This is a genomic window from Leyella stercorea (genome assembly GCF_021531655.1).
In genome coordinates this window covers 1-57,671 of the sequence record NZ_JADYUF010000019.1, presented here as the reverse complement: position 1 = coordinate 57,671, position 57,671 = coordinate 1, and the positions used below count along the sequence as shown (strand labels likewise).

At 46.7% G+C, this 57,671-nt stretch carries 43 protein-coding genes, 1 other RNA gene and 3 pseudogenes (1 of these 47 running past the window's edge); 21 read left to right on the top strand and 26 right to left on the bottom strand.

Annotated elements, in window-relative coordinates; genetic code table 11:
• On the bottom strand, positions 1-2,012 hold the 5' end (the start) of the coding sequence (locus I6E49_RS07210) for an MG2 domain-containing protein (protein WP_235401364.1). 3,514 nt of this gene lie to the left of the window's left edge; 2,012 of the gene's 5,526 nt are visible here — the first part of the coding sequence; its start codon is at positions 2,010-2,012; the stop codon falls past the left edge of the window.
• A gap of 452 nt (positions 2,013-2,464) precedes the next feature.
• Here I6E49_RS07210 and I6E49_RS07205 point away from each other — a divergent pair, with 452 nt between their 5' ends.
• Positions 2,465-3,253 carry a NigD1/NigD2 family lipoprotein gene (locus tag I6E49_RS07205; RefSeq protein WP_367997629.1) on the top strand — a complete coding sequence of 263 codons (789 nt, stop codon included), beginning with the start codon at positions 2,465-2,467 and terminating at the stop codon, positions 3,251-3,253.
• A 118-nt stretch (positions 3,254-3,371) separates the two neighbouring features.
• On the opposite strand, the gene I6E49_RS07200 is transcribed toward I6E49_RS07205, so the two are convergent.
• The 7 genes from I6E49_RS07200 to dnaG all read right to left on the bottom strand — a co-directional run bounded on the left by I6E49_RS07200 (position 3,372) and on the right by dnaG (position 10,682).
• Positions 3,372-3,512, bottom strand: coding sequence for a hypothetical protein (locus tag I6E49_RS07200; protein WP_235401362.1), 141 nt, complete (start codon positions 3,510-3,512; stop codon positions 3,372-3,374).
• A 114-nt stretch (positions 3,513-3,626) separates the two neighbouring features.
• A complete protein-coding gene (locus I6E49_RS07195; RefSeq protein WP_235401360.1) occupies positions 3,627-4,943 on the bottom strand; it encodes an MATE family efflux transporter in 1,317 nt (438 codons plus the stop codon).
• A 107-nt stretch (positions 4,944-5,050) separates the two neighbouring features.
• Complete coding sequence (locus I6E49_RS07190; RefSeq protein WP_235401368.1) at positions 5,051-5,881, bottom strand: YitT family protein; 831 nt, start codon at positions 5,879-5,881, stop codon at positions 5,051-5,053.
• Between the two features lie 183 nt (positions 5,882-6,064).
• Entirely contained in the window at positions 6,065-7,495 is a 1,431-nt protein-coding gene (gene cls / locus I6E49_RS07185; RefSeq protein ID WP_235401358.1) for a cardiolipin synthase, read from the bottom strand.
• A gap of 165 nt (positions 7,496-7,660) precedes the next feature.
• Positions 7,661-8,224 (bottom strand): 7-carboxy-7-deazaguanine synthase QueE, encoded by a 564-nt coding sequence (locus I6E49_RS07180; RefSeq protein WP_235401356.1) that lies wholly within the window; start codon positions 8,222-8,224, stop codon positions 7,661-7,663.
• 66 nt (positions 8,225-8,290) lie between these two features.
• On the bottom strand, positions 8,291-8,626 hold the full coding sequence (gene queD, locus I6E49_RS07175) for a 6-carboxytetrahydropterin synthase QueD (RefSeq protein ID WP_235401354.1): 336 nt from the start codon (positions 8,624-8,626) through the stop codon (positions 8,291-8,293).
• 67 nt (positions 8,627-8,693) lie between these two features.
• Positions 8,694-10,682 carry a DNA primase gene (gene dnaG, locus I6E49_RS07170; RefSeq protein ID WP_235401352.1) on the bottom strand — a complete coding sequence of 663 codons (1,989 nt, stop codon included), beginning with the start codon at positions 10,680-10,682 and terminating at the stop codon, positions 8,694-8,696.
• Between the two features lie 172 nt (positions 10,683-10,854).
• Here dnaG and I6E49_RS07165 point away from each other — a divergent pair, with 172 nt between their 5' ends.
• The 4 genes from I6E49_RS07165 (at position 10,855) to I6E49_RS07150 (ending at position 15,189) form a co-directional block, all read left to right on the top strand.
• On the top strand, positions 10,855-12,075 hold the full coding sequence (locus I6E49_RS07165) for an MFS transporter (RefSeq protein ID WP_235401349.1): 1,221 nt from the start codon (positions 10,855-10,857) through the stop codon (positions 12,073-12,075).
• Between the two features lie 157 nt (positions 12,076-12,232).
• Complete coding sequence (locus I6E49_RS07160; protein WP_235401347.1) at positions 12,233-12,574, top strand: HigA family addiction module antitoxin; 342 nt, start codon at positions 12,233-12,235, stop codon at positions 12,572-12,574.
• Between the two features lie 67 nt (positions 12,575-12,641).
• A complete protein-coding gene (locus I6E49_RS07155; RefSeq protein WP_235401345.1) occupies positions 12,642-14,969 on the top strand; it encodes a glycoside hydrolase family 20 protein in 2,328 nt (775 codons plus the stop codon).
• 79 nt (positions 14,970-15,048) lie between these two features.
• Positions 15,049-15,189, top strand: a complete 141-nt coding sequence (locus I6E49_RS07150; RefSeq protein WP_235401343.1) for a hypothetical protein — start codon at positions 15,049-15,051, stop codon at positions 15,187-15,189.
• A gap of 328 nt (positions 15,190-15,517) precedes the next feature.
• Here the strand turns inward: I6E49_RS07150 and I6E49_RS07145 are convergent, their stop codons facing one another.
• The gene (locus I6E49_RS07145) at positions 15,518-16,477 is read right to left on the bottom strand and encodes an aldo/keto reductase (RefSeq protein ID WP_235401341.1); all 960 of its coding nucleotides are present in this window, start codon (positions 16,475-16,477) and stop codon (positions 15,518-15,520) included.
• A 12-nt stretch (positions 16,478-16,489) separates the two neighbouring features.
• Entirely contained in the window at positions 16,490-18,487 is a 1,998-nt protein-coding gene (locus I6E49_RS07140; protein WP_235401339.1) for an OPT family oligopeptide transporter, read from the bottom strand.
• 129 nt (positions 18,488-18,616) lie between these two features.
• On the opposite strand from I6E49_RS07140, the gene I6E49_RS07135 reads away from it, so the two are divergent.
• Positions 18,617-19,771: a lactonase family protein gene (locus I6E49_RS07135; RefSeq protein ID WP_235401337.1), complete on the top strand. Its 1,155-nt coding sequence runs from the start codon at positions 18,617-18,619 to the stop codon at positions 19,769-19,771.
• 151 nt (positions 19,772-19,922) lie between these two features.
• On the opposite strand, the gene I6E49_RS07130 is transcribed toward I6E49_RS07135, so the two are convergent.
• The 5 genes from I6E49_RS07130 to I6E49_RS07110 all read right to left on the bottom strand — a co-directional run bounded on the left by I6E49_RS07130 (position 19,923) and on the right by I6E49_RS07110 (position 25,680).
• Complete coding sequence (locus I6E49_RS07130) at positions 19,923-20,837, bottom strand: nucleotidyltransferase (RefSeq protein ID WP_235401335.1); 915 nt, start codon at positions 20,835-20,837, stop codon at positions 19,923-19,925.
• A 234-nt stretch (positions 20,838-21,071) separates the two neighbouring features.
• Positions 21,072-22,163, bottom strand: a complete 1,092-nt coding sequence (locus I6E49_RS07125) for a cyclically-permuted mutarotase family protein (RefSeq protein WP_235401333.1) — start codon at positions 22,161-22,163, stop codon at positions 21,072-21,074.
• A 90-nt stretch (positions 22,164-22,253) separates the two neighbouring features.
• Positions 22,254-23,441 (bottom strand): AGE family epimerase/isomerase, encoded by a 1,188-nt coding sequence (locus I6E49_RS07120; RefSeq protein WP_235401330.1) that lies wholly within the window; start codon positions 23,439-23,441, stop codon positions 22,254-22,256.
• A 12-nt stretch (positions 23,442-23,453) separates the two neighbouring features.
• Complete coding sequence (locus I6E49_RS07115) at positions 23,454-24,371, bottom strand: dihydrodipicolinate synthase family protein (RefSeq protein ID WP_235401329.1); 918 nt, start codon at positions 24,369-24,371, stop codon at positions 23,454-23,456.
• 70 nt (positions 24,372-24,441) lie between these two features.
• Positions 24,442-25,680, bottom strand: a complete 1,239-nt coding sequence (locus tag I6E49_RS07110) for an MFS transporter (protein ID WP_235401326.1) — start codon at positions 25,678-25,680, stop codon at positions 24,442-24,444.
• Positions 25,681-26,303: 623 nt separating this feature from the next.
• On the opposite strand from I6E49_RS07110, the gene clpB reads away from it, so the two are divergent.
• On the top strand, positions 26,304-28,892 hold the full coding sequence (gene clpB, locus I6E49_RS07105) for an ATP-dependent chaperone ClpB (RefSeq protein WP_235401323.1): 2,589 nt from the start codon (positions 26,304-26,306) through the stop codon (positions 28,890-28,892).
• Positions 28,893-29,001: 109 nt separating this feature from the next.
• Here clpB and I6E49_RS14625 read toward each other — a convergent pair whose 3' ends face one another.
• Both I6E49_RS14625 and I6E49_RS07100 read right to left on the bottom strand, forming a co-directional pair.
• Entirely contained in the window at positions 29,002-29,106 is a 105-nt protein-coding gene (locus I6E49_RS14625; RefSeq protein WP_369681612.1) for a 4Fe-4S binding protein, read from the bottom strand.
• A 4-nt stretch (positions 29,107-29,110) separates the two neighbouring features.
• Entirely contained in the window at positions 29,111-29,512 is a 402-nt protein-coding gene (locus tag I6E49_RS07100) for a C-GCAxxG-C-C family protein (protein ID WP_235401320.1), read from the bottom strand.
• A gap of 589 nt (positions 29,513-30,101) precedes the next feature.
• Here I6E49_RS07100 and I6E49_RS07095 point away from each other — a divergent pair.
• From I6E49_RS07095 to ssrA, 5 genes and pseudogenes are all read left to right on the top strand, one after another.
• Positions 30,102-30,830, top strand: coding sequence for a UpxY family transcription antiterminator (locus I6E49_RS07095; protein ID WP_235401318.1), 729 nt, complete (start codon positions 30,102-30,104; stop codon positions 30,828-30,830).
• A 161-nt stretch (positions 30,831-30,991) separates the two neighbouring features.
• Entirely contained in the window at positions 30,992-33,871 is a 2,880-nt protein-coding gene (locus tag I6E49_RS07090; RefSeq protein WP_235401316.1) for a leucine-rich repeat domain-containing protein, read from the top strand.
• Positions 33,872-33,915: 44 nt separating this feature from the next.
• On the top strand, positions 33,916-34,695 hold the full coding sequence (locus I6E49_RS07085) for a hypothetical protein (protein ID WP_235401314.1): 780 nt from the start codon (positions 33,916-33,918) through the stop codon (positions 34,693-34,695).
• 3 nt (positions 34,696-34,698) lie between these two features.
• Positions 34,699-36,386 (top strand): annotated as a pseudogene (locus tag I6E49_RS07080) (RNA-binding domain-containing protein).
• A gap of 174 nt (positions 36,387-36,560) precedes the next feature.
• Positions 36,561-36,958, top strand: a transfer-messenger RNA (tmRNA) gene (gene ssrA, locus I6E49_RS07075).
• 114 nt (positions 36,959-37,072) lie between these two features.
• Here ssrA and I6E49_RS07070 read toward each other — a convergent pair.
• From I6E49_RS07070 to ruvA, 4 genes are all read right to left on the bottom strand, one after another.
• A complete protein-coding gene (locus tag I6E49_RS07070) occupies positions 37,073-39,118 on the bottom strand; it encodes a TonB-dependent receptor (RefSeq protein WP_235401312.1) in 2,046 nt (681 codons plus the stop codon).
• A gap of 106 nt (positions 39,119-39,224) precedes the next feature.
• Positions 39,225-39,923, bottom strand: a complete 699-nt coding sequence (locus I6E49_RS07065) for a helix-turn-helix domain-containing protein (RefSeq protein ID WP_235401311.1) — start codon at positions 39,921-39,923, stop codon at positions 39,225-39,227.
• An 830-nt stretch (positions 39,924-40,753) separates the two neighbouring features.
• A complete protein-coding gene (sprA, locus tag I6E49_RS07060) occupies positions 40,754-48,310 on the bottom strand; it encodes a cell surface protein SprA (RefSeq protein WP_235401310.1) in 7,557 nt (2,518 codons plus the stop codon).
• 61 nt (positions 48,311-48,371) lie between these two features.
• Positions 48,372-48,986, bottom strand: a complete 615-nt coding sequence (gene ruvA, locus I6E49_RS07055; protein ID WP_235401309.1) for a Holliday junction branch migration protein RuvA — start codon at positions 48,984-48,986, stop codon at positions 48,372-48,374.
• A 101-nt stretch (positions 48,987-49,087) separates the two neighbouring features.
• Here ruvA and I6E49_RS07050 point away from each other — a divergent pair, with 101 nt between their 5' ends.
• Entirely contained in the window at positions 49,088-49,264 is a 177-nt protein-coding gene (locus tag I6E49_RS07050) for a hypothetical protein (RefSeq protein ID WP_235401306.1), read from the top strand.
• Between the two features lie 159 nt (positions 49,265-49,423).
• On the opposite strand, the pseudogene I6E49_RS14745 reads toward I6E49_RS07050, so the two are convergent.
• Positions 49,424-49,663, bottom strand: a pseudogene (locus I6E49_RS14745) (Abi family protein); the annotation flags it as partial.
• 612 nt (positions 49,664-50,275) lie between these two features.
• Between I6E49_RS14745 and hxsD the strand changes: the two are divergent.
• Genes hxsD through hxsA2 form a run of 5 tightly spaced genes read left to right on the top strand, consistent with a single transcriptional unit; the run spans position 50,276 to position 54,029 of the window.
• A complete protein-coding gene (hxsD, locus tag I6E49_RS07040) occupies positions 50,276-50,623 on the top strand; it encodes a His-Xaa-Ser system protein HxsD (protein ID WP_235401300.1) in 348 nt (115 codons plus the stop codon).
• Complete coding sequence (locus I6E49_RS07035) at positions 50,620-51,156, top strand: hypothetical protein (protein WP_235401297.1); 537 nt, start codon at positions 50,620-50,622, stop codon at positions 51,154-51,156. Before hxsD ends, I6E49_RS07035 begins: the two co-directional genes overlap by 4 nt.
• Entirely contained in the window at positions 51,146-52,576 is a 1,431-nt protein-coding gene (gene hxsB / locus I6E49_RS07030; RefSeq protein ID WP_235401294.1) for a His-Xaa-Ser system radical SAM maturase HxsB, read from the top strand. The genes I6E49_RS07035 and hxsB overlap by 11 nt, the downstream gene beginning before the upstream one ends.
• Positions 52,577-52,582: 6 nt before the next feature.
• Complete coding sequence (gene hxsC, locus I6E49_RS07025; RefSeq protein WP_235401291.1) at positions 52,583-53,719, top strand: His-Xaa-Ser system radical SAM maturase HxsC; 1,137 nt, start codon at positions 52,583-52,585, stop codon at positions 53,717-53,719.
• A gap of 40 nt (positions 53,720-53,759) precedes the next feature.
• The gene (gene hxsA2 / locus I6E49_RS07020) at positions 53,760-54,029 is read left to right on the top strand and encodes a His-Xaa-Ser repeat protein HxsA2 (protein ID WP_094881249.1); all 270 of its coding nucleotides are present in this window, start codon (positions 53,760-53,762) and stop codon (positions 54,027-54,029) included.
• Between the two features lie 81 nt (positions 54,030-54,110).
• Here the strand turns inward: hxsA2 and I6E49_RS07015 are convergent, their stop codons facing one another.
• Both I6E49_RS07015 and I6E49_RS07010 read right to left on the bottom strand, forming a co-directional pair.
• The gene (locus tag I6E49_RS07015) at positions 54,111-54,419 is read right to left on the bottom strand and encodes a hypothetical protein (protein WP_235401288.1); all 309 of its coding nucleotides are present in this window, start codon (positions 54,417-54,419) and stop codon (positions 54,111-54,113) included.
• A gap of 139 nt (positions 54,420-54,558) precedes the next feature.
• Complete coding sequence (locus tag I6E49_RS07010; RefSeq protein WP_235401285.1) at positions 54,559-54,933, bottom strand: hypothetical protein; 375 nt, start codon at positions 54,931-54,933, stop codon at positions 54,559-54,561.
• A 202-nt stretch (positions 54,934-55,135) separates the two neighbouring features.
• Between I6E49_RS07010 and I6E49_RS07005 the strand changes: the two genes are divergently transcribed.
• The 3 genes from I6E49_RS07005 to I6E49_RS06995 are packed head-to-tail and all read left to right on the top strand — an operon-like array spanning position 55,136 to position 56,405.
• Entirely contained in the window at positions 55,136-55,399 is a 264-nt protein-coding gene (locus I6E49_RS07005; RefSeq protein WP_235401283.1) for a recombinase, read from the top strand.
• Between the two features lie 11 nt (positions 55,400-55,410).
• Entirely contained in the window at positions 55,411-55,821 is a 411-nt protein-coding gene (locus I6E49_RS07000) for a protein-export chaperone SecB (RefSeq protein WP_235401281.1), read from the top strand.
• Positions 55,822-55,826: 5 nt separating this feature from the next.
• Positions 55,827-56,405 (top strand): hypothetical protein, encoded by a 579-nt coding sequence (locus I6E49_RS06995; protein ID WP_235401279.1) that lies wholly within the window; start codon positions 55,827-55,829, stop codon positions 56,403-56,405.
• A gap of 41 nt (positions 56,406-56,446) precedes the next feature.
• Here the strand turns inward: I6E49_RS06995 and I6E49_RS14620 are convergent, their stop codons facing one another.
• Both I6E49_RS14620 and I6E49_RS14615 read right to left on the bottom strand, forming a co-directional pair.
• Positions 56,447-57,046 (bottom strand): hypothetical protein, encoded by a 600-nt coding sequence (locus I6E49_RS14620; protein WP_235401277.1) that lies wholly within the window; start codon positions 57,044-57,046, stop codon positions 56,447-56,449.
• Positions 57,047-57,547: pseudogene (locus I6E49_RS14615) on the bottom strand (leucine-rich repeat domain-containing protein); the annotation flags it as partial. It abuts the gene before it with no gap.
• Between the last annotated feature and the right edge of the window lie 124 nt (positions 57,548-57,671).

Genomic DNA, 57,671 nt, shown 5'->3' with positions numbered 1-57,671 from the left:
AATACTGTCTCCTGACGCATTTCGACTCCCATGCCTCGCCAGAACATTGCCGGACGGCGAACTACACGCAATGCCACACGGGCATTCTGTACGGGCACTCCGGCAAAGCTGCGGGCCATGCCCTTAAGGCGCACGGTGTCGCCTGCGGCATACTTGTCTGTAGACTTTGCTATATCGACGCTGAACGTCGGACGCTTGTATTCCTCTACCCTAACCGAGGTATACGAGTTGTTGCCAAAGTCGGAACGCAGGGTGTAAGTGCCCGTCATTCCGCCTTGCGGCAATACGAAGTCGGCGCTCGCCATACCGTATTCGTCGGTCTGAACCTGCTGCGAAGCCACCTCCTTATGGTTGGCATCGCGCAGTGTTATGGTCATCGACTGACCAGCCTTGGGCTCTCCCTTATACACCTTATTATTATATGTATATGCCATGGCAGCCACATGCAGCGTCTGTCCGGGTCGGTAGATGCTGCGATCGGTGAACAACGACGTGCGCACTACGTCTGCCTTGTTGCCGTAATAGTGGAAATGTCCCGACATTGGGGTGAAGGGGAAAGCACGTTCGGTGTCGGTGTATATGCGATAAGAGCGCGGTTCGCTCTTGGCGTATGTTATGTAAGCCTCGCCGTTGCTGTCGCAGGTATATGTGCGTATGATGTCCTTGCCGTGCTTGTCAACATCAGTCACAACGTCAATCTTGGCTCCCGGCACGGCCACGCCGCTTGTGGCGTTGAGCACAGCCATACGGTACTTGTTGCCTGGCAACGCTTCTACGACGGGATAGATGTCGCATACGCGCAGCAACTGGCGGTCGACTGGCACGCTGACGTTATCGGTCGACATCTCTACGAGATACATTCCCGATCGCAATCCCTTTATTTCGAGCGTGTCGCTTACGGTCTTGTATGCCGGCAGACCTACGTATCGGCGCACGTCGGTGATGGATTGTTCGTTCTGAACGATGTGTCGGCGCAGACGTGCATAGTCCTTGTCGCTCGACGGGTCGAGGGTTGTGGTGCCGTCAATGTCGAGTCGCGAGACGGTGATACGCAGTTCGCCGATGTTGTTGAGCGCCATCACCTTCACCTTGCGAGGCACTCCTGGCAGAGCCAGTTCGCCTCCTATGCTTGCGTGAAACGATGGCAATGTAAGGCGGTGCTGGGCATTTCGCAGTATATTCATGCGTGGCCAGGCTCCCCATTTCATGAGGGCGTAGTTGATGTAGTTCATCTTCTCCTCGGCTGTTACGTCCTCGGCATTCGCCATATAGGCGTAGCGCTCAATGGCAACTTCGGCACACGGCATCAGGTCGGAATATTCGCGCACGAGCGAATCGAGCGACATGATATAATTCGACTTCTTTACATGACCCACATCGCTTTGACGACGGGCACGCTTGACGAGTTCGATAGCTGTAAGGCAGGCTCCCTCGCGCTTGCCGCGCGAGGCATAATAGTCGTGCATGGTGCGATAGTCGTTGGCACGGATGCCCAGTACGTGCAGCATGTCGTGATAGAAATAGCGCGAGTCGGTGCCGTCGATTACAAACGGTTCATATCCCGTAGAGTAGGCTTCAGCCAACGCTTCGGGATTGCTCATCGACTTCTTGAAGTATTGTTTGCCGAGTTTTCCAGTTTCGTCAATGCCCATCCAGTTGTCTGTATAGATGGTTCCGAGCACCGACTGATATATTGCAGCAAGCACCTTGTCGCCACTCTGCACGGCATTCTGCTCACAACGGCGCAGACGGTCGATTGCGGGCTGCAATGAGTCGACGGATATGGCGCATTGCTGTTGGGCTGTAGCGAGCTGAGCCTTTAGCAAATGGCCGTAGGCTCGTTCGCGTGTTGCCTTGCCAACTATCTGCGAAAGCACATCAAGCGCAGTCTTAGGATGGTCCTTCTGCAGTGCAGTGTCGTATTGTTTCCATAGTGATGTATAGGTGTCGGCAGCTGCTGTCAGTGGCATAAGCAGCGCCATAAGTATCGAAAGGACTGTTGACTTCTTCATAGTGTTTCCTTTTTGATGAGTTAATGTTTTGGCTGTGTCGTACAACACAGAATGCGTCCAACCACGCATTATAATACAAAAATAGGGAAAAATCACCATATAAACAACATTACCCGACTTTAATATTTCAAAAAAAATAGAAATAATAAAGTCGGTACATACACGTATGCACAAAGCCATAGGCACAGTTGTAATGAGGGCGAAATCCGAGGGCATTTCAAAAGGACTCCTTTTGGTGTGCAAAAGGGCTCGTTTTGGTGTGTAAAAGGACTCCTTTTGGTGTGTAAAAGGGCTCCTTTTGGAGGGCAAAAGGACTCCTTTTGAAAAGGCAATAAAAAAAACTGCTAAAACTTGCGTTGCATTAATATATTATTGTATCTTTGCAAATGGGAGATAACTATTATCAAAGAGACATAATTCTATTATCAACAAGACAGAAATCTATTATAAATATGAATAAGATAAATTACTATATCAGCAGCATCATCAAGGCTTCACACGCCGCTCTGCTCATCGTTGCCATCGGCTTGGTGGGCTTCGCCATGCAGTCGTGCGACAACGACAACGACGAGTTTCCAGTATTTCCGCTCAACCGTCCCAACGCTCTCGTCACGCTGAAGCCAACTGCCGACGGTTCGTCGTTCTACATGCAGCTTGACGACTCTACCAAGATTAACGCCACTAACATCAAGCAGGCTCCTTACGGAAACAAGGAGGTGCGAGCATTCATCAATTTCCGACTGCTCACACAGCCTGACAACAAGCGCAACTACGACGTTTATGTAAATTGGTTGGACAGCATTCTGACCAAACCTATGATAGAGGGTGGCGAGAATGCGGCTGAACTGATCAGCAAAGGACAGGACCCTGTGGAGATATTACGCGAATGGACGGTGTCGGAAGACGGCTATCTCACCATTCATTTCCGCACCCAGTGGGCTCCTAACAACACTCCGCACATCGTGAATCTTGTAGCTGCCGACCCTGCCAAACCGTACGAACTGACTTTCTGCCACAACGCTCAAGGCGTGAAGGGCGGCTACTGGGGCGACGGCATCGTGGCTTTCCGACTCGACAAACTGCCCGACACCAATGGCAAGAAGGTGGACATGACGCTTGTGTGGAAGTCGTTCAGCGGACAGAAAAGCGTCACATTCAAATACTGCTCACGCAAGACTACCGAGAAAATCGAGGGGCTGAGCTTTGCTGCAAGCGGTCAGTTTGAGCGGGCAATCAAGTAGAAGTACATTACAATCCTCATTCCAAAGAAGAAGCAACGAATAAAGAAGTTGCTGCAAGTGAAGTGAGTTGCTGCAAGTGAAGAGAGTCGCTTGTACTAATTATAGGATGAGGGTGTATTCAAACGTAAACAAAGCGGGCTGAAAGCCCAATAAGCCCATAGCCCAGAGCAACGCTTTGGGTGTACGGATAGATAAAAGCAAAACGCCCTGTAAGGGCAAAAGCATTGATAATTAACGCTTTTGCCCTTACAGGGCGCATTGCTATTTGCGACACTTTTACCCAAGGCGCTGCCTTGGGCTATGCGCTTCTGCCCCTTCGGGGCGTACTGCTTGTGCTTATGACACGCCCTTATGAGCTGGCTGTAGCAGCATTTTATCTATCTTTATTTGCAGGACCTTCACCCCTACTCCACTTGTTATACAAAACCGTCTGCACCACTCCACGCATAGCCAGAAACACAAGGAAGGCTATCCATAGCGCATGGTTGTGGAGCATAGGGCGTAATGCCGGATAAACAGCAAAGAAAAACACTGCCGATATTGCCGACGACACGAGCATTCCGCGTGTTGCGGTGATACCGATGAACACTCCGTCCCAAATGAATGCTGCCATACCGCACAGCGGAATGAGCACAGCCCACGGCACATACGATGCCGACGCATCGATGACACTGGCATTGTCGGTGAGCAACATGAGGAACGGACTGCCGCCAAGGGCATAAACAAGTGTGTATACCGCTGACAATCCCAATCCCCACATAAACAATCGGCGCACCATACGGACAAATCCTTCATTATTGCCGGCACCGTATAGTCTGCCACACAATGCCTCGCCGGCATAGGCAAATCCATCCATAACGTACGAGAACAAGGTGAAGAACTGCATCAACAACGTGTTCACAGCCAGCACTACGGCTCCTTGCGAGGCTCCTGCCGAAAGAAAATAGAAGTTGACGGCTACAAGAAAGAGTGTGCGCAGGAATATGTCGCGATTGACGGTGAAGAATCGCGACAGCTCGCTTTGCTCAAAAATGTCGCGCCAACGTATTCTGCCAAACAAACGATTGCCGTAGGTGTAGGTGCACAAAGCAAGCGACACGACGAGTCCGGCATATTGTGCCACGAGCGTTCCAAGCGCTACGCCCTCCACTTTCATGCCCATGACATACACAAAAGTAAAGCTGGCAGCGATGTTTACAACGTTTTGCAATATCGATATGAACATAGGCAGACGCGTGTTCTGCATGCCTATGTACCAACCCGTTAGTCCGTACAGACACAACATGGCTGGTGCGCCCCATACGCATATACAGAAATATACCCACGCCTCGCTGCTTATGTCGGCTGTAGCACCCGTCAGCATCAGCGCCAGACGTCCTATGGGGTATTGAAGCACCACTATAGTAAAGCCTATCAGCAATGCCACACCCATCGAACGCATCAGTAGCATAGCCACTCCGTCCAGATCGCGACGGCCCAACGACTGCGACGTCATACCGCTCGTGCCCATACGCAAGAATCCGAACAGCCAGTATATAACGTTGAATATCATACTTCCTACGGCTACTGCACCTATATATACGGCATCTCCCATATGTCCTGATATCGCCATATCGACAAGTCCGAGCAGCGGTACGGTGATATTTGAAACTATTGAAGGTATGGCTATGTTGAGTATTCTGCGGTTCATTGTAAAATTAAAAGAGTAAAAAAGTAAAAGAATAAAAGGTGTGAAAAAGTAAAAGAGTAAAAAAGTCGCCTAAGCATTTACTTTTTTACTCTTTTACTTTTTTACTTTTACTTAATCTTGTCAAATCCTTCACCGAACACTCCGTGGCAGAATGTCTGTGAAACAACGGCTTGCGGGTCAATCTGTTTTATCACGGCGAAGATGTCCTGCGACTCATACTTGCGCGACAATACAACAAGCATTTCCACATTTTCCTTACTATACCATCCCTTTCCTTCAATAACCGTTACGCCACGGTTGACACGTCGGTTGATGGTATCGGCTATTTCCTTGTAGTTCTTTGATATAATGAGGAACTGAACGGTCTGACGCGAGCCGTTGACAACGAAGTCGCACACGAAACTTGCTACAAGAGTGAAGACTACACCATAAACGATTGTCTCCATACTGTGGAAGAGCAAGTAAGAAGAACAGATGATTGTACAGTCAATAAACTGCATTGCACGACCAAAACTCAAGTTGAAGTGCTTGGTGAGCAACACGGTTATAATGTCCGTTCCGCCCGTCGAACCGTTGTGAGAGAACACTATGCCAAGACCGGCACCACCCAACATACCTCCGATAAGAACGTGCATGAACTTGTCTTCGCCTGCCGTGATGATCGGATAAGCCTGGAAGAACGGCTGCAATGTACCGATAAACAGTGAAAGAAGAAGAACACCGATTATCGTACGCACCACAAACTGCTTGGTCAAAGCGCTAAAGGCTATGATAAGCAAGGTAATGTTAAGCACGAAGATTGATATACCGGCGGGTATATTTGTGGCATAGTATATCAAGGCAGACAAACCCGATACACCTCCCATTACAACTCTTTCAGGAAGAATAAAAGCTGTATATCCAACTGCATACGAAAGGATTCCAAACACAATGAACATAAAATCCTTCATATTTCCTTTACTAAATAAACGTTTCGAAATAGCGAATTTTGTCTCACCCATGATTGTAATAGTAAGTTAGTCGTTAATTGAATGCAAATGTATATATTTTTTTTGAATCCGCCTAATTCAAATATATATTATTTTATGAATAATGGAAACATCACGGGAAATTTCCATTCACTACAACAATGGCGACAACAGACGCAGCAACGATTCTACAAACCGGTGCATATACGGACGGTGATGCAGCTCACGGGCTTCGCTGAAATTGATGCTGCAATCCTCATCGCGCATGTAAATGTCCTTTATGCGCAACGCCGTCTGGCGGTCGTAGAAGAACACGTTGGCCTCGAAGTTGTTCTCAAAACTACGGAAGTCGATGTTTGTAGAACCGCATGTGGATATCTGATCGTCGGCAACAAGCAGTTTGCTGTGATTGAATCCCTTCTCATACAGCCTCACCTTTACGCCTGCCTCCAACGTTTCGGTGACGTACGACATGCTTGCCAGCTGTATGAGCCAGGCATCGCTGCGGCGCGGTATGAGCAGACGCACGTCGACACCTGCCAATGCTGCGGTGCGCATAGCAAACATAACGGGTTCGGTAGGAAGAAAATACGGGGTCTCCATATACACATACCGCTTGGCTTCAAGCAGTATTCGCACATAGCCTTGCATAATGTCGGGCCACTGGGCAATAGGACTACTGGTGACTACTTGAGCCAAAGAGTCGTTGCTGATGTGCCATGGCATAGGCGGATAGTAACGATGGTCGTTGATGAGTGTGCGGTCGACGAAATACCAGTCGACAAGGAATGCACGTTGCAAGGCGTACACCACACTGCCACGCAGACGCATGTGGGTGTCGCGCCAGGGCAGAGTGCCACCATGCAATCCCTTGACATAGCGCAGAGCTATGTTCATTCCGCCTATGAATCCTTGCGTGCCGTCGATGACGCATACCTTGCGGTGGTTGCGATAGTTCACCTTACTGGTGAAGGCTGGGAACCGTACCGGCATGAACGAACGCACCTTTACGCCTGCCTGACGCATACGGTCGAAGAAGCGTTCGGGCACACGCCAGCATCCTACGTCGTCGTATATCAGGCGCACCTCTACCCCTTCGCGCGCCTTGGCAATAAGGGCATCACTTACAAGACGGCCCAACGGGTCGTCGGCTATGATGTATGTGTCGAGATGAATGTGGTTGGTTGCGCCCTTTATGGCTTGCAGCAGAGCCGGAAAAAACTGATAGCCGTCGGTGTAGAATTCTACAGCGTTGTCCTTAAAGGGTAGCGACAGGCTCTGATTGGTAAACAGTCGGACGAGTGAGGAGAAGTATTCGGGCATCCGCAAGTTGCGCTGCTCTACAAATTCAAGCATCGAACGCTTTGACAATTGGTCGAGCGAACGCCCTGATATAAGTTTCATCTTGCGCGTGTTCTGACCGAAGAAGATGTACAACACTATGCCTACAACGGGCACAAACAGCAATACCAGGACCCATGCTATGGTCTTGGCAGGCTGGCGGTTGTCCATCAGCACTGTCAGCATGATGCCGACTATCACCGCTACGTACAGAACTATGAATATCCAATGAACGTATATCATACTTCGGTTCCTCCTTTTGGAATTTGAAAGTTGAGCTTTTAAAGTTGATAATTGAGAGTTGAGAGTTGAGAGTTATGATTACTCTATGACAAATATTTAAGGCAACAATATTAAATATAAAGCTAATCATAACTCTCAACTTTCAACTATCAACTCTCAACTAAATTACTTGAACCCTACAAGCTTATGCGTCTGTAGCGACATTCGCCATTCGGGATGCTGCAGGATGTAGTCGAAACAGCGCTTCACGATTTGTGCGTTGCGCTCAGTATTCTGCACGTCGCAGGGTTGCAGGTATTTGTATTCGGCGCTTATGCCGTGATCGTCGGGGTGCTGGGTGTTTTCTTCGAAGATGCACTTGAGTTCGTTGCATCGCTTGATAACGGTGTTGCCTTTGGGCGAACATGTTATCCAGTCGATGCCGTCGACTATCGGATGGGTGCCGTTTGTCTCCATTGCCAGCTCGTAACCGTGCTTGTGCAGAAGGTCTACCAGCTGCCTGTCTACCTGAAGCGAAGGTTCGCCACCGGTTAGAACGACAAAGTGCGAGGGATAAGACTTAATCCGATTGAGTATGTCCTCGTCGCTCATCTCCTCGTATTGAGCGAAATCGGTGTCGCAAAACGGACACTTCAAGTTGCATCCGGCAAAACGAATGAATATGGCAGCACACCCGGTGTTGCGTCCTTCGCCTTGCAATGAATAGAAAATATCGTTGACTCTTTTCATCTGAAACAGCATGCTTGTATACATGCAAAGCTTAAATGGTTCAATAATACGTTGTTATCAGCTATCTTAATCTTCTGCGTCGTAAATGGCTTTGTTGCCCTGGCTCTCCTGCACCATGCAACGATAGCATTGCGGTATCTGCTCGGTCACCCATCGTGCGATGTTTTCGGCTGTGGGATTGAAGGGCAATACCTCGTTGAGATTGGCATGGTCGAGACGTTCTTGTACAAGTCGCTTGATGTGGGTGAAGTCTACCACCATTCCGTCGCTGTTCAGTTCGCGCGACTTGCAATAAACGGTGATGATCCAGTTGTGGCCATGCAGGTTCTGACACTTGCTCTCGTACGAGAGCTTAAGGCGATGACACGCCGAGATTTCAAGAGTCTTTTCAATGTAATACATAATGGTGTTGTTTTTGATTATTTATATTTACTACCGCAGGATTACTCCGACCTGCGGTAAGTTGCGTTTACGCTATTATGTTGTTGCCCAACAGTCGGGCGAGTTTCGATCTCAACTCGTGGGCTGTCTTATATTCTTCCATAAGCTGCATGAGTCGCTCGTGGTCGGCAGAAGCTTGCGAAATCTGCGCCTGGAGTTGTCGCAGACGCTGCTCGAGATAGTCCATTCGGAAGTCGTTGAGCAAATGTTCGGTCTGCTGACGTAGGTTTTCGATGCGGTTTTCCTCCTCGGCTTTCAGCTCGTCCTTATTCTTCGGCTCGGCATTGGCTGTAGTCTTCTGCTCGTCGAGCATTCGATACTTGTCCACACAAAGGTCGGTGGCTATGCGCGACACGTCCATATTCTCATGATGAATGAAGAATTGCTCGGCATTGAAGCCTTCGTCTTGACTATGCGCAACAGCCTCTTCGAGTATCTTTGCAAACAAAGGATTGGCAAGTTTCAGTCCGTCTACGCTCAGATTGTAGTCGATGTACTGCGCAATATTGAGGTTCATCACTCCTCCGTCTTCCGTTTCCACATTATTATATATAATAGTGTCGCCGTAGCGGATTATCATTTCCACAAGCATACGCTCCACTTTCGACGCCTGTTCCAGCGGTGTTGTCTGGCTGACAGTAGGCTGCGGAGTCTGTATTCGTTGCTGTTGTTGTGTGGCGCGAGCCTCTTCAGAGGTGCGTTCTTCGCGGTTGTTGCGTATGAAACCGTTGAGTGTGTTGATGAGTGTAGCCTCATTGAGCCCCATACGCACCGAACAGTCGTGTATATAGGTGTCGCGCAGAATTGGATTTACTACAAACGAGATGCTGCGGATGATGGAATTGATTGCCTCCGAACGCTTCAGCGGGTCGCGTTCGTTGCGCAGCAGCAAGTCGGTCTTGAACTGTATGAAGTCGGTCTGATGCTCTTCGATATACTTACGGAAGTCGGCTGCCGTGTGTTTGCGCGAGAACGAGTCGGGATCGTCACCATCCGGCAAGAGCAAAACTTTAAGGTTCATTCCCTCCGAGAGCAGCATGTCGGTTCCACGCATAGCCGCATGGATGCCAGCTGCATCACCGTCGTACAGCAGAGTGATGTTGGACGTGAAGCGGTGGAGTATGTGTATCTGATGAATAGAGAGTGCCGTACCCGAGTTTGCCACTACATTCTCTATGCCACACTGGTGCATTGAGATGACGTCGGTGTAACCTTCCACCATGAATACGCGGTCTTCCTTGGCTATAGCTTTCTTGGCCTGATACAATCCGTACAACTCCCGGTCCTTATGATAAATCTCAGAGTCGGGTGAATTGACATATTTCTGATTGACACCCTTAGTGCGCGAGTCGAGCAATCGGCCTCCGAAGCCCACCACCTTGCCGCTTATGCCTATCCACGGGAATATGACACGACCGGCATAACGGTCGATCAGTTCGCCACGGTCGTTCTTATAACAGATGCCGGTCTTAAGAATGAACTCCTCCTTGTAGCCCTTGCCAAGAGCAGCAACGGCAAAAGCGCGGCGGTCGGCAAGGTCGTAGCCGAGCTGGAACTTCTGTATTATGTCGTCGCGAAAGCCACGGCTGCGGAAATACTGCATTCCTATGGCTATGCCGTCGGGGTCGTTCTGCATCTTGTCCTGAAAGTATTTCATCGCCCATTCGTTGACAATGAACATACTCTCGCGCTCGCTCTGCTCCCGCTTTTCGTAGTCGGTGAGTTCGCGTTCGCGTATCTCGATGTGGTATTTGTTGGCAAGCCAGCGCAGAGCCTCAACATAAGTCATCTGCTCATGCTCCATAATGAAGCCGATGGGATTGCCTCCCTTGCCGCAACCGAAGCAATGACACATGCCACGTGCAGGCGAAACATAGAACGACGGGGTCTTCTCGTCGTGGAAAGGACACAATCCCTTGTAGTTTGCCCCACTGCGTCGCAGCGTGACAAACTCCGAAACTACCTCAACAATGTTGGCTGCATCCTTTATTCTTTCTACTGTAGCGTGGTCTATCATTTGTCGTTAACGTTAACTATTCTGCCGGCTTCATAACACAATAAGCCAAATACAAAGTTAACATTAAAATCTCAGACTGAGAAGCCTGCACAAGTTTTTTATCAAATTACAATATTATAGACGACTATTTTTTTATAATTTTGCACAAGCGTAAAATTCTATACACATTATTATGAATATAAAATCAATAGGCAACAAGATCAAGGGCAACCCCACAATGACCGAAGGTACGGTGTATTCCATACTCGTTATTTGCGGAATTTCGCATTTTCTCAACGACATGATTCAGTCAATCATACCCTCCATCTACCCTATCATCAAGGACAAGTTCGGCTTCTCGTTTGCACAGATAGGCATCATCACGCTTATTTTCCAGATGACTTCGTCGATACTGCAACCCTTCACGGGACTCTACGCCGACCGCCATCCGCGCCCTTACGCATTGTCTGCGGGTATGTGTTTCACGCTTACCGGACTGCTATTGCTCGCCTTTGCCGAAAACTATCTGCTCATTCTGCTTGCCGTAAGCATCGTCGGACTGGGTTCGTCGATATTCCATCCCACCGCATCGCGAGTGGCTCAGATGGCATCGGGCGGCAGAAAGAGTCTGGCACAATCCATATTTCAGGTTGGAGGCAATGGCGGATCGGCTCTCGGACCGTTGCTTGCAGCCATCATCGTCTTGCCCTTTGGACAGCATTCGATATCGTGGTTTGCACTGGCTGCGCTGCTTGCAGCACTCATTATGGTGCGGCTCGGTGCTTGGTATAAGGCACGTTTGGCGTACATTGCCTTTCACAAGCAGCACAATCCGGCATTGAACAACGGCATTTCGAAACGTTCCAAATACTGGGCTTTGTTCATTCTCGTAATGCTTGTATTCTCAAAATACTTCTACACATCGTGCATTACAAGCTATTTCACATTCTTCCTCATCGACAAGTTCGGCGTATCGGTGCAGACCTCGCAACTCTGTCTGTTCGTGTTTCTTGCCGCCTTTGCCATCGGCACAGTAGCCGGCGGAATGCTGGGCGACAAGTTCGGCCGCAAATACGTCATCTGGTTCTCCATTCTCGGAGCCGCTCCATTCGCACTGGCAATGCCCTTTGCCAACCTCGCATGGACCATTATATTCACATTCCTGTCCGGACTGATCATCGCTTCGGCCTTCTCGTCAATCGTAGTGTACGCCACCGACCTCATGCCCGACAAAGTAGGACTGATAGCAGGAATCTTCTTCGGACTGATGTTTGGTCTGGGCGGACTCGGTTCTGCCTTCTTCGGATGGCTTGCCGACAAAACCAGCATAGAATTCATATTCCGCGTGAGCGCTCTGCTGCCTCTACTGGGCATTATAGCTGGCTTTCTGCCGAATACACAGAAAAAGAAATGACGTTAATATTTATTGTCTTCTCAAATTTTGAGAAGACAATAAATAGCCGTATTTTTGCAAGAAAATAACAAAACTGTATGTACATATACTTCAAAGAAATCTATTGCCACTATTTGTAACATAACAGAATTGTCAAACCATTATAAATGAAACCATTATGAATAAAGAAATAAAGCACAATGGACCGTCAGCCAACGAACTGACACCATTTACTCCTACTCATCCCGGATCTATTCTTAAGGAAGAAATAAAATATCGAGGCATATCACAATGCAAGCTCGCTAAGGATATGGGAATAGGCTATTCTGCCCTGAACGAGATACTGAATGAACGCCGTCCATTAACCGAAAAGACCGCATTACTATTCGAAGCAGCTCTTGGAGTGAACGCCGAACCACTAATGCATATGCAAATGAACTATAATATGCAGACTGCAAGAAAAGACAGTAACTTCATGGAGAAGCTTTCAAAGGTAAGACGCATCGCAGCTGTACTGTAATTTACATATCACACCCCACTTTAATAAGCCATTATAATAATACAACCTACATTTCACTAAACAAACAATGAATCAGAAATTATTGACAGGAGCCGTCGCCGCAATGGCTTTCCTCCTGCCCTCAACCGCAATGGGACAAACTGCGGACTTCAACATTATCCCACAACCGCAGCAGGTCGTGGCTGACGCAAGCGCACCGTTCACGCTCAACTCAAACACCGTCATCTATGTGCAGACCAACAGTCAGGACATGAAGCGCAACGCCACTATGCTTGCCTCATATATCCAGCAGGCTACAGGCATTCGCCCCACAATAGGCAAGTTGGTAAAGGGCAACCCAGCCATTATCCTTTCTATCGACAAGACCATCAGCAATGCCGAAGGCTACAGGCTCAACTCAGATGCCAAGCAGATACGTATAGCCGGTGCTTCGGCTGCGGGCGTGTTCTACGGCATCCAGACTCTGCGCAAGTCGTTGCCACTCTGCAACGGCAAAGCTACACAAGTGAGCATACCAGCCGTTCACATCACTGACGCGCCACGCTTTGCCTATCGCGGAACCCACCTCGACGTGTCGCGCCACTTCGTTACCGCTGACTCAATACGCCAGTTTATCGACATGCTCGCCCTGCACAACATCAACCGCTTCCATTGGCATCTCACCGACGACCAGGGATGGCGCATCGAGATAAAGAAATATCCGTTGCTCACCAAGATTGGCGCCAAGCGCGAGCAGACCGTTATCGGTCATAACACAGGCAAGTACGACGGCATACCCTACGACGGCTTCTACACACAGCAGCAGATACGCGACATCGTGAAGTATGCAGCCGACCGCTACATCACCATCGTTCCTGAGATTGACCTACCAGGACATATGCAGGCGGCTCTTGCAGCCTATCCCGAGCTCGGATGCACCGGCGGTCCGTACAAGGTATGGCAGAAGTGGGGCATCTCTGACGACGTTCTCTGCGCTGGCAACGACAAGGTTCTGGCTTTCATCGACAACGTGCTCAAGGAGGTCACACAGCTCTTCCCGTCTAAGTATATCCACGTAGGTGGCGACGAGTGCCCTAAGGTGAGATGGAAGGATTGCCCCAAGTGCCAGGCACGCATCAAGGCTCTGCATCTGGAGGCCAAGGACGGACACTCTGCCGAGGAACGTCTGCAGAGCTATGTCATCACACACGCTTCCAACTATCTGAAGTCGCTCGGACGAAACACTATCGGCTGGGACGAGATTCTTGAGGGTGGACTCGCCGAGGGCGCAACAGTAATGTCATGGCGAGGCGAAGCCGGAGGCATTGCAGCAGCCAAGCAGAACCACGATGTGGTGATGACTCCCAACAGCTACCTCTACTTCGACTACTACCAGTCGCTCGACAAGGCCAACGAACCGCTTGCTATCGGCGGCTATCTGCCCCTGCAGCGCGTATATTCGTACGAGCCTATGCCTGAAGAACTGACTGCTGAGGAGGCTCGCCATATCATCGGTGTCCAGGCAAATATATGGACTGAGTATATGCCTACATTCAAGCACATGCAATATATGGCTCTACCACGCGTGGCAGCATTGAGCGAGGTGCAGTGGACTCAGCCACAGCTGAAGGACTACACCGACTTCACCAACCGACTCATCGGACTGACCCATCTGTACGACCGACTCGGCTACAACTATGCCAAGCACCTCTACAACGTGAATATACACATCGACAGCGACACCAAGTGGCAAGAGCTTGTCGTACATATGACTACTGCGGGCGATGCCGAGATTCGTTACACTCTCGACGGAAGCCTGCCTACTGCCAGCAGCACACTCTACACCGGTGCAATACATCTGCAGAAGTCGGCTAAGATACGTGCAGCGGCTTTCCGCAACGGCAAGAGCAGCAGCGTTACTGCGCAGGACGTGACATTCAACAAGGCTACAGCCTGCCCCGTCAAGTTGCTCCAGCCTACGCACAAGAGCTATACCTTCAACGGCGGTGCAGCCCTTACCGACGGACTTGTAGGCGACAAGGGCTTCGGCACTGGCCGTTGGTTGGGATTCAGCGGCAACGACCTTGAAGCCGTTATCGATCTTAAGAAGCCTACCGAAGTGTCGAGCGTGAGCCTCAACACATGCGTTGACAAGGGCTCTTGGATATTCGACGCCCGCAACATCGAGGTGAGCCTTTCTACCGACGGCGTAAACTTCACCTCTGTAGCCAAGCACTCTCTGCCTGCAATGGAAAAGAATTCAGCCGACAACATCAATACATACGAGCTGAAATTCTCACAAACCAAGGCTCGCTATATCAAGGTTTATGCCACTTCGGAACACAACATACCCGACTGGCATTCCGGTAAGGGTAAACCGGCATTCCTCTTCGTTGATGAAATAAGCGTGAAATAAAAGTCAAAGCAGCACGCCCCGAAGGGGCAGAAGCACATAGCCCAGGGCAACGCCCTGAAGTAAAAAGCCACCAAAAACAATGCGCCCTGTAAGGGCAAAAGCGTTAATTATCAATGCTTTTGCCCTTACAGGGCGTTTTGCTATTTTCAATCCGTACACCCAAGGTGCTGCCTTGGGCTATGTGCTTATTGGGCTTTCAGCCCGTACAATTGACTTTTAACACATCCTCTAATATATTCCGAACTGAATTACTCTAAATGTCGAATGCACTGAAAAAATTCCTTCGTTTTCCAGTAAAAATACCTTCGTTTTACAAAAGGACTCAAAACGTTTTTCAAAAGGAGTCCTTTTACAATGCAAAAGGAGTCCTTTTGGAGTGCAAAACGAGTCCTTTTGGAACGCAAAAGGAGCCCTTTTGAAATGCAAAAGGACTCCTTCTGGAATGCCACTGTTGAAAAGCGGCGTTTTTATACTTGTTTTTCTTATTCTGCAACGCATTTCAGACTATTCTGCGATACATTTCAGACTATTCTGCGATACATTTCAGACTATTCCGAGATACATTTCAGATTCTTCAGCAACTGTTCTGGCGAGCTTGCTCCAACGAGCACACTCGTCACGCCCTTCTGCTGCAAAATCCATCCAAGAGCCATCTCGGCGAGAGTCTTGCCTTGCGCTTCTGCCTGCGCATTGAGGTCCTTCAAATGTGCAAGCAACTCCGGTGTGAGCATGCTATGCTTAAGGAAATGCTCGCGAGCCATGCGGCTGTCCTCCGGAATACCGTTGAGATAGCGGTCGGTGAGAAGTCCTTGGGCGAGTGGCGAGAACGAAATGAAACCCACACCGTGCTCCGCACAGTAGTCGAGAATGCCCTCATCCTGCGGCGAATGGTCAAGCATATTGAGTCTACCTTGATATATCAGAAGCGGAACATCATGCTCACGCAGATACTTGTCGGCTATCTTCAGCGCCTCAAGCGGCCAACGGCTGATGCCTACATACAGTGCCTTGCCCTGACGCACAATGTCTACCAAAGCCTGGAGGGTCTCTTCGAGCGGAGTGTTGGGGTCGTAGCGATGGCTGTAGAAGAGGTCGACATAGTCGAGGTGCATTCGCTTCAGACTCTGGTCGAGACTCGCCATGAGCGACTTTCGCGAACCCCAGTTGCCGTAAGGACCCAGCCACATCTCATATCCCGCCTTCGTAGCAATGAAGAGTTCGTCGCGATAAGGACGGAAATCATCGTCCATGAGTCGTCCCATAGTCTCCTCGGCACTACCGTTTACGGGACCATAGTTGTTGGCAAGGTCGAAATGGGTGATGCCATGGTCGAAAGCGCAGTGGGTAATGGTGCGGCTACGCTCATAAGAATCAACGCTTCCGAAGTTGTGCCAGAACCCTAAACTAACCTTTGGAAGCATAACGCCGCTGCAACCGCAGCGTACAAAGAGAGCATCGCCATTGTCATAGCGATGCTCGTCAGCTTTATACAATCCTTTCAGATTCATATATTATAGTATTTACTTCTTCACTTTAGTAGCCACAACGAAGTAGCCTATCAAGCAGCAGTAGGCTGCAAGCGAAGCAATCTGCGAGAGTGGGTTGGCAAGCCAGCCCTCCATCCATGCGTCACTCACAAGGTGAACGTCGCAGAAGCGCAGCAATGCCGATACAACACCCATCAGCGCACCGCCGGCAATGAAACCACTGGCAAGCAGAGTACCCTTCTCGTTGCGCTCACGGTTTACCTCAGCGTTCTTCGAACGGGTAGAAACATACCAGCTTACGATACCGCCCACGAGGAGCGGAGTGTTCAGTTCGAGCGGGATGAACATACCGAGTGCAAACGCAATGGCAGGAATCTTGAAGAAGGTGAGCACAATGGCAATGACAGCACCTACTGCATACAGTGCCCAAGGAGCACCTACACCGTTCATCAACGGGTCGATTACGGCAGCCATAGCATTGGCTTGAGGAGCTGCAAGCTGTCCGCTTGCAAATCCGTAAGTCTGGTTGAGCAGAATCATAACGCCACCTACGGTAGCAGCCGAAACGAGTGTGCCGAGGAATTTCCATGATTCCTGTTTGGCAGGTGTCGTTCCGAGCCAGTAACCAATCTTCAAATCGGTAATAAAACCGCCCGCCATCGACAGCGCTGTACATACAACGCCACCCATGATGAGCGCAGCCACCATACCGCCTGTACCCTTCAGCCCTACGGCTACAAGCACTACCGAGGCAAGTATGAGCGTCATGAGCGTCATACCCGAAACTGGATTAGAGCCTACAATGGCTATGGCATTGGCAGCAACTGTGGTGAAGAGGAACGCTATAACGGCTACAAGCAGAATGCCAACAACTGCAAACAGCAGATTGCCTTCCATCACTCCAAACCAGAAGAAGAGGAATGTAGCAATGAGAGTGACGATACTGCCTATAGCGATAATCTTGAATGAGATGTCGCGCTGTGTGCGTACGGTCTCGGCAGAAGCCTTTGCACCGCCCTTCATCTCGTTGGCTGCAAGCGATACGGCTCCTCTGATGATGCCCCACGACTTGATGATGCCGATGATACCAGCCATGGCGATGCCACCGATACCAATGCTCTTGCCGTAATACTTGAATATCTCTTCAGCCGACATTGCTCCTACGGTCTGCGTAATCTCCGGATTCCAGATGTTTAGAACCTGGTCGTGGAACACAATAGACATTCCCGGCACAATGAGCCACCATACGGCAAACGAGCCAAGACAGATGATGAACGCATACTTCAGACCGATGATGTATCCCAAACCGAATACGGCGGCACCGGTATTCACCTTGAATACAAGCTTAGCCTTGTCGGCTGCCATCACGCCCCAATCCATTACGCGAGTGGTGAAGTTCTCGTTCCACCAGCCTACTGTAGCTACGATGAAGTCGTACAATCCTCCTACCAGACCGGCTACGAGCAACGGCTTGGCCTGCGAACCGCCCTTCTCGCCGCTGACGAGAACCTGAGTGGTGGCTGTTGCTTCAGGGAAAGGATACTTGCCATGCATGTCCTTGACGAAATACTTACGGAACGGTATCATAAACAGGATTCCGAGTATACCGCCCAACAGCGAAGAGAAGAACACCTTGAAGAACGAAACGCTCATCTCGGGATACTTTGCCTGCAGGATATAGATAGCAGGCAGGGTGAAGATGGCACCGGCTACGATAGTACCCGAGCAGGCTCCGATACTCTGTATGATGACGTTCTCGCCCAAAGCCTTGTTGCGCTTGGCGGCTGTAGACACGCCTACGGCAATGATGGCGATAGGTATGGCAGCCTCAAACACCTGTCCTACCTTCAGTCCGAGATAGGCTGCGGCTGCTGAGAACAGCATAGCCATGATGATACCCCATGTCACCGACCACATGTTCACCTCAGGATAGGTCTGCCCAGGCGACATAATCGGCTTGTACTCCTCACCCGGCTTCAACTCGGTGAAGGCGTTGTCGGGCAATTGGATTTGCTCTTTTTCTTTTTCCATGTTATAGTGTTATTTGATATTAATTGTTTCGTTTGTAGTATATTTTGCAAAGTTACAACTTTGTAACTATAAATCTGTGATAAACCGGGAAAATATATTTAAATTTGCAGACAACAAATATATATTGAAATGAACCGAACCAAAAGACTATTGGCAGCTACCGTAGCTGCCGCTTTCGCCGGAATACAATCGTTTGCCGGCAACGACCTGACAATGATAGTAGGCACATACACCGACCAGAGCACTTCTGAAGGAATGTATGTGTATCGCTTCAATCAAGACAACGGAAAGGCTGAAGCCGTCAGCTGCACCCAATCGGGCAATCCGTCGTTTCTTATCTTCAACGACGATGCTACTCGTGTGTATGCCGTCAACGAATACGACGACGAGCGACGAGGTGCCAGTGCGTTCAGTTTTGACGCTTCCAAGGGCAAGCTTACGCTCATCAACAGCCAGCATTGCGGCACATCGGCAACCTCACACGTCAAGAATATGCCTGGCGCAGCACCTTGCAACATTATGATTTACGGCCGTCATCTGGTGACTTCCAACTACAACGGTGGCGACATTTCGGTGTTTCCTATCCACGAGGACGGCTCTATCGCACCTGAAAGCCAGTATCTTTGCATGTTCAAGAATAACAATGTGGATGCACACATTCACTGTTGCCGCATCACTCCCGACCGTCGTTACATGATAGCCAACGACCTTGGCAACGACTGTATATGGCGTTTTGACATCAACAACGCCGATAAAGCATACTCAAGCAACACCGAAAAAGCTTTCCTTAGCAACCCAAAAGAGATATACACTGCACCCAAAGGCACCGGTCCGCGACATATTGTGTTCAACAAGAAGGGCGATGTGGCTTATCTGATTGGCGAACTTGACGGCAGCATTACGGTGCTTGGCTACAACAACGGCAATATGCGTGAATTGCAGCGTGTGCAGGCTTCGCTGACAAAGACGCTCGGAAGTGCCGACATTCACATCTCGCCCGACGGCAAGTTTGTCTACGCGTCACACCGACTCAAGGACGAAGGAGTATCCATTCATGCTGTAGATGCCAAGACAGGATTGCTCACCAACGTTGGATTTCAGCCCACAGCTGCTCATCCACGCAATTTCGCCATCACCCCAAATGGCAAGTATCTGCTTGTAGCGTGCCGCGACAGCAACGTGATTGAGGTGTTCAGACGCGACATTACGACCGGAAAACTTACTAACACACACAATGACATAAAGCTCGGCAAACCCGTGTGCATACAGTTTGCCGATAAATAAAGAATAAGGTATAAGCCTAATGGCGGGCTGAAATAGCCCAAACAAAAACGGCGGAGCATCCATTGCTGGAGCTCCGCCTTATTTGTTTATGCAGCCGTTCAAGCTATATGTTACAGCCATTCAAACCGCATACTGTTTGCATGATTGATGATTAGAACATCTTATCAGGATAAACACCCTCGTCGTGCAACTTCTGGAACTTCTCGACAGTGCCGGGACGATCCTCAGGATAAGTTACGCCGAACCACTTAGATGTAGTATCGAGAACCTCGCAAGTAGCTGTACCGTCGTTGATGAGCTTATCAACCATCAGAGGAATGAAGAACTCGCTCTTGAGGTTTGACATGTTCTTCGGGTCAGAAAGGAATGTCTTGAAGAACTCGTTGCTGTACTCGAAGTAGTCAGGAGTGAAACCCCAGAAGTTCATTGAAACCGGTGTGTTGTCAGGAATAGATACCCATGTCTCGCCGTCCTCGTCGAGATACTTAACAACACCGTCTATGCGCTGGATCTTTGTACGCTCTACTACAGAAGTAAGGTGATGAGCGTCGTCGTTAGAACATACGCCACGGCTTACTGTACCGCTATCAGACAATGTGTTGCCGCAACGGAAACCTACCATAGCATACTTGCCCTTTGAACCCTCAGGAAGCTCGCTGAGCCACTTGCCCATAACGTTGAACGAGTCACGATCGTAGAAATCGTCGCAGTTGATTACTGCAAACGGCTCATTGATAACGTTCTGACCCATCAATACAGCGTGGTTTGTACCCCAAGGCTTGGTGCGTTCAGCCGGACATGTGAATCCCTCTGGCAGTGCGTCAAGGCTCTGGAACACGAGTTCGCAAGGAATGTGACCCTCGTATTTTGAAAGAACGACACGGCGGAAGGCATCCTCGAAATCCTTACGGATAACGAATACGAGCTTGCCGAAGCCTGCATTGATAGCGTCATAGATAGAGTAGTCCATGATGGTTTCACCATGAGGACCGAGCTCATCGAGCTGCTTCAGACCGCCATAACGGCTGCCCATACCTGCAGCGAGGAGAAAAAGAGTTGGTTTCATAATCTTATTTTATTAGATTTAGTTTTACCGTAAAAATCTAGATTCGCTCTGACTTTTAGTCTATAGCAATGGCAAAAGTAACAAATAACGTTGGAATAAAAAAGTTTTTACTTAGTTTTTTGCTTTCAAATTGCCGTTTATAGGGGTATTTGTGTGACTTTTTATATAAGAAATGAGATTACCCTTGGAAAGACATGACATTACTCTTGGACTGACTTCACATTCATTCTATCATTATTCCAAGTCCTGCAGCACTACAATCTGAGGAGTTCGCAATGCCGGTTTCAGCTCGCCGCCTATGTAGAAGCATCCCTTCTGTGTGACAACCATCTGCGCTCCGGCACGTGCCAAGCCCTTGTCGGCAAATCGTGTTTTAACCCATGCTTCGCTGAGTACATCGTATTCGTAGAGATTTCCGCTGAAGCGATACCAAGAGATGGGCTGATTGAGATAGTCGGCTTGCTTCACACGCTCGTAACGGCCGCTTATTGCATCAAGAAAGATGTCCTTGTTTACACCGCCAGTGGCGTATATCTTGCCATTAAAGGCCCATGCTATGCCACCGGCAAGGGTCATCTCACAGCCTTCAACCGACTTCGGTGCAGCCACACTTGTCCACTTTCCTGTAGCGATATTCATGCAGCTACCGTCGGTATGCACTTCACTCCGGTCGCCATTGGCATAGAATCCGCCCCAAACATACAGCTTTCCGTCGAGCGCAGCGGCTACGGGTTGCACTCGGGCTGAGCCCGGCATACTGCCGATATTGCTCCATGAGGGATTGGCAGCGTTCAAATTGAGAGCCAGAACGTCAGCCGACGGTTTGCCGTCGTGATTGCCTCCCACCACAAACACGTTGTCCTTGCTCTGCGCCACAGCCATATTGTCAACCGTGCAGGGCAGGTCGGCAAGGCGCTTAACGTCGGCACGCCCGCCCACTCCATCGAGATGTATGCTATAAACCGACTTCAACGCATGAGTGCTATTGTTACCTCCTATGAACAGAAGGCTGTCGCCACTCACTACAGTCACTCCATAGGCAGCCGGTTCGGGCAACATTCCGACGAGCCGCCAGTTGAGAACGTCGCCGTCAACGGGCGCCGCATATATTCCGGCGTAGTATGTCTTCTTGCCAGGCGTGGGAAAATTGCATCCGCCAGCCACAACAATCCAGTCGCCTATCTGTGCGGCATAACATGCCGACACGCCCAGCGAATAGCCGGGTTCGGAAGCTGGAAAGCCAAAGACGGGGCGTACGTGCTGTGCCGAAGCCGATGTATGGAAAAGCGAAACGAGCGATATGATGAGGAATAAGATTCTTTTCATTGGGCAATATATAGGTTTGTTGCAGTATAAAAGGGTGTGGCACGACTTGTAGGTCAAGTTTCTGCCACACCCTATCATTTAATTGTAATACTAATCAAGTTTCTTCAATATCTCCTGGCAGAGCATATAGCTCTTGATCATCATGCGCGGAATATGGAACGGACCTTTGAAAAGGTTGCCCTTGGCAGGCTGTGCCACTGTGCCGTCGCGATGCAGATAGCCATACCACTCGCCGTATTCGGCATCGGGGAAGTGGGCGTATGTCCACTCGCTGATGCGCTCATGACGATACAGATACTTCTCGTCGCCTGTGCCGAGGTAGGCATAGAGCGATGCGATAATGGTCTCGCACTGCGGCCACCAGAACTTCATGTCCTGCGAATAGTCCTGCACCGGGAGGTTCTTACAGTCACGGAAGTTGATGATTCCACCGTATTGTTTGTCCCAACCCCAGTCCCATGACCAGTCAAGAATTTGAAGCGCCATATCGAACATAGGCTTGTCCCAACCGCGCAGTTTTGCCTCTTCCATGATAAACCATGATGTCTCGATGCAATGACCGGGGTTGATTGTGCGGGTTTCGTTGGTGTCGATGAACTCGCCGTTCATTCCTACCGTCTCAAGCAGACACTTGAATTCGGGGTGGATGAAGTATTTCTTGAGTTTCTCTATCGACTCGTCAATCTGTGCCGTGAGCTTCGGGTCGTCGATGACCTTGCGTATGCAAGAGCCCACATTGATGAGAATCATGATGATGCTGTGGCTCTGCATCTGCACGTTCGGTTCGAACTTGGCAGGCAGGAAGCCCGGAGTAGCGAGGAAGCGCTGTGTATCCTCAAACACCTGGAGTGCGCGCTGTGCCCAATGCTGGTCGCCTGTGGCGAGTGCATACTCCGACATTGCTATTGCTGCGAATGTCTCCGAGAATACATAACGGCGCTTGCGCAAGGGCTGTCCTTCGGCTGTCACCGAGAAATACATGTGGCCCTGCTCGTCGAAGCAATGCTTCTCGATGAACTCAAGTGTCGACTTGGCTGCGTCGAGCCACTCCTGGTTATTCTCGATATTGTTGTATGCAAAGGCGCAAATGAATGCGAAGCGGCCCTGAAACCATACCGACTTGGTTGTATCCATCAACAATCCGTCGCGATTTACGCAAGTATAGACACCGCCATTAACCCGGTCCCAACCGTGCTCCATCCAGAACGGCATGATGTTCTCGGTCAGATCCTTCTTGTACGATTCTGCCCAAGACTGAATATATTCTTTTACGTTCATTTCTTTTATAATTTAAAACTTGTTGGCACGCTCAAAGAAACCTATCTCCTCAAGCTCCTTCTTCATCTGAGCCTCTTCCTCATCAGTCATGTTGCGGAACGGTACACGGTTTGGTCCGAGGTCGAAACCGAGGAGCTTCATGATGCGCTTGCCGCCAACGATGTTGCCGCGGAAGTGGCAGATGACGTTGATTACGGCCTGTGAGAAGTTCTGCTTCTCGCGTGCTGTCTCGATGTCGCCGTTGTTCCAAGCCTCGATGATGCCTGTAAGCTCACGTCCGTTGTAGTTGGTTGTGCCACCGATGCCACCGCGAGCGCCACCCTGTGCAAGGCTCGGGAGTATTGTCTCGTCCTGACCATGGAGCATATCATACTTGCCATCGGCATAGAGACGACACTGGTTGTACTCATAGAGCGACTCGTATGTGTACTTGATGCCGGCGAAGTTGGCTATGCGGCCATCGACAGCCTTAAGCAAGTCGAGCATAGGCAGATAAGCGCCGTTGAATGCAGGGATATGATAGTAGTAGAAGGGAAGGTTGGGAGCGGCGTTGGCGATAGTCTCGCAGTACTCCACAAGTTCCTCTATGCGACCGATTTTCGGGAATGGAGGAGCCATCGAACCGATACCCCATGCACCGATTTTCTGTGCATGCTCAGCCAGACGAACACTCTCACGCAGGCAGCAGCTGCCTACATGTACTATCACCTTGAAGCCCTCCGGAGCTACCGACACCCAACGCTCGGCAAGCTGCATGCGCTCCTCGGTGGTGAGCATATAGCCTTCACCTGACGAACCGTTGATGAAAACGCCCTTGAGTCCGTTCTTCTGCAACATCTTGGCATAAGCCTCGATTGGTTCAAGATTGACGTCACCGTTTGCATAGAAAGGTGTAAACGGAGCGTCGATAAGTCCGATAATCTTTTCCATAGTCTGTTTGTATTTAAAAGTATGTAATATTAAACCTTATATTTATATATAATATGTGTCTGACGTAGCATTACTCCTTGTTGTCGGTTGTAGGCTTCAGACAGCCCAGCTGCAGCACGAGAGCCACGAGCACGATGCAGCCCAGCACGGCAAAACCGAGTCCGAGGTTGCCTCCGTCGGTCCACTTGCCCAGCAGGTGTGTCACGGCTGCACCGGCAAACACGCCCACCATGTTCATGACACCGTAGGCTGTGGCGCGATACTTGGCTGAAATAATCTGGCAGAGTATAGGCATGTTGTTGGCGTCGAACATTCCGTAGCCCATACCGAAGAGCAGTCCGGCTCCTACTACAGCCACGATGCTATGGCCGAAGCCCAGCAATACGAGTGCAGGGATGGTCATACCCAATCCGATGGCGCTGGTATAGACACGTCCGCGAATGTTGCGCAGCACCCACTTGTCCGACAACACGCCTCCGACGATGACACCGATGAACGACGAAGCGGCAATGGTAATGGTAGACATAGGTCCGGCTTGCGACATAGGAATGCCGAGATTCTCGGCAAACAGCGTCGGCAACCAGTTCTTGGTGGCCCAACCCGGCAGACTCGGAACGGCAAAATAGATGAGTATCACCCAGAAAGCCCAGGTAGAGAACACCACGCTCAGTCCGCGCCATACGGTCTCCTTAGGCTGACCGGCGTTAGGATTGGCTGCTGCAACGGCTGCAGTACCCTTGTGCTTGTCGTGCAGAAGGAGGGCGAGCACTACCGAGTAGGCTATGCCGATGATGCCAAACCAGTGGAATGTAGAGTGCCATGAGAACATGGCGGCAACTGTTGCGCCGAATCCACCTATTGCCTGACCTACGTAAAGACCGGTCATGTGGATGCCAATGGCGAGCGAACGCGACTTGCCTTCGTGCCAGTCGGCAATGAGCGAGAGTGCCGACGGGATGTAAAGCGCCTCGCTTATGCCCATAAGAGCACGCAACCAATAGAGCTGCTGAAAGTCGGTGGCGTAGCCCATGAGATATGTCACGGCTGACCAGACGAACAAACTGCCTACTACGAGCTTCTTTCGGCTCACGCGGTCGGCTACCACTCCGGCAAACGGACTTACAATTCCGTATATCCAAAGGAAAACCGCCATCAACGCACCAAAAGCCTCAGCTTTGTTCAATTCGGCGATGTCGGCCTTCATAGCCTCCTGCATTGTGGAGAGCATCTGACGGTCCATGTAATTCAAAAGTGCCACAACCCAGAGCAGCGCAACGACTACCCACGGGTAAAACTTACTTCTTTTCATCAGTTTCTATCAGTTAGTGTATTCTTAATATTTGGGTTTTAGTTTATTCGATTAGTTGGACAGACTGTCGGTTAAGCCTGCACTTGATGTTTACTTTGCAAAAGTATACTTTTTTTCTATATTAAGCAAGTTAAATAAATATTTTTTTAAACCCAATTAATTTATTTACTATTTTTAATAAAGTAATACCTCTAAATTACAGCAAAAACCACTCTGAATTATGGGTGCAATCCTATGGTTTTGCAAAAGGACTCCTTTTGGCGAGTAAAAGGATTCGTTTTGGATTGCAAAAGGACTCCTTTTGGTGAGTAAAAGGACTCGTTTTGGAAGGCAAAAGGACTCCTTTTGAAAAGCAGGGGTTTTAGGTGGGGGAAGTTGGGCTTACACCTTATTATATATAAAGGATTGGGATAACTGGAAAGAAATTGCATAGCTATAGAAACGAAAGAGCCCTTTTTACCCCATATTTCTGTCATTATGTCAGTAATCTATTGGTTTTCAATACATTATTCTGACATTTTGTCAGCAAAATAAGCAGTGGAATATAGTTTGTGTTTATAGTTATCGAAAGCGAAAAGCTTTAATACAAGAAATCAGAATAAATCAAGAAAGGAGAACAAAATATGACATTCGACAAATTCACAATCAAAGCCCAAGAGGTTGTTCAAGAGGCTGTCAACACCGCACAGCGTCAGGGACAGCAGAGCATTGAGCCGGTACACCTGCTGAAGGGTGTGATGGTGAAGGCCAAAGACGTAGCCACATACATCTTCCAGAAGCTCGGAGTCAATGCCAATCAGATAGACACTGTTGTAGACAGTGAAATACAGCGACTCCCACGCGTTCAGGGTGGACAGCCATATCTCTCTAACGACGCCAACAACGTGCTTCAGCGTGCGCAGGACTTCGCCACTAAGAACGGCGACGAGTTCACAAGCGTTGAACCGATATTGCTCGCCCTGCTTCAGGTCAATTCTACTGCAAGCCGCATTATGAAGGATGCCGGCATGACTGAGGCTGAAACCGTGAAGGCAATTCAGGAACTGCGACAGGGTCAGAAGGTGCAGTCGCAGTCGGGCGACGAGAACTATCAGAGTCTTGAGAAATATGCCAAGAACCTCGTTGAGGAAGCCCGCCAGGGCAAGCTCGACCCGGTTATAGGCCGTGACGAGGAGATTCGCCGTGTGCTTCAGATTCTGTCGCGCCGTACCAAGAACAATCCTATTCTTATAGGTGAGCCGGGTACCGGTAAGACGGCTATCGTCGAGGGACTGGCTGAGCGTATTGTTCGTGGCGACGTGCCCGAAAACCTTAAGGACAAGCAGCTATACTCATTGGATATGGGTGCGCTTGTGGCTGGCGCCAAGTACAAGGGCGAGTTTGAGGAGCGCCTTAAGAGCGTAATCAAGGAAGTGACCAACAGCGACGGTCGCATCATTCTCTTCATCGACGAGATTCACACTCTTGTCGGTGCAGGAGGTGGCGAGGGTGCTATGGACGCTGCCAACATATTGAAACCAGCTCTTGCACGTGGCGAATTGCGCAGCATCGGTGCCACAACATTGAACGAATACCAGAAGTATTTCGAAAAGGACAAGGCTCTGGAGCGCCGATTCCAGACGGTCATGGTAGACGAGCCTGACGAGCTTTCGGCCATCTCAATACTGCGTGGATTGAAGGAACGCTATGAGAACCACCACAAGGTGCGTATTCAGGACGATGCCTGTATAGCTGCCGTGAAACTCTCTGAGCGCTACATCAGCGACCGATTCCTCCCCGACAAGGCCATCGACCTTATGGACGAGGCTGCTGCCAAACTGCGTATGGAGCGCGACTCTGTACCGGAGGAGCTCGACGAGATTACACGTAAGCTGAAACAGCTTGAGATTGAACGCGAGGCCATCAAGCGCGAGAACGATACCGACAAGATTGCACAGCTCGACAAGGACATTGCCGAGCTGAAAGACCAGGAGAGTTCGTTCCGTGCCAAGTGGGAAAGCGAGAAAGCTCTTGTCAACAAGATACAGCAGGACAAGCAGCAGATAGAACAGTTGAAGTTTGAGGCTGAACGTGCCGAGCGCGAAGGCAACTACGAACGCGTGGCTGAGATACGCTACGGCAAACTCAAATCGCTCGACGACGACATAAAGTCGATACAGAACCAGCTCAAGTCTACGCAAGACGGCAACGCAATGATTCGCGAGGAGGTGACTGCCGACGACATAGCCGAAGTGGTAAGCCGTTGGACCGGAATACCCGTAACGCGAATGATGCAGAGCGAACGCGAGAAGTTGCTGCATCTGGAGGAGGAACTTCACAAGCGTGTAATTGGTCAGGACGAGGCTATACGTGCGGTGAGCGATGCCGTACGCCGCTCACGTGCCGGACTGCAGGACCCGAAACGTCCTATCGCTTCGTTCATCTTCCTCGGCACCACGGGTGTAGGTAAGACCGAACTTGCAAAGGCTTTAGCTGAATACCTCTTCAACGACGAGACGATGATGACGCGTATCGACATGAGCGAATATCAGGAGAAGTTCAGCGTAAGCCGTCTCATCGGTGCACCTCCAGGATACGTAGGCTATGACGAGGGTGGACAGCTCACCGAGGCAGTACGCCGCAAGCCTTACTCAGTAGTACTCTTCGACGAGATTGAGAAGGCTCACCCCGACGTGTTCAACATCCTCTTGCAGGTATTGGACGACGGTCGACTCACAGACAACAAGGGTCGAACGGTCAACTTCAAGAACACTATCATCATAATGACATCAAACCTTGGCAGCCAATATATACAGGGACAGTTTGCAGGCATCACGCCTCAGAACCGCGACCATGTTATCAGCGACACCAAGGCAAAAGTTATGGAGATGCTCAAGAAGACGATACGTCCGGAGTTCCTCAACCGTATCGACGAGACCATCATGTTCTTGCCGCTCACCAAGGCAGAAATCGCCCAGGTAGTGACATTGCAGATGAACGCCGTGAAGAAGATGCTCGAGCCGCAGGGATTCACTCTCAACGTTACTCCTGCCGCCATCGACTTCCTCGCCGACGAAGGCTTCGACCCGGAGTTTGGTGCACGTCCGGTAAAGCGTGCCATACAGCGCTGCGTACTCAACGACCTCTCTAAGAAGATTCTCTCTGACGAGGTTAAGCGCGAGCAGCCAATCACCATCGATGCCGACCAGAACGGACTCGTATTCCGCAACTAAGCAGAACCGAGTCAGCAACTAAGCGAAACGCATAGACATAATAAAAGGGAGCGCCAAGACTCATAACACTGAGTTTTGGTGCTCCCTTTTTTTATACCACACATTATCCTTATAGCCTTATCACATATTTCCAAGCATCCTTAGGACATACTTTCACACAAACGCCACATGCCCCGCAGCGGTCTTGCTCGTTAATCGCTTTATACTTAGCCATGTTGTTACTTCTGTACGCCTTCCTTTACAAGGATTTCTTCCAGAAATTCAGAAGCATCTGCCACGCAAAGAGGACATTCGCGAAGCACCTTTCCTGTGCCCACACCTTTGAGCAATTTGCATTGTGTGGCACCATTGCGCTGCTTGAATTTATCCATAATCTGTCTCATGCCCTTGACGGACTTCGCCTTGTCCTGAGTGGCAAGTCCGAGTACGATGCCAGCTCCTACGATGGCTCCGCAAGTTCCCTCCATATTACCCATACCTGCAGCAAAGGCATTACCTGCATTCTTGATGGTTTCTTCTTCCATACCGGCGAAGTCGTGGTAGGTGCAGAGCACAGCCTGAGTGCAATTATGCGAACCACAACGTTTCTTATCAGCTGCTATTTCTTTTCTTGTTTCCATATTATTTTTCCTTGTTGTTTTTACTTGTTATTTTGATTTCGGCTACAAAGATAATGCTTTTATTATAGATACATAAAAGATGTCAGCTATACATTAATAGATAAATTCTATCGTTTCCTTACACTATGGCTTACATAAGACTCCCATATATTTATCTTTTCTTTGTTTTCTTTTTCCTTTCTTGTTTAGTTTTCCTATATAGTGACACTTATAATTTATAAAGCAATAAATTCAATTATAGTGTCCTCGTTCCATCCTCGTTCACTCTTCGATTTATCTTCGTTATGCCTTCGTTATGCCTTCGTTATGCCTTCGTTATGCCTCCGTTATGCTTCCGCTTCATTAACGGAGGTAGATCGAGTTCACTACGGAGGTAGATCGAGTTCACTACGAAGGATGAACGAATGATGAACGAAAGAACAAGGGAGATGGAAAGAGGGAAAGAGGAAACAAAGGAGAGTGAAAGAGGAGTTCTGTTTTTTATTCCCAACGGACTTATAATTCGGAAATTTTATCTAAATTTGTAGTCAACAGACGACAATTCCATCAAGAATAAGTCTATTGGTTTTAATCTAACCTCTGAACAACATTGGAAGATACTACCAACCAGCCTCCTACGGCTGACGCTTCATTGTATAATGGGCAGCCATCCGACACTGGCTCATCGTGTCCAAGTGCAGGACTTACCTCCCGCACGCCCTCCACTTCTGATGATGTCAGGAATGGGGTGTCGGTAGAGAATGTGCCTTCTGGAAACAAGCAATGGTTTGTATTGAGGGTTACATATGGGCGTATCATCAAGGCAAAAGCTTTCGTCGAAGCTAAAGAATTGGAATATTATGTTCCTTTACGATACAAAGAGATTCGGAAACAAGGTAAAAAGCGAATCATCACAGAGCCTCTTCTCCCGTCATTTCTCTTTGTTCATGCCTCAGCAGAACAAGTTGATTCACTCTTGCAAGACAAGAGCATCAAGCCTCTTGAAAATACAGCTTTGTTGAGTTACTATTACGACCATACCTCACATTGTGAAAAATCGCCAACCAAGAATCCTCCTCTTATCATTGCCGATACAGCTATGGATAATTTCATCCGTTTAACCTCCATACATAATCCTCACATCATCCCTGTTACTTCGGATAATATCAAATATAAGTTAGGAGATGAAGTAGTGATTACAGAGGGTGAGTTTAAGGATATACATGGTAGAGTGACAAGGATTGCTGGGCAACAGAGAGTGGTGGTAGAACTTTTTGATGGATGCTTGGTGGCTACGGCGTATATACCAACAGATGCTTTGTCATTCTTAAAAATATAAAATCTCATAAAAACATATCAAAATAGTGTACCAAAACTTGCCAACCAGATTTAGGCAACCTTATAAAGAATGATAAATTGCTTGAAGCATGTGATGTCAGGTATCAATGATTCACAAGATTTACAATCAAACTTATATAGTATTTTTTTACAACTTTCATTATGAAGCGCTTTGTTTTGTTTATTTTAAGTGTTTTTACACAAATTCTTCTTGTAGCACAAACTCAGTTTGACTACATGGACGATGACGCAGTTGCTGGTGGTGCAGATAGAGCACTAAATGGCATAATAATTATTGCCGTCCTTGTGATTGCAGCGATTGTGTTGTTATTTATTATAAGTGGTTTATTAAATGTCTATTATTGGTTTAACCCAAAGGCAGACCCTGCATTTAGACATAAAATCGCTGCAAAGGAAAAGGAAAGAATAAGAGCTAAAGAAAAAGCCATTAATGATAAGAAACAAGCTGTCCTTGATAAAGAGAAAAACAAACATAAAAATAAAATTGATCTTGGACTCTCTGTTATGTGGGCAGACACAAATCTGTTTGCAATATCACAAGCAGATAAGGGTGGTAAATTTGCCTGGGGCGATAAAATCAAACGGACCCATTTTCGATATGCGGATTGCTTCTTGAATGAAAAGTGGTCATGTGATTTGAAAAAGATTCTTGGGAATGACGATTTGTCAATATGCGGTATTAAAAGCTTTGATGCCGCAACATTTCTATGGGGAGAATGTTGGCGGTTGCCACAAATGCACGAAATAAAAGAACTTTTAGATAAATGCAAATGGGAATGGACTGTCATTGACGGAATTAACGGATATAAGGTGATAGGACAGAATGGTAATTATATATTCTTACCTGTTACTGGTGAGAATGTTGCAGATGAACAGAAATCGATAGAGGCTGGTTTCTATTGGACAGGAATTGCCAGTTCTGATTTCAATGATGCAAAATATCTTTTCTTTACCAAGGATTATAAGTCAGCGAAAGGAAATGGTCAGAGATGGCATGGAATGGCAATACGCCCTGTTTGGTCACCGAAGAAAAGGACGACTGAGGAAATTTTATCCCAATTGGAGTCAAATTCTATTTCCCAAGAAAAAAATTATTTTTCAGAATATAAAAAATATCGCTCTACTTTTGCTTTGACAGAAAAACCAGAAACGAATGATGTCATGCATGACTTAGCTGCAAGAAAAATGTATAGTACAGATGGAAAGAAACTTCTGTCAACATGGAATGGTGCAGGTGGCAAGGATGAGAAAATTGACATAAATCCGAGGCCAGGGACAGAGATTATATGTGACAATGCTTATGATGACTATAATAACAGATTCGAAAAAACAATAAGTATTCCGAATTCTGTTTATGCTATCGGTAACAATGCATTTATGTTCCTTAGTCCACTTAATATGACAATTCCATCAACTGTAAAATATATTACAGGCAATCCATTTAGGGCTCCATTTGGCTATTATTATAAAGTTAGTTGCGACACTCCATATTTCAAAATAACAGATGGTGAACTCCTTTCTGTTGACAAGACATTATATGTAGCAAACATAGACTTAGAGAAAAAAACAAAGATTATTCCGAATGGGGTTAGAGTTATTGGTCGCGGTGCTATAAGCGGTCATAATGAGGTAGAGCTGATTAAGCTTCCTGATTCTATTGTAGCATTAGCAGAAAATGCCATTTCTGCATGCAAAAATCTGACTGCTATTATCTTTGAAGGCAAAATAAGTGTTATAGAACCTACAGCCATTGTCCAATGTGAAAATTTGAAGGCTATCTTTGTACCAATAGGTCTAAAAAAATATTATCAGAGCAAATTGCCGCAACAACTATCAGATCTTATAATCGAATTAGAAGATACGAGCATAAGTGAGGAAGAAATACTTCATAATATATTTGTTCTCGAAGACAAAAAGAAATCAATTGCTAATGCTTCTGAAAAGAATAACATTTTAGCCCCTTCTAAAGAAGATTTAGAATACATTGAGAACCTTAAGACAGAATATGGTCTAAGTGTTGTAACTCAAGAAGATTGGGACGAAGAAGTTATTGATTGGGGCGAAGCTGAAAATGAAGAGCATGATGAATGGGATAGAGGGGAAGCCTCTTATTCTAAAAATGGGAAAAAGTTTCTTTCGTTTGAAGATAATCTTGAACAATATACTCTAAAAAAAGGAGTTGAGATCCTTTGTGATAATTCGTTCTCTAATGGGTGTAGAAGCAAGAAAATCATATTACCAAATACGGTTAGAATTCTTGGAAATTTCGTTTTCTGGCAAACCGACCTTGGGGATTTTTCAATACCAGCATCAGTAAAGAAAATAACAGGTAATCCATTTGTATCATGTGATGTCAATCTTACGTGTAATTCTTCTGAGTTTTGTGTTGTAAATGGTATTTTATACGATACTGCCAAAACTAGAATTGTATCGGTCATCAACGACATAAACAGAATTGTTGACAAGAACTTGATGACCTTTCCTTCTTCTGTTAAAGAAATTGGAAGATTTTCTTTCTATGAAATATCTTCGGGAGGTTCAGTTCAACTTCCTCCTTCTGTGATTTATATTGGAGAATCTGCTTTCGCGCATACTATTATAAGTCAAATAATACTTAAAGACAAAATTGTTGAAATCGGGAAGTCGGCTTTCGCCTGGTCATATGTAAAAAGAATCGACATGCCAGATTCTGTAATACAATTGGGCGAATCCGTATTTTGCGATTGTAAGAACTTAGAATATATAAGACTATCATCTTCCCTACAAACGATTGAAGAGAATACATTTAAGAATTGTGAGAAACTTAATCACGTACATATTCCAGAGGGCGTAAAAATAATAAAGAAAGACGCTTTTCGGTATTGTAAGCAATTAACAGATATCTACTTGCCGGATTCCTTGGAAAAAATTGAAGAAGGTGCATTTGCCTACAGTGGTTTTAAAACAGTTGTGGTTCCTAAGCAAACCGTTATCGCAGAAGGGGCTTTTATGGAGAACTGTCAAATAATAAGGAGGGAGTGAATCTTTGCTTGTAATAGTTATCATTTTTAAAGGAGGCTTTGATAATGAATAAACCTAATACAGAGATAAAGCGATGGGGTATCGTTGTGATACAGTCACTGAATACCAACGATTACAAAACAGGGGAAATTTTGTATCATGATGTTCTAAAGTATAAAGAATATCATAAAAGTGAATCATTCTCTTCCTTTTATGATGTCAATTCCTCAGATGATTTTCGTTTGGCAGTACTAAACATTGAAAATTCGCTGTCGGAAGGGGAAATTCTTACCCTACAACTCGAGACTCACGGCTGTAACGAAGGGGTCGGTTTTAATAATGGAGAAATTCTTAAATGGAAGGATTTCTACGATATCATTAGACCTCTTAATATTAAAACGGGACACTTGTTATTTGTTGTGATGGCTATGTGTAAGAGTATTGCCATGATTTCTTCGATAAATCTTGAAAAACGTGTTCCATACAGAGCGTTTATCTGTACAACGAGAAAGGTTACTTCTGACGAAATATACAGAGGCTTTCTCGCCTTTTACGACAAATATTTCAATTTACTAGATATTTCACATGCCCTCACTGCCTTGCAAAATGAAGTGAAGGATGATAATGGGTATTCTCCTTTTCAAGTATTATCTGCTGAAAGCGTTTTTGACGAAACATTTAATCCTAATAGGAATATTACTAGTCTGGTGGATAATCAGTTGGAACAATTAAACATCCCCATTACTGATTCAACGAGATCAATAATGGCTTATAACATTAAACTGTTACTGGAGAATTTGCATAACAGGTTCTACAACTACTATAATTTCAAAGACCTTCATTGATTTATGCTAGAACTCGAACTACAACAATACCTCCGCCGTGAGTACCCACAAGAGAATGCTCGCTGTGAATGGAAGGAATTTAAGAACTTGAAGAACTCGTTCTGTGGGGACGAGAAGGATGATGTTATATCCTACGTGTCAGCTATTGCCAATATGGAGGGTGGACATCTTGTGATTGGTATAAAGGATAAGACGCTTGAAATAGTCGGGACTGATATTTCGAAGCTAACCTTTAATGGGCAACCAGCTAACACACAGTCGGCAACGTTCAAACTCACAGAACAATGCACTTATCTTTCATCTGAAGGTCTAAGCATAGAGGAGTTTATAACCGATGATACAAACAAGCGAGTATGGATAATACATATTCCAAAGCACTTACCTCGTCGCCCTGTCCTTGCCCACAAGAAGGCATGGCAACGGATAGAGGATTCTTTGGTTGAAATGACTAACGAAAGGATGAGTGTCATCCTCGAGGAGCCTATCTATACAGCAAAGGATTGGTCTGCGGAAATTGTTCCTGATGCTACAATAGACGATTTGGATGAGGTTGCTATTGCCAAGGCTCGAATGATGTTCAAGAAGGTTCATAGTCGCATACCTACGGAAGAAGTGAATGCTTGGAATGTTCAAACCTTCCTAAGCAAGTGTGGATTAACAAGAAACGGAGGCATAACTCGGGCAGCTATCATTTTGTTGGGCAAATACGAATCCGCTTTCAAACTACGTCCTGCAGTTGCACAGGTTACATGGACACGCAGAGACAAGAATCAGGAAGTGGTTGACTACGAACACTTCACAGTACCTTTTATATTAACGGTGGACGAAATACTATCAAAGATTGAGAATCTGACATTACGTGAGATGCCAGGAGGCACGCTTTTCCCCGACACGATGAAGCAGTATGACGACTACACCATTCGCGAGGCTCTTCATAATTGTATTGCCCATCAAGACTACACTCTTCAGCAGCGTATCAACTTCGTGGAGAATCCAGGATATCTGTATTATTCCAATGCAGGCACATTCATCCCGGTACTTTGGAGAATGTTTTGAGGAACGAAGAGCCTCAGACGCATTTCCGCAATGAATGTTTATGCAGGGCAATGGTGGATTTCAACATGATTGATACCGTAAGTCGTGGTATTAAGAAAATGTTCAATGAGCAATGGCGCAGACATTTTCCTATGCCTGATTATGAGATTGACCCGATAAAGAAGAAAGTCGTTGTCCGCATCTATGGCAATGAAATCAACAAGCGATATACTGACTTGCTAAAGACAAACAACACTCTTTCTCTATGGGACTGTATCTCGCTAGACGCAGTACAAAAAGGCAGAACCATTCATGAGGATATAGCTCAAGACTTGCTCAAACGTGGACTTATTGAAGGTGATGCTCCCCATTACAGCATTTCTCTTAGCATTGCCAAAAACACGCATCAACTTCCTTCTTATACAAAAACAAAAGGATTGGACAAGGAGAAATTACGCCAGATGATACTGCAATTTTTACAAAACGCAGGTGACGAAGGGGCAAAGCGAGACAGTATTTATGAATACTTGAGGGATGTACTTCCTTCCAACAAAACAGACGAACAGCAACTGCGTATGGTGGGCAAATTGCTTGTTGAGATGGATGAAAATGAATTAATAACAACCAAAGGACGAAAGTGGATAATAAGGTCGTAATAAGACCTAATTTCTTAATTACGACCTTTTTACGACCCAATATACCCACTTAAGGTTGAAATAGGTCGTAATTATAAAGGGCTCACCGAGACAGTCTACATGCAAAATCCTGCCATTTTATTTTGCAGTTTCAGTCATTTGTACTAACTTTGCAAAGTTAATATACAACATCTCGGGGTTGACTGGATTTGACAGCGGGATGAAATGGTATGTAAGCATGCGGAGCCTCGATGGCTAGCTCCTTAATCTGAGTGATCAACAATTTAATTGGCGAAAACAACTACGCTCTCGCTGCTTAATCGAAGTACAGTAGATTAGCTTTATTCCGCCACAAGGTTGGCGGAACGAGACATCGCTCCAAGGATGTTGTTCCGAATCTGAGGGTCAAGCGGTGCAGGTAAATCGGAAATAGTCTGTGTATGCCTCGGTACACGGATGAAGTTTTAGAGGATAAGGTTGCGATTGGTGGTCCAGGTCTTGTCGCAGCACGAAAACCGAAGGCTGGAATAAGCATGTAGAAAGCATATGGTTTCCCTGTTTGGACGTGGGTTCGAATCCCACCAGCTCCACAAAGAGGTAATTATCTAATGTTTAGATAGTTACCTCTTTTTGTTTTTAATACAAGCCCGACTTATACATTAGCCACAACTCGTGTAAAATTATCCCGAACTGGGGTAAAGATTTTTTCATTTTATAATGCCATTATCCGTATCGCGTAGGTTTATTTTCTTTTCTGCCGACTTATGCTTGCTGCCATGGCTCAGTCGCCATGAGATATTCAAGGAGATCAGATTGCTGTTGGCCTTTGAGTTGCCTACTGTATGCTTATAGATATTGCGATTGAGCAATTCGTTCTCGTACGACTTGTAGTTTTTGTTGAATGGATTTGCCCATGACAACGAGAACTGCAAGTCGCGCCATGTGTAGGATGCTTTCAGTACCGAATAGGCTCCGTTGTAGCCTTTTGATTCACCCTCCAAGAACCGATTGCCGTTGTCAACATAGCCTTGCAACGTGAAGTTGCCGAGATAAGCCGTGATGCTGCTTGCATAGAACCATGAGGTATAGCAATGCGTATAGTCGTAGCCGAAATTGAAGCATCTATATATTCCTCCATTGGCTGCAATTTGGAGTTTTTCGGGCAAGAGCCAATAGCTGGCGTATGCCATAATATTCAATACGTCTATCTCCTTTTGGTTTATTTGGGTATAAAGAAACTTATTGCCGTCAGTTCGCTCATAGTGAGCCATGTTCGGTTTTAGACATTGTTTATAATAACCTTCAACGAAGGTCTGCAAGCGACTTGTGTTGTATGAAACATGTAGGCGATGCTCCATATCGTGCGAAGGTTTCAAATCGGGATTACCTGCTGTCCATTCCATACTGTTTGTACGAACCATAGCATCGCTCGTCATGGCTATGCGCGAGACTTTGTCCTGCATCCCAAAAGTATAGCTCAGCTGCATGCTATTACTAATCTGATATGTCAGAGATGCCTTTGGGTGGAAAGTCCAGAAGTTGTATTTGTGCCCATTCTGAGTGTAATGAATATAACTTGCGCCAGCTCCTAATGTGTAGCTAAACGGTTGGAGCATGCCCTTGATTTCGGCAAAGGCATATAGGCGGTTGTTGTTGGTCTTGGTCAAAGAGGAAGCGTCACCAAGATAGTTGTTCTTGATGTACTTATAGCTGTTATTCAAGCCTGTAGAGAAAGTGAAAGGCTTCAGTCGGTTCTCGTAGATTACCTCTGTAAGCAGAGAAGCCGTCTTGCCATCCACATCATATTTATAAGGTTTGCCCTCGTCATAATAACTGCTTGTCTGTGTGGAGATATAAGTGGCTACAGCATTTGCGGTAACAGACTGACGTGGGGTAAGCTGACGGAAGAAATAGATATCCAATACGGGCGAATAGCTCTTGTCTTTCGCTCTACTTGTTGCTTTATATTGGCGAGTGCCGTCCACAATGTCCTTAACAGTATAATTGTCGGGAGTGTTGTTGAATGCTCCGTTCAATAATGCCTGAAAGACTGTGGCTGTAGAGTCTGACCAGTTATAGGTTAGCTTTGCGTCATGCGATATGGATTTACGAAGCGACTCCACATCGTTTCGTTCTATTGTATAGATACTACCATCTGTCAAGGTGTAATCTGCCGACTGCTTGCTCTTTTCGCCTTTGGTTTTATACCCGCTCACGTCATACGAAAACGACAATTCGCTCTTGCCCTTGTTCCATTTACCATAAACCATGTCATCGCCCTGCAACGTGGTAAGCGCCGAGGTAAGGTCCATGCCAACGGTATATCCGGTCCCGTTCCTGCGTGTTACGATATCTATGACATAGGCTATGCCGTCACCATAACGAACGCCGGGATTGTTGATGAAGTCTATCTTGGAGATATCCTTTGGATTGAGAGCCAACATATCCGGTTTGCCAACCACGATACCATTTATTCTAATTTGAACTCCTCCCCTATTGTCGATGGCAGTAATAGAATGGCTGATATTGTCGATACGAAGATTGGCAAGTGTGAGTTTCTCAATAATGCTGTAGCCATTGTTCGAAGATTGTTTCTGAGCATCGGTAGGGTAGATTATCATACCGTCGGCCTTGTTCACAACCTTGGCTGCTTTTACTGTCACTTCGTCGAGCGTGACAGTCTTCTCCACATCCTGAGCAAAAGCATAGAATGTGGAAGACAGAATAATTGAAAGTGTAACCAATCGTTTCATTTGCACCATGTTTTTTTTGTTTTTGGTGCAAATTTATATTCTCCTTGCAAGAAAGCCAATTATTCTGGCTGACATCTCCCTGACAATTGGCTGACCAAAATCCTATCTATTTGAGTATCAAGCTATAGCTCTTGCCTCTGCCCGATTCTATCTTCAACGCGCTATGAGCCTCTATAATAGGTTTTATGCGTCTTATCAGGGTGTAGAGCGTGTCATTGGCATCCGGCTTCTTTGGCCATAACCGGTCGCAAATCTCCTGTTTGGATAGTGTATGAGTGTCGGCGGTTATGAACATCTTGAGCAAGGAATGCTGCATAGGTGTAAGATGTATCTGCTCGCCCGATTGCGTCATAAACTTATCGTTATGGTATACTATGCCTCCATACGACAGACCTTGCACTATCAGCTTTGGCCTATTCCTCCTGACGTACCACAGACTGCCCAATAGCCATAGCATCCCAACAAACAAGATAGAACCCGAAGCCTTCTGGTCGGACAACATGAATGTAGTGGCAAAGCTACAGTTAGCCTCAGCCACAAGCTTTGTCTCCAAGCGTCCATCCCTACGCACAGTACGCATGGCTATACCTGCCGTATCTTTCAATTCGGCAATAGTCAGGCAGTTGCGATAGCAACGTATGGTATCTGTAGTGACCACATTGTCAGGCATCTTCGCAAGCACTTGCCCCAATGCACGATTAACGTCCTGCGCTATCATGCCTTTAGTTCTGTTATAGCTGTTTATGCCTGTGCACAATGCACAAAGCATAAGGAAGCAGAAACCGATGTATGGAAGTATCTTCATAATTTTCACATTATATTATTTGTTGCAAATATACAAATAATAAACGAGATTTGAACAGAAGTGATAAGACTGATGCTTGAAAAGGTAGGAGCTGACTCCAGAATGGATTTTGATAAATACGAGGAACACATCAATCGGGATGCAGGATTTATGCATATAAGTTCTTTGCCAGTACCACATAAGTAACACTCCAGTACCAGTTAGGTGAAACTCCAGTACCACCTATATGAAACTCCAGTACCAGTTAGGCGGTACTGAAAACGGTACTGGAAGCGTGCATCAAGCTGGTTCTTGCTAAACGGTTGTATGGCAAGCTGTTCGGAATGATGCTGCGCAAGAGATACGACTTACGCTATTGTTTGCCCAGACTACGGCGGGGACGCCATAGCCCCCTACGCCTGACTGTACAATATTTGCATTTCTAACCGCTCAAAACTATGAGTTGAGCGTGTTATGAAATCTTTGGCTCGAAATTCTCGAGTTTTACGCGTGCAGCGTTATATTGCTGTTGCCCACAGCTTTATGTGCGACGAGAGCCGGAATGTGCAATTCTATGAGACTGAAAAGATATCCTTTTCATTGCAAAAGGAGTACTTTTGCCATCCATTTGAGGCTCTTTTACAATGCAATTTGGGCTTCTTTGCTCTCCAAATGTAATCCATTTGAAGAGCAAAGAAGCCCAAATTGAAGTGTAGGATGATGTCGCACCCTACGAAAAGCTATAAAATCGGCTTCCGAAATCTCTGGAATCGATTTTTGTTTTGTAACACTTTTTTACCGCTTGTCTTATATTTGCAGCTATTATCGGCTACCCAAACTGAGCTTACCGTTTACCTTGTCAGCGAGAATTTCATGCTCAAACCAAAGTCTTGTGTCGTAGTAGGATAACTGCTCGACGAAAGCAACGGGGTGTTGGTCTGGCGGTCGTAGTAGAAGCTCATGGTGAGCATACGCGACAAGGTGTAGTCGGCTGAGAACGACAGCTTGAACGCCGTATTGCCGCTGTTGGCTGCCGAGGTCATCGTGGCGATGTCGCGGGTTATCGATGCCTGCTTGCGCAGACTGAGGTCGAGGCGCAGCTTGAGGTCGTTGTTCACTCCGCTTGACGAAGTGTTGCGACTGTTAGAGCCCGTCTTCTGCTGCGACGCACCAGCTACCGTTGAACGACCACGCTGGCGCACACGACGATGGCGATTGCCACCGAACGGATTGAAGTTGTTGAGCGTATAGGCAGCGCCTATAACCCAGTCGTGCGACGACGCCTCATTGATTTGTACCGATGTCATGCTAAGGCTCATGACGCGTGTGGTACGATACTCTGCCTTGATGGTCATGTTGTTCTGCAGCGTCACGTCGATGCCGAGCAATGGCGAGAACGCCTCGTTGATGCTGACGGTCGACACGTTGAACATCGAGTTGGGCACGGGCATTCCGGTTGTGGCATCGTTGATGAAGCCCAGACCGTTCATATACTCCATATATGTGCTGTACGAAGCATACGAGCCAACGGCGTAAACGCTCTTGTAGGCGTGGCTTATGTTGACGCTCTTGAACACGTCGCGCACCCACGGCAGCTTCGAAAGTCCGCTGTATCTTAATGTCCAGTTGGGCAGCAGATGCGAGAGCGAAGGGAATATCGACAGTCCGCCGTCGCCCATCTCGGTGTAAGCCGAGAGGAATGCCGGCACCATGACATCGGCACTGTAACGGCTCACTCCACCATTCTCGGCATTGAAAGGCTTGCCAGCCAATGCTGTTCCGGCAGGATAGACGGCTCCTGCATAACGAGCCTCAACACGATTGCGTATCCTGTCGAGCGACGAGCAGAACCTGTCGAACGACTTTGAACGATAGCCGTTATTGGCATTGCCCGAACCTTCAAACGCACTACGAAGCGATGTAGTAGTCATTGTGAACGTACCGCTCTGCGTTGTTGGATTGCCTTCGTACATATACTGTACCGAGCGAGCCGTGGTGACGGTGCGTGTGGCAGTAAGGTCGATCTTAAGATTGCGCACAGGCTCAAGCGTAGCACGCAGCTGCAGCTCCTCGGTACGATTGGTAGTAGCTGGCGTAGCGAGCGAATCGTTCATCAATAGCCATCCGTTGCGACGTGCCTTCTCGATATATCCGTCGCCTATGAATCCGAAGGCGAAGTCGAGACCCGGCGACATGGCACCCATACCCGAACGCTGTCCGAACACATCACCTATCATAGGCTTGAATCCAGGCAGCGACATGGCATACTGGTTGCGATAGCTCAGACTGACATTGCGCACCATCATGAGCACACGTGCCACCGACTGTGCTGCGCGATACCATCGTTTCTCGTCAAGCGGCTCTTTGGCCGACACAGCTATCTTGAGCTTCAACGCCGAATCCACCTTATTCATTATACGTATGTTATTGTCGTCGAGGCGACGATAGCGCAAGCGGAACGGCTTGCCGTCTTCGGTCTTGGCGCTTACAATAAGGCGGCGTGTCTTACGGCTATGCGTAACCTTAAGAGTAGTGTCGGGCAAGAGGGTTATCTCCTTCTCGTAAGCCCGCTTGTTCTTAGGCAACTGTCGGCGCAGCTTTTCATCGCGTGCTGCCTGACGATTGTTCTTGGCATCCTTGCCCGATGTCTTGTTGCGACTCTGTGATGATTTATTGCTACGCGAACTGTCGCGACGGAAACGCTCATTGGTCTTCTTGAGGAACGGTATATGATTGTACAATTTCTCCATATTGAACTGGGCGTTGATATTAGCCTGACGGTTGTTGGCTATGTTATTGCCAAGCGACGTGCCGTCTTCAAGGTCGGTACCGCGCACCCAATTGTACGATGCCGTATAGCTGGCATCGGACGTAATCCAGTCGAATACGGGCAGCAGATTGATAGGCAACTTGTACGAAGCCTGGAACTGCTGGTTGTAGTTGAGCGGTGTGCCCATGTGCTTGATTGATGTCCACACCGAGTCTTTCCACACCTCGTAGCGGTCGGGATACAAATCCTTATTGACAGGCATGTAGGGCTCTTCAATCTCGGCATTGGTAGCACTCTGGAAGTTCATGTGCAGATTCTTCGTAAGGTCCCAACGCAGGTTGAACTCACGGTTCCACAAGAACTGCGACGCAAATGTCAGCGGCAGGTTCTGATTCTCAGTAGCCTCCATATCGCGCTCCTGCAGTTCGTAGTAGTTGCGCGTTATCTCGGTGTTGAAGCCCACGTTCTGCGGCAACCAGTTTAATCCGAATCGGCGTGGCAGGTCGAGCCACTTCGATTTCGACTTGATCTTCTTGAACGGTTCGAGCGGTTTGTACACCGGACTCCATTGATAGTTCATTGCACCACGCCAGTTGTCCTCACGTTCATATACCGTAGTCTCGCCCGTAGTGTAGCTGTGGCTATGCGAGTAGGAGAACGAGAAGTTGGCAGGATCGTAAGGCATAGGATGGCGCTTGGTCTGTATGCCAACTCTCACGTTTGAGAGCGAAAGATTGGTCTGCGTCACCTTGGTCACGGCAATGCTCTCTATCGAGTCGCGCTCGTGCTTGTTGGCAGCGGCATCGAGAGCCTCGTCGAGCAGCATGTCGTTGTCGAGCGGATTGTACTTGGGCGACGTCTTCTCCTTGGTCACCGAGTAGTAGAGCGGAGCCGAAACCTTAGCCTTGTCGGGGAAGAACTTGCCAAGCTCTACGTTTGTCGTAACCGAGTAGTTGGAATAGTCGTCTGTGGAGCGTTGTGCCACACCGTCCTCCAGTCCGCCGAAGCCAGCCGAAGTATAGCGTCCCTGCACATTGACATTGCCAAGGTCGGACAGCTGAACATTGAGGTTGCCCTGCGCAGCCCAACCTCCCGAACTGTTGTAGTCCTTAAGGCGCAGCTCATTGACCCACACCTCACCACTCTTTGTGCTTGCTGAATTGTTGCGCACACCTATAATCATAGTCTTCACATCACCAAGCGTCGGGTTGCCGACAATAGTGATACGGTTCTGCGGATTATCGGTATCGTAAGCCGAGTACGGACGATTGTACGACGCCTGTCCTATTGCCTTTGCCTTGTTGCGCTCACGCTTCAGTCCGGTGAGGAGCGACAGCGGAATGTCGAGCATATTGTCCTTGGGCCACACCTGCAGACGGTCGGCAGTAGAGTATTTGTTGTAGTCGTTGCGATGAGGTGTGAGCTTCAGCGGAATCTCGTACTCATAGAAGTTGTTCTTGTAGTCGGAACCGAGGCGTATGAATACCGAAAGCTGTCCGTTTTCAAGATTTGTCATGTTCTGCTCGAACGAGTTGGCATGCACGAACATCTGCAATCGCTTGTACTGACGCATGTCGATTGACGTGTTCTTATACACAGCCTTCGACTCGCCCGAAGCAAGATTGTTGACTGTCATCGACAGCGCCTGCTCATTGCTCTCTACAAGCTGCGGCTGCGTGGGGTCCTGCTCGCGCGATATACCGGGAGGCAGGACGTAGTTGACCGGTGTCTTGTCGTTGTTCTCCTCGATGTTGACGGCACTCACCTGAAGGCTTCCGGTAGAAGCATACGAGTTGTCGAGGTTCTGCTCGTAGACACGCCACTCGCCTCGAACAAGGTCGAGCGTACCGAAGCGCAGCACGATGGGGTGTTTGAATCCGGTGAGAAACATACGCATGAAACGTATCGATGTGAGGTCGGTGATGCCCCCCACCCTACGCTCGTACTCACGTAGCGGTATGCGGAACTGATACCAGTCGACCGACTCCTTCTGGCCGTTGCGCAATCGGCGTGTTGTAGTGCGCTTGTCGACAATATAGTTGCGACCTATTTCAAGGTCTTCGGGACGTATCGACACCTTATATTGGAAGTACTTCTCGTATTCGCCCAACGTGTAGTCCTGATTGATGTCCTCAACGTCGGGCGTAGACTTGTATGAAGTGTCGTAACTCTCGGTGCGCGATTCGTTGTCGGGCGAGTTGCCCTGTGGGTTGTTGATGTACTTATAGCGGCGCAATATGGGTGCCTGGATGCGGTCGAGGTCTGATCCACGATAATAGTGGTAGTTGTCGCCGGCAGGGTCTGCCCATATAGAATCGAACACGGCGGGGCTGACTTTGCCCTGAATATCGCGCAAGAACTGCTGATACGGTTCCCACTTCTGCTCCTCGGCATCGTTGAGTCCGTTCATACCTACGTCCTGCAAGGCACGTGCGCCCTTCGATGTAGCAAAGGCATAGGTGGTTGTGGCTTGATTTGGCACCTTGCCCCATTGCGTTGTGGTGTAAGCCTGCAATCCGTCGATAGGCATTCCGCTCTCGTAGAACTTCTTGCCGTCGCGCAAGATGTCCTCGCTCACCTCGCCAAGATTGATGTAGAAGTCGCCTCCATATTCCGAAGCCTTACCCTCGCGACGTGTATAGATGAAGGGGTCAAGCATCCAGAACTCGATGTACTCCACATTGGCAGCCTCGAAGTCGTTGGTGTCGAGCTTGCGCATCATGCCGCCCCAATGCTGCTGCGGATTGTTGAGCGTTCCGTCCTGTGCAAGGTCGGGATTGAAGTTGTACGGTCCGCGCTCGTTGGGATAGTAGGCAAGATTGAGTATGGACAGCGTCGACGTAGCTCCGTTGTACGAACTCTGGTCGCGGTTGGGGAAAAGCTCGTTGACATAGAACTCGCGTACGTAATGGTTGCTGAGCTGTTCGAGGTCGCTCTTGATGTGACTTGGCGTGAGCGACGACGAGCGGCGTGTGAACAATGGATCAATAGTGTACCATGCCAGACGTGAGCGGTTGAAGCCCGAACGCAACGTGGTCATGTCGGCCTGTTCGGGAAACATCGACGGTACAGACGAGATAACCCACGACGTAGGTGTAGACACGTCGATGGCGTTTTTCGAGTTTTCGAAGTCGTCGATATACGACGCATTGTCCTGCGTGCCTCGGCTCTGTCCGGCTATGAGTTGGGCAAACTCGCCCGTGAATGATATGTGCGACGGCTGCGTGAGATGAAGCAAAGGCAGCTTGTCGAGCATATTGGTGAGCCACTGGCTCTCGCGCTTCCAGTTGATGTTTATGCCCCAAAGGGTATTGTTGAGCGGTTCGGCTCCCATAGCCACCTTATTAGTGAGCGACTGTTCGGAGAGATGCTGTATGGTACCCGACAGCTGGAAATTCTTCGAGAAGTCGTACTCCCAGTTCATTCCGAACATGGTCTTGCGCTGCATGCCATAGTCGGTGTTGCTCTCGAGCGACACATTCACCTGCGTGCCGGCATCGATAATGCTTTGATTGAGAATGGTCACCTCTCCCGCATTATAGTCAACCGAGTAGTCGGTACCCTCAGCCAGCACTATGCCACCAGCCGTTACCACTACCGAGCCTTGCGGAATGTTGTAGGCACCGGTCTGAATAACATTGGCTGACGTGCCGCGAAACTGTCCCGTAAGCATATACTTGTCCTTCTCGGCTATCTGCCGCGCCACGGTCTTTGTAGAATCGTAGAGTTCGGTGAAGGCATATTTGGAAGCCTGGTCTGTAGCCACTCCTTTCTGCACGAGATAGTTGTACATATACTTGCCGAAGGGTTCGGCAACGGGGAAGAACACACGACCGTTGGTGACGGTATAGCCGTCAACGAAGTCAAAGAATCCGTTGGAGTGTGCCTTGTTGTTATTGTCGAGGCGGTCGGCACCAAGCATCTTAATGATGGTCTGTCCCTTCACCTGCGGTTCGGGTATATAAGTAAGGTAGACGCCTGCCGTATCGCTCTGGAACTTGACATCGAGGCGGAACTTGTCGCGCTCTACCGACGAAGCCAGATAATATACGTTCTTCATCATCAGGCCCCAGTTGGCCTGCTGCGGATTGTTGCTCGTATTCTTGAGCGACTTCACGAACAGCGCCTTCGAAGCATCAGTATTGTCGGCGGCAAACTCGCCCACCTGATAGGTCACGCCGCCGTATGTGTACTCATAGGCAACGGCAAGCACCTGGTCGGTCTGCAATTGTGTCTTGAGCGATATGTATCCGAGAGCCGTATTTACGGTATACTCCGACGAATTGAGCAAGCGTGCCTTCTCAAGTTTCTCATAGTCGGCTCCGCCTTCAAATCCCGGTATGGCGTCGAGCGTAGCCGATGTCTGGTCGATGTCGCGTGCGGCAGCATACTGATTCACCATGCTCTGATACTCGGTATTGGCTGCGTTGGACGGTACGGGCTGTCCGGTCACAGTCCACGACGTATTTGACACACGGGTGTTCTCGCCGAGGTCGGCAAGGGCGATGATGTTGCGGGTGTTGGCTGTAGTGGCGGTCTTGTTGGTAGCCCACACTTCTATGCGGTTAATCTTTATGCCCGACGTGATGTTGGGCAGAGAGCGCATCCAGTCGTCATACATGTCGTGGAAGAACTGCGCAAGGAAGAAGTGGCGGTTTTCCTCATAGTTAGCCGCTCCTATCTCAAACGGCGTGAGCTGCTTGCCTCCCTTGGATGACACGCTCGTAGTAGACGACTTCTTCTGCGAAGCTACAAGTTGCAGTTTCAACCTGCCGAACTGCAGGTCGGTACGCAATCCGAATAGCGACGAGGCTCCCTTCACCAACGACGAGTTGGAGGGGAACGACACGTTGCCAGCCTCAACGAGCTTCACTATCTCGTCTTCCTTGCCCTCATACTTCAGTTTCAAGTTTTGGGCGTCGAAGTCGAACGTAGCGTCGGTGTTGTAGTTGAGGTTCATGTTCACCTTGTCGCCCACACGTCCGTTGACGTTGACGTTTATCTTCTCGTCAAAGTCCATGGTAGTAGTCTTGCGGTTGCGTATGGGAAGCGACGGATTGTCGATGTTCTTCAGAGTAGCTCCGAACTTCAGTTCGGCTGTACCTTGTGTACGTATGCGCACACCGCCGGGACCGAATATCTTCTCAGCCGGTCCCAGGTCGAAGTGCATGTCGCTGAAGTCGAACTTCTCCTTGCCCTTAGCCTGATATATCTCGTCGTTCTTCTTGCGGAAGAAGTTGCGCATAAGCTGTCGCTCACTCCATTGCATATACTCCTGTGCGGTCATCACAACGGGCGCAGCTATATATGTTCCGCCTATTTTCTGGCCTACCACATACTGTCCAAGCGAGTCGTCATACTCCACTTGCTGCTTCATATTGTCGGGGCGTTGCAGGTCGGCGGCGCCCTGATTGAGGTCGTCGAGCGTAATGGGCAGCGTGCGCTGTATGCGCCAGCGTGGATGCAGAAGCGAGTCGGGTATGGTGTCGTCGTCGGCAATGAGCGGCTGCGCCTTGATGGCTATCGTGTCGGCATGCGCCTGACGTATATTGCGACGTTGCGGACGTTGCGACATGGCAAAAGCAGCCATTGCCGCCATAACGAGTATGACGACAAACGTTCGGACAGACAATGCCATAGCCAGCCCTTTGCGTAAGAATAGTAATATGGTGTTAAGAATTTTCAAAAGTCGCGTAATGTTACTTTATCTGTTTCAGTGCCAGCTTCACCACCTGCTCAACGGGCAATGAGGGGTCGTCGGTAAGAATAGCCGTGACAACCTTGGCTGTAGGAGCGGGCGAGAATCCAAGCATTGTGAGTGCTGCCACAGCCTCATCACGCACGTCTGAGGGTATGGTAGAGTCGGCAGCCGAACCCGCTGACACTTCCTGTGCAATACCAAGCGACAGTATCTTGTCTTTAAGGTCAACGATGATTCGCTGAGCCGTCTTCAGTCCGATGCCCTTCACACCCTTAAGCAGACGTTCGTTGCCCGACGATATAGCGCCAGCCAGTTCGGCAGGAGGAGCTGCCGAAAGAATCATACGAGCAGTATTGGCTCCCACTCCCGACACGGTAATGAGCAGACGGTAGAGGTCGCGCTCCTGCTTAGTGGCAAATCCGAAGAACGTATAGGAGTCGTCACGACCACCCGTCACAAGGCTCTCGTGTACATACAGCTTCACATCCTTCTTGCCCTGTATGTTCTCGTAAGTGTTGAGCGATATATTGAGCGCATAACCCACGCCATAGGCTTCTACAATAGCCTGTGCTGGGGTGAGCTCGGCAAGCTCACCCTTTATATATTCAATCATTTCAGTTTAAACGTTATATAATTATGTAATATTACAACTTTTATAACGCAAAGAAGGGGTGTTTATTGTATTTATATAAAAAATCCCGAAGACATTCCTACATGGAACATCTTCGGGATTGGTATTTCGTAACAATATATTTTTTACTTTACAGCAATCTTGATGGTCTGATTGCCCATTTTGGCGATGACAACAGATTCGGACACGGCTTGCGATGCTGTGCCATTGATTGCCTTGGCAGCACCCAGCTGCTTGCCGTCAACAGATTACCTCCATAATGGTTCCGTTTCCCATCCATGTGGAAAGCCGAGAGCTTTTAAGTCAATTTCGGGTGAGCCATGACTCAAACACATTTATAGGTAAACCAAAACGTTTGGCAATACGCTTGCGTATGCGATTTTGTTTAATGTTGCGATAAATGGCATTGACGTTTCCAATAGTTTCTTGTCAAAGCGATAAAGCATCATCACCTTCTTGAAGGTAGCCCCTTCCTTGTACAAATGTGCTGTTTTGGGCATCTTCAACAAAGGATACATATAAGCAGACAATCTGTAATAACCAATATTGTCAAGGTACTGTATGGCTTTGTTTCTGTCACAAATCTGTAAACCTCGAGATTCAAGCAAATTAACGAGATTTTCTGAATATTCAAACCGTTTTGTATAGGGGAATAAGATTCGCCATATTCAAATGTGTATAAACAAAAACGCCTCGCACGATTTGAGCATTGTTAAGAGGCTTGGCGAGGACTGACGTTGTAAAGATACGAACAATCATTGATAATACAAGCTTTTTAGCAGGAAAAATCACGTAAAAGTGGAATTCTTTGACATATTTAATAATGTTAAATCAGGGCTTAAAATCATACTTTACCTGCCAAACAAGGTGGTTTTCAAAGTAAAAGTGTTATCTTTGTAACGTCTATACCCATACCGGAAGCCCCGATGGGCAGAGGTTGGGCAGACATATATACATATAAGGCGTAACTGTACGCTTTGGTTTTGACGCAGTAAGAATCTGGCAGTTCGAGTAAAGTTGTCAAGAACAAAGCAACGGGAACGCCTCATGAGGTGTATTGTATACAGCCCTCATTGGCTTCGAGCGATTTTGTCGTTCGTTGTCAATAGTGCTTTCTATATACGTACACAGGCGTGGGGCTTTCGGCGTTGCTCGTTTCGACAACTTGGGCGATGCCAGAGCCTTTACTGCGTGGAACGAGTGACAGGACTGGCTCCACGTTTTCATGTATATATACCAACCATTTGTTAATCATGCCAATATGGTAGCCGTTGGCAAAAAGAATAGTTGGTATGAGCTGTATAAAAGTTCCAATCACAAAGACAGATAAAGGTGGCTTTCAAGTAATCATTGACTTGAATTTATATAGTGAAAAGGCTATAACTGCTACTATTTACAGATATACAGACAAGTACTTTGTTTATCAGAATACAATTCCAAGTAATGATAAACAGGTCTGTGTGATTTTTGAATCAAAAGATGGTGCGCTTGACGAGAATATAGTCAAACAATTCTGCAATGACCTAATTGACCAACAACTTCGTGAGATTACAACGGAGAAGTATGGACATATTCGTGATTTGATAGTTGAGGAAGCATTTAAGCCCATATCAAAATGAGAAGATTAATTATCTTAATATTGTCTATATATGCTGGAATATATTCCATTTTGCATGCCTTCGTCAATAAAAATGAAGCATTTACCCTTTCAAATGGGACAAGACATTTAGGGCATGGTTCTCATGGCTCCCATATGTCTCATTATTCTGGAGTGTCATATAATCATTATATTAAGACAAAATCATCTTCAATACTAAATCTAAGTGAGCAACAGATTGCTCTGATAAAACAAGCCATTTTAAAAGGAAATGGTATAAATAAGAGTGGATGCAGCATAAATGGTATTGAAAGGTGTAAATTATTGGAAATAGATGGGGTGAAAGTGAACAAATGGTGCTATAAAATATACTATATTGTTGAATTTGGAAGTTTTGACACAATACATACACATCAGTATTTTGTGTATTATATTCAAACAGATGGGAAATATTACTATCTGTATAGGACAGAATCCCCCAATGCAACTAAACGCAATTTAATCTGCAACGATAGTTTATTGAACAATATTTACAATATACTCAATGAAAAGTGATTATACAATACTCCCATTCCGCTTCGTTCGATTTAACGAAGAAGAATATCTTCTATCGAATGATGTTGGAGAATACATATTCTTAAAGAATGACGACTTTCACAAATTCGTCAATGGAGAACTTGACCCTACAAGTGACTTGTTCTATGATATAGAGTCAAAACAAATCGCTACGACCGACAAGGTTGAAGATGTTGTAAAAATGTTAGCAACCAAATTCCGCACAAAGAAGAGTATCTTGGAAGATTTCACTTCTTTGCACATGGTTGTGCCAACTTTACGTTGTAATTCAAGTTGTATCTATTGTCAGGTAAAAAGACATGAGAGTACAGATCATTCTGCGGACATGACCAAAAAGACGGCAAAGAATATCGTCAAGGCAATCTTCATGTCTCCCTCTCCATGTATCAAAATAGAGTTTCAGGGTGGTGACCCGTCAACCGATTTTGAAATGGTGAAGTATATCATAGAAGAAGCTGAATGGCAAAACTTATTCAAGAAACGTGAATTAGAATTTGTCATCTGCACCAATCTTACTTTGCTCAATGAGAAGATGGTCAAGTACCTAAAGAAGCATAATTGTATGATTTCTACATCTTTGGATGGACCAAAAGATTTGCATGACACAAACAGACCTCTCCAGAATAAAAATCTTGACCACCATGCTATCTTTGAGAAAAATCTACAGATGATTCGTGGTATTTGGGGAGATGATGAATGTGCATCCGCTTTAATGACAACTTCAAAGTATAGCCTCGGAAGATTCAAGGACATCATAGATGAATACATCAGATTAGGTTTCCATAATATCTTTCTAAGGGCATTAAACCCTTACGGTTTTGCAAAACAGCATAAGGACAAGATAGCCTATCCAATAGAAGATTTTGTAAAAAACTACAAAGAGGGGTTGGACTATATCATAGAACTCAACAAGAAAGGAACATTCTTTGTTGAGGGGTATGCAGCCTTGCTTCTTCGCAGGATTCTGACTCCTTTTGCGACAGGCTTTGTTGACCTGCAATCTCCTGCAGGTGTTGGCATAGCTGGAGCAATATATGATTATGATGGCAGCGTGTACGTTGCTGACGAAGGAAGAATGATGGCTCGATTCAAAAACTATTATTTCAGACTTGGCAATGTAAATGAGGATTCATACCAATGCATGTTCAATGGAGAAAAACTGCATGAGATAATCAGTAATGCTTGTAATGAGTGCTTGCCGGAGTGCGCAGAATGCGTATTCCAACCTTACTGTGGTGCAGACCCAGTAAGAAACATGTCAGAGCAAGGAGATATGGTTGGTCATCGTCCTACAAACGAGATGTGTAAGAAGAATAAAGCCATTATGCATTATCTCTTTGAACTTCTTCAAAGACATGATCCCGAGATAAATAGAATATTTTGGTCTTGGATAAAATAGTGAGATATGAAACAATTAAATTCGTTATACAACTCTAACGCAGAGGAACTTCTTGGACGAGTAACACTTAGCGGTAAAAATATATTTAACCGTTCAGCATATATCCTTGTGACCAATGAGCAGAGTACGCCTAAAGGTTACAAGGCTATCATTTCAGCACATGATTTCTCAGACAAGATATCTACACCATGCATAAAAGTTGACAATATTTCAGACTTCAATGAAGGTGATGTGATAAACATATCCCCTAATGGAGATGTGTGTTTTCTATATGAAATCAATTCTGCATCCAATGCAATCTTTGCTACAGCTCGTTGTAATCATCGTTGTATCATGTGTCCTCAACCTCCAGTGCAGCAAGAGAAGGACAGAACAGATTTTAATCTAGATTTGATTAAACTGTTCGATAAGAATACACAAGAAGTCGGAATTACAGGTGGTGAGCCAACTATGATTGGTGACAGATTATTTGAGATTATACGCCAAATAAAAAAATCATGTCCTAAAGCAGCCATAAGCATACTATCCAATGGAGTGAAATTTGCTGATATTGACTACGCTGCAAAGTTAGCAGCTTGCAACCATCATGATTTACAAATAGACATTCCTATCTTTTCAGATATAGCTTCTATCCATAACCATATAGTAGGAGCTAAGACGTTTTACAAAACGGTTCAAGGTTTGTATAATTTGGCACAGTTCGGGCAACAAATAGGTTTGCGAGTTGTTATTCACAATCAGACATATAAGCGTTTGCCGCAATTAGCCGATTATATCTACCATAATTTCCCATTTGTCACTCAGGTAGCTTTTATGCAGATGGAAACTACGGGGTTGGCAGAGACGAATTTAAAAGACTTGTGGATCGACCCATATAGTTATAATAATGAGTTGAGAGAAGCTGTACTTCTGTTGAACGACAGAGGTATAACGACTTATATCTACAATGCTCAATTATGTGTGCTTCCACCAGAATTACGTCCATTTGCAAAGCAATCAATTAGTGAATGGAAAGATGTCTATCTTCCAGTCTGCGACGGATGTGTTCTTAGAAATGAATGTGGAGGTTTCTTCTCGACAAATAAAAATAACATAAGTACACATATCCACAAAATAGAATGTACAAATTCATGTACAGAGTGAATTGTTAACAATATTGTCAAATTTAAAAACGGAGGTATCAATGAAGAGACTTATGTTTTTGCTTGTTTCGGCATTTATCGCTACAACGAGTTATTGCGCCAACGTTTCTGATAACATCATGAACGTATTGGGCAATAATGACGAAACAACACAAATTGAGAAACAGAAGAACCAGCCTTTGGTCTTGCAGAAAGCCATTGACATGGTAAAGAGTTCTCTTGCGGGTCACTATTCGCACAGTTCTCATTCTTCTCACAGTTCTCACAGCTCGCATAGCTCACACTCGTCTCACTATTCAAGTCGTTACTAAGGATAGTGATTCGCAAGATCATTGCGAGTTGTAAAATAATTGGGGAGGGGCGTGTTCGAAATGCGCTCCTCCCTTAATATTTTATCTACTCAAACCTTTTCTCTTCATTGGCTTCATCATCTTTGTCGCCTGTCGCAAACACCGTCTTATCCATTCTATTTCATCTTCGTCCTTGTCACGTCCCCAATCTTTGGTATCGCTACCGCCTCCACCTTGGCTTTCAGCAAAGTTGGTTGCCTCGTTGATGTAGCCAACATACAGGTACATAGCACAATAGATAATTTTGTCGCCATAATTGATGAAGTCCATTGCAAAGCTACCGTCAAATAGGCTGCTGTCGTGAATGCTCGTCATACGTGGATAGATGTCTGCTATCGTTGCTGGATACACAATAAATTATGGGCTGACAGATTGCGATTTCACTCTGCAACCTGCCAGCCCATCCTTATATAAGCCTAATGATTATTTCAACAACTCTTTATAGCCGATGCTATGACTGAATGAATTCTAAATCCGAAACTTGAGTGTTTTACTTTACAGCAATCTTGATGGTCTGATTGCCCATTTGGGCGATGACAATAGATTCTGACACGGCTTGCGATGCTGTGCCATTGACAGCCTTGGCAGCACCCAGCTGCTTGCCGTCAACTGTAAAGAAGCGTACGGTCTCGTCATTGTTGAGACCTGAGAGCGTTACGATACCGTCGTTTGAAGTAACGATGATGCCGCGAGTAGTTGCCTGATTGATATTGGTAGTGGTGTTCTGCAGATTGGCTTCCACCCAATAGAGGGTTGCCGTAGCCTTGTCAGAAGCCTTATAACCGTCGGCTGTGGCGTAAGTCGAGATGTTGTAAGCTGCCGAAAGCTTTACTATGCCGTCCTGGCTATACGCATCCGATGCCATATCTGTGTCGGCGATGGTGTAGTGATACTCAGCGTTAGGTGTAGAGCTGGCAAATGTCAGCTTGCCATCGGTATACTTTTGTGACTTTTAAGGACATTTTATGTTAAATATTCGTATAAGTAGATAACCGACAACATTAAAATGGCGTTTTAACAAATAAAAGCAATAACTTTGCATTATAAAACAATTAAACACATTGATTATGGGTAATCTTTTTGAAAGTCTTAAAAATTATTTCGAGAACACTCCGAAGGAAGTTCTTGATAATGATTGGAAAGAGATAAAGTATCTCAATGAGATTGGTCCCGATGTCATTGAGTATGCCAAATTTGTAAAGGAACAATTTGGTATTGCTGTGTCGTATTCAAATTCTGTATCTAAAAATGAAACGCACAGATATGATGTGTCAGTAGATTCTGGGAATCATGGATTTGCTGTAGATGCACAGTATTATTTTGCGGCATAAGACAAGGAAATATGGAAAAGGCAGCTTTTAAATTATATAATTATCGCTTTACAAAAGCATCATTGGATTTTAATATCCCCAATGATGCAGAGTTGAATATTTCTTTCAATCCCAAAGGTGTGTTTTATGCAAAAAACGCACACTATGATTTAGTGTTTGATGTTACAGTAGAATGTGTTGAGACTGGTACAGAAGTCGTAAAAGTTTCATGCGAAGCTTTTTTCTCTTTCGGTAATAAGGTCTCTATTGAAGATATACCTGATTATTTTTATCCAAATAGTCTTGCTATTATATTCCCATACGTTAGAGCTTTTGTGAGCACAATATCTTTGCAGGCAAATGTTCAGCCTGTTGTTTTGCCTACAGTAAATCTAATGGGACTTACTGAAAAGCTAAAAAAACAAACCCAAATTATTGATTAAGTGTAATGAGAGATACGGACATATATCAGACGCTCGAAGATCGACAGAACTATGGGGAGGTTGAAGAACATGGTCCATTCTTTTGTTATGTACGGGATGATAATGGCATACCCAAAAGTGGTGTAAAAGAGCCGTGGCTTGGCGAGGGATATTATTTTTGGGACACAAGAATTACAGACGCTCAATGGTGGGGAGATACCGTTTACAGCCAAAAAGGATATATTATTTGTCACACAACGTATGACCAACATTCACCTTTGCTATATGATTTGGTTGGTGATATGAAGCATTTTGATGAATTTGTAGCATGTGCCGAATTCATCAAAGCTAAATTAAATACAAAATCGGTAAGTTTTCCCGTGGTACTCACTTATATGAAAAAGTTATCTGAGTTTGATTATAAGGCTATAAGGGTTTGGCCGCACCCATACACCATTGAAAAGACTGTTGTCAGATTTCCTGGAGACAAGTTGGTTTTAGGCAAAGCTGATAAGATTCAAATTTGCTTCTTTGACAAGACATTACTGAAAAATCCATATAAGATTGTAGAGAAGAAAACATTTGCTGCTAATCAGACAATATAAAAGCCATCCCTCAATTAAAGGGATGGCTTTTTGAATATTTTTTACTTTACAGCAATCTTGATGGTCTGATTGCCCATTTTGGCGATGACAACAGATTCTGACACGGCTTGCGATGCTGCGCCATTGACAGCCTTGGCAGCACCCAGCTGCTTGCCGTCTACTGTATAGAAGCGTACAGTCTCGTCATTGTTGAGACCCGAGAGCGTTACGATACCGTCGTTTGAAGTAACGATGATGCCGCGAGTGGCTGTCTGATTGATATTGGTGGGGTTGTTCTGCAGATTGGCTTCCACCCAATAGAGGGTTGCAGTAGCCTTGTCAGAAGGCTTGTAACCGTCGGCTGTGGCGTAAGCCGAGATGTTGTAAGCAGCCGAAAGCTTTACTGTTCCGTCCTGGCAATATGCATCCGATGCAATATCAGAGTCGGTAATGGTGTAGTGATACTCGGCGTTGGGTGTAGAGCAGGCAAATGTCAATTTGCCGTCAGCATACGAAATGGCAGGAACTGCACATTGCTCAGGCTTCTGTTCGCCAGACTCACTATCCTTTAATGCATAAATATAAGAGTACTTACTACCCAATACATCCTTGTAGTCCTGAAGATAAGCCTTGGGAACATAGATGATGCAAGTAGAGAGCAAGCTACAATTTATAGTATTATTGGGAAGCTTGCCTTGGAATGTGACTTTTTTAAGTTCAGAACATTCCTCGAAGCACCAACCACCCAAAGAAGTAACAGAAGAAGGGATTGTAATGCTTGTTAGGCCAGAACAATCATAAAAGCACATACTACCCAAATAAGTAATTGAAGAAGGGATTGTGATGCTTGTTAAGCCAAAACACTTCTCAAAGCAGCTATACCCCAAAGAAGAAACAGAAGAAGGGATTGTAATGTTTGTTAAGCCATAACATTCATAAAAACAGCTATTACCCAAAGAAGTTACAGAAGAAGGGATTGTGATGCTTGTTAGGCCAGAACAGCCACTAAAGCAACCTTCACTCAAAGAAGTTACAGAAGAAGGGATTGTGATGCTTGTCAAGTTTGAACAGTCAGAAAAGCACCATTTACCCAAAGAAGTAACTGAAGATGGGATTGTGATGCTTGCTAAGCCTGTACAACCGGCAAAGCAGCTACTACCCAAAGAGGTAACAGAAGAAGGGATTGTAATGCTTGTTAAGCCAGAACAACTGCCGTATCTATTATTAGTTGATTATCAGTATTATACGCTCTAAACGGTAGAAAAGTGGCTATGTGGATTCTGTTTA

What these genes read in the sequence shown, in the direction of transcription:
- I6E49_RS07140 (WP_235401339.1), bottom strand. Translation starts at nt 18,487, where the DNA reads ATGGAAAAAGAAAAAGAGCAAATCCAATTGCCCGACAACGCCTTCACC.
- I6E49_RS07010 (WP_235401285.1), bottom strand. Translation starts at nt 54,933, where the DNA reads ATGGCATCGGATGCGTATAGCCAGGACGGCATAGTAAAGCTTTCGGCA.
- I6E49_RS07155 (WP_235401345.1), top strand. Translation starts at nt 12,642, where the DNA reads ATGAATCAGAAATTATTGACAGGAGCCGTCGCCGCAATGGCTTTCCTC.
- I6E49_RS07070 (WP_235401312.1), bottom strand. Translation starts at nt 39,118, where the DNA reads ATGAAACGATTGGTTACACTTTCAATTATTCTGTCTTCCACATTCTAT.
- I6E49_RS07120 (WP_235401330.1), bottom strand. Translation starts at nt 23,441, where the DNA reads ATGAACGTAAAAGAATATATTCAGTCTTGGGCAGAATCGTACAAGAAG.
- sprA (WP_235401310.1), bottom strand. Translation starts at nt 48,310, where the DNA reads ATGGCATTGTCTGTCCGAACGTTTGTCGTCATACTCGTTATGGCGGCA.
- I6E49_RS07065 (WP_235401311.1), bottom strand. Translation starts at nt 39,923, where the DNA reads ATGAAGATACTTCCATACATCGGTTTCTGCTTCCTTATGCTTTGTGCA.
- cls (WP_235401358.1), bottom strand. Translation starts at nt 7,495, where the DNA reads ATGATATACGTTCATTGGATATTCATAGTTCTGTACGTAGCGGTGATA.
- queD (WP_235401354.1), bottom strand. Translation starts at nt 8,626, where the DNA reads ATGTATTACATTGAAAAGACTCTTGAAATCTCGGCGTGTCATCGCCTT.
- hxsB (WP_235401294.1), top strand. Translation starts at nt 51,146, where the DNA reads ATGAAAAGTGATTATACAATACTCCCATTCCGCTTCGTTCGATTTAAC.
- I6E49_RS07145 (WP_235401341.1), bottom strand. Translation starts at nt 16,477, where the DNA reads ATGAATCTGAAAGGATTGTATAAAGCTGACGAGCATCGCTATGACAAT.
- I6E49_RS07090 (WP_235401316.1), top strand. Translation starts at nt 30,992, where the DNA reads ATGAAGCGCTTTGTTTTGTTTATTTTAAGTGTTTTTACACAAATTCTT.
- I6E49_RS14625 (WP_369681612.1), bottom strand. Translation starts at nt 29,106, where the DNA reads ATGGCTAAGTATAAAGCGATTAACGAGCAAGACCGCTGCGGGGCATGT.
- ruvA (WP_235401309.1), bottom strand. Translation starts at nt 48,986, where the DNA reads ATGATTGAATATATAAAGGGTGAGCTTGCCGAGCTCACCCCAGCACAG.
- I6E49_RS07195 (WP_235401360.1), bottom strand. Translation starts at nt 4,943, where the DNA reads ATGAACCGCAGAATACTCAACATAGCCATACCTTCAATAGTTTCAAAT.
- I6E49_RS07165 (WP_235401349.1), top strand. Translation starts at nt 10,855, where the DNA reads ATGAATATAAAATCAATAGGCAACAAGATCAAGGGCAACCCCACAATG.
- clpB (WP_235401323.1), top strand. Translation starts at nt 26,304, where the DNA reads ATGACATTCGACAAATTCACAATCAAAGCCCAAGAGGTTGTTCAAGAG.
- I6E49_RS07190 (WP_235401368.1), bottom strand. Translation starts at nt 5,881, where the DNA reads ATGTTCATTGTGTTTGGAATCCTTTCGTATGCAGTTGGATATACAGCT.
- I6E49_RS07205 (WP_367997629.1), top strand. Translation starts at nt 2,465, where the DNA reads ATGAATAAGATAAATTACTATATCAGCAGCATCATCAAGGCTTCACAC.
- I6E49_RS06995 (WP_235401279.1), top strand. Translation starts at nt 55,827, where the DNA reads ATGAGAGATACGGACATATATCAGACGCTCGAAGATCGACAGAACTAT.
- I6E49_RS07115 (WP_235401329.1), bottom strand. Translation starts at nt 24,371, where the DNA reads ATGGAAAAGATTATCGGACTTATCGACGCTCCGTTTACACCTTTCTAT.
- I6E49_RS07125 (WP_235401333.1), bottom strand. Translation starts at nt 22,163, where the DNA reads ATGAAAAGAATCTTATTCCTCATCATATCGCTCGTTTCGCTTTTCCAT.
- I6E49_RS07035 (WP_235401297.1), top strand. Translation starts at nt 50,620, where the DNA reads ATGAGAAGATTAATTATCTTAATATTGTCTATATATGCTGGAATATAT.
- dnaG (WP_235401352.1), bottom strand. Translation starts at nt 10,682, where the DNA reads ATGATAGACCACGCTACAGTAGAAAGAATAAAGGATGCAGCCAACATT.
- I6E49_RS07100 (WP_235401320.1), bottom strand. Translation starts at nt 29,512, where the DNA reads ATGGAAACAAGAAAAGAAATAGCAGCTGATAAGAAACGTTGTGGTTCG.
- I6E49_RS07200 (WP_235401362.1), bottom strand. Translation starts at nt 3,512, where the DNA reads ATGCGCCCTGTAAGGGCAAAAGCGTTAATTATCAATGCTTTTGCCCTT.
- I6E49_RS07180 (WP_235401356.1), bottom strand. Translation starts at nt 8,224, where the DNA reads ATGAAAAGAGTCAACGATATTTTCTATTCATTGCAAGGCGAAGGACGC.
- I6E49_RS07085 (WP_235401314.1), top strand. Translation starts at nt 33,916, where the DNA reads ATGAATAAACCTAATACAGAGATAAAGCGATGGGGTATCGTTGTGATA.
- I6E49_RS07135 (WP_235401337.1), top strand. Translation starts at nt 18,617, where the DNA reads ATGAACCGAACCAAAAGACTATTGGCAGCTACCGTAGCTGCCGCTTTC.
- I6E49_RS07050 (WP_235401306.1), top strand. Translation starts at nt 49,088, where the DNA reads ATGGAACATCTTCGGGATTGGTATTTCGTAACAATATATTTTTTACTT.
- hxsA2 (WP_094881249.1), top strand. Translation starts at nt 53,760, where the DNA reads ATGAAGAGACTTATGTTTTTGCTTGTTTCGGCATTTATCGCTACAACG.
- I6E49_RS07005 (WP_235401283.1), top strand. Translation starts at nt 55,136, where the DNA reads ATGGGTAATCTTTTTGAAAGTCTTAAAAATTATTTCGAGAACACTCCG.
- hxsC (WP_235401291.1), top strand. Translation starts at nt 52,583, where the DNA reads ATGAAACAATTAAATTCGTTATACAACTCTAACGCAGAGGAACTTCTT.
- I6E49_RS07000 (WP_235401281.1), top strand. Translation starts at nt 55,411, where the DNA reads ATGGAAAAGGCAGCTTTTAAATTATATAATTATCGCTTTACAAAAGCA.
- I6E49_RS07110 (WP_235401326.1), bottom strand. Translation starts at nt 25,680, where the DNA reads ATGAAAAGAAGTAAGTTTTACCCGTGGGTAGTCGTTGCGCTGCTCTGG.
- I6E49_RS07160 (WP_235401347.1), top strand. Translation starts at nt 12,233, where the DNA reads ATGAATAAAGAAATAAAGCACAATGGACCGTCAGCCAACGAACTGACA.
- I6E49_RS07150 (WP_235401343.1), top strand. Translation starts at nt 15,049, where the DNA reads ATGCGCCCTGTAAGGGCAAAAGCGTTAATTATCAATGCTTTTGCCCTT.
- I6E49_RS07130 (WP_235401335.1), bottom strand. Translation starts at nt 20,837, where the DNA reads ATGAAACCAACTCTTTTTCTCCTCGCTGCAGGTATGGGCAGCCGTTAT.